34 protein-coding genes are annotated in these 46,524 nt (G+C 76.3%); 25 read left to right on the forward strand and 9 right to left on the reverse strand.

Going from position 1 to position 46,524, the window contains the following annotated elements; translation table 11 throughout:
- The 4 genes from HH311_RS29025 to HH311_RS29040 all read right to left on the reverse strand — a co-directional run.
- Positions 1 to 1,581: serine/threonine-protein kinase (locus tag HH311_RS29025; protein ID WP_312030484.1), on the reverse strand; the 1,581-nt coding region annotated here is incomplete at its 3' end.
- A gap of 122 nt (positions 1,582 to 1,703) precedes the next feature.
- Positions 1,704 to 4,046, reverse strand: coding sequence for a hypothetical protein (locus HH311_RS29030; RefSeq protein WP_169187213.1), 2,343 nt, complete (start codon positions 4,044 to 4,046; stop codon positions 1,704 to 1,706).
- 338 nt (positions 4,047 to 4,384) lie between these two features.
- Positions 4,385 to 4,705 (reverse strand): hypothetical protein, encoded by a 321-nt coding sequence (locus tag HH311_RS29035; protein WP_169187214.1) that lies wholly within the window; start codon positions 4,703 to 4,705, stop codon positions 4,385 to 4,387.
- 58 nt (positions 4,706 to 4,763) lie between these two features.
- Positions 4,764 to 5,093, reverse strand: a complete 330-nt coding sequence (locus HH311_RS29040; protein WP_169187215.1) for a chorismate mutase — start codon at positions 5,091 to 5,093, stop codon at positions 4,764 to 4,766.
- 597 nt (positions 5,094 to 5,690) lie between these two features.
- Between HH311_RS29040 and pcrA the strand changes: the two genes are divergently transcribed.
- Both pcrA and HH311_RS29050 read left to right on the forward strand, forming a co-directional pair.
- Entirely contained in the window at positions 5,691 to 8,006 is a 2,316-nt protein-coding gene (pcrA, locus tag HH311_RS29045) for a DNA helicase PcrA (RefSeq protein ID WP_248304359.1), read from the forward strand.
- Between the two features lie 85 nt (positions 8,007 to 8,091).
- Positions 8,092 to 8,928, forward strand: coding sequence for an oxygenase MpaB family protein (locus HH311_RS29050; protein ID WP_312030485.1), 837 nt, complete (start codon positions 8,092 to 8,094; stop codon positions 8,926 to 8,928).
- Positions 8,929 to 8,932: 4 nt separating this feature from the next.
- Here HH311_RS29050 and HH311_RS29055 read toward each other — a convergent pair whose 3' ends face one another.
- The 3 genes from HH311_RS29055 to HH311_RS29065 all read right to left on the reverse strand — a co-directional run bounded on the left by HH311_RS29055 (position 8,933) and on the right by HH311_RS29065 (position 12,886).
- A complete protein-coding gene (locus tag HH311_RS29055; protein WP_169187238.1) occupies positions 8,933 to 10,318 on the reverse strand; it encodes a carotenoid oxygenase family protein in 1,386 nt (461 codons plus the stop codon).
- Between the two features lie 90 nt (positions 10,319 to 10,408).
- Positions 10,409 to 11,473 carry a M23 family metallopeptidase gene (locus tag HH311_RS31155; protein ID WP_312030486.1) on the reverse strand — a complete coding sequence of 355 codons (1,065 nt, stop codon included), beginning with the start codon at positions 11,471 to 11,473 and terminating at the stop codon, positions 10,409 to 10,411.
- A 432-nt stretch (positions 11,474 to 11,905) separates the two neighbouring features.
- Positions 11,906 to 12,886: a triacylglycerol lipase gene (locus tag HH311_RS29065; protein ID WP_248304358.1), complete on the reverse strand. Its 981-nt coding sequence runs from the start codon at positions 12,884 to 12,886 to the stop codon at positions 11,906 to 11,908.
- Between the two features lie 225 nt (positions 12,887 to 13,111).
- Between HH311_RS29065 and HH311_RS29070 the strand changes: the two genes are divergently transcribed.
- From HH311_RS29070 to HH311_RS29115, 10 genes are all read left to right on the forward strand, one after another.
- The gene (locus HH311_RS29070; RefSeq protein ID WP_169187216.1) at positions 13,112 to 14,965 is read left to right on the forward strand and encodes a hypothetical protein; all 1,854 of its coding nucleotides are present in this window, start codon (positions 13,112 to 13,114) and stop codon (positions 14,963 to 14,965) included.
- A 219-nt stretch (positions 14,966 to 15,184) separates the two neighbouring features.
- Positions 15,185 to 16,357, forward strand: a complete 1,173-nt coding sequence (gene sucC / locus HH311_RS29075) for an ADP-forming succinate--CoA ligase subunit beta (RefSeq protein ID WP_169187217.1) — start codon at positions 15,185 to 15,187, stop codon at positions 16,355 to 16,357.
- 1 nt (position 16,358) lies between these two features.
- Positions 16,359 to 17,240 (forward strand): succinate--CoA ligase subunit alpha, encoded by an 882-nt coding sequence (gene sucD / locus HH311_RS29080; RefSeq protein ID WP_169187218.1) that lies wholly within the window; start codon positions 16,359 to 16,361, stop codon positions 17,238 to 17,240.
- Between the two features lie 94 nt (positions 17,241 to 17,334).
- A complete protein-coding gene (locus HH311_RS29085) occupies positions 17,335 to 19,185 on the forward strand; it encodes a DUF5336 domain-containing protein (RefSeq protein WP_169187219.1) in 1,851 nt (616 codons plus the stop codon).
- Positions 19,186 to 19,275: 90 nt separating this feature from the next.
- Positions 19,276 to 20,814 (forward strand): DUF6350 family protein, encoded by a 1,539-nt coding sequence (locus HH311_RS29090; protein WP_169187220.1) that lies wholly within the window; start codon positions 19,276 to 19,278, stop codon positions 20,812 to 20,814.
- 336 nt (positions 20,815 to 21,150) lie between these two features.
- Positions 21,151 to 21,834 carry a phosphoribosylglycinamide formyltransferase gene (gene purN / locus HH311_RS29095; protein WP_211190970.1) on the forward strand — a complete coding sequence of 228 codons (684 nt, stop codon included), beginning with the start codon at positions 21,151 to 21,153 and terminating at the stop codon, positions 21,832 to 21,834.
- Entirely contained in the window at positions 21,831 to 23,459 is a 1,629-nt protein-coding gene (gene purH, locus HH311_RS29100; RefSeq protein WP_169187221.1) for a bifunctional phosphoribosylaminoimidazolecarboxamide formyltransferase/IMP cyclohydrolase, read from the forward strand. The genes purN and purH overlap by 4 nt, the downstream gene beginning before the upstream one ends.
- A 238-nt stretch (positions 23,460 to 23,697) precedes the next feature.
- Positions 23,698 to 24,546, forward strand: a complete 849-nt coding sequence (locus HH311_RS31160) for a hypothetical protein (protein WP_211190968.1) — start codon at positions 23,698 to 23,700, stop codon at positions 24,544 to 24,546.
- Positions 24,543 to 26,285, forward strand: coding sequence for a DNA polymerase Y family protein (locus HH311_RS29110; protein ID WP_312030487.1), 1,743 nt, complete (start codon positions 24,543 to 24,545; stop codon positions 26,283 to 26,285). Before HH311_RS31160 ends, HH311_RS29110 begins: the two co-directional genes overlap by 4 nt.
- 120 nt (positions 26,286 to 26,405) lie before the next feature.
- Positions 26,406 to 29,876 carry an error-prone DNA polymerase gene (locus HH311_RS29115; protein WP_169187222.1) on the forward strand — a complete coding sequence of 1,157 codons (3,471 nt, stop codon included), beginning with the start codon at positions 26,406 to 26,408 and terminating at the stop codon, positions 29,874 to 29,876.
- 140 nt (positions 29,877 to 30,016) lie between these two features.
- Here HH311_RS29115 and HH311_RS29120 read toward each other — a convergent pair whose 3' ends face one another.
- Entirely contained in the window at positions 30,017 to 30,688 is a 672-nt protein-coding gene (locus HH311_RS29120) for a GPR1/FUN34/YaaH family transporter (RefSeq protein WP_169187223.1), read from the reverse strand.
- Between the two features lie 243 nt (positions 30,689 to 30,931).
- Between HH311_RS29120 and HH311_RS29125 the strand changes: the two genes are divergently transcribed.
- Genes HH311_RS29125 through HH311_RS32945 form a run of 4 tightly spaced genes read left to right on the forward strand, consistent with a single transcriptional unit; the run spans position 30,932 to position 34,691 of the window.
- A complete protein-coding gene (locus tag HH311_RS29125; protein WP_169187224.1) occupies positions 30,932 to 31,426 on the forward strand; it encodes a hypothetical protein in 495 nt (164 codons plus the stop codon).
- Positions 31,416 to 33,350: an NAD-binding protein gene (locus tag HH311_RS33615; protein WP_169187225.1), complete on the forward strand. Its 1,935-nt coding sequence runs from the start codon at positions 31,416 to 31,418 to the stop codon at positions 33,348 to 33,350. Before HH311_RS29125 ends, HH311_RS33615 begins: the two co-directional genes overlap by 11 nt.
- A gap of 8 nt (positions 33,351 to 33,358) precedes the next feature.
- Positions 33,359 to 34,219: a bifunctional methylenetetrahydrofolate dehydrogenase/methenyltetrahydrofolate cyclohydrolase gene (locus HH311_RS29135; RefSeq protein ID WP_312030488.1), complete on the forward strand. Its 861-nt coding sequence runs from the start codon at positions 33,359 to 33,361 to the stop codon at positions 34,217 to 34,219.
- A gap of 4 nt (positions 34,220 to 34,223) precedes the next feature.
- Entirely contained in the window at positions 34,224 to 34,691 is a 468-nt protein-coding gene (locus HH311_RS32945) for a DUF3017 domain-containing protein (RefSeq protein ID WP_312030489.1), read from the forward strand.
- On the opposite strand, the gene HH311_RS29145 is transcribed toward HH311_RS32945, so the two are convergent.
- Positions 34,663 to 36,030: an AarF/UbiB family protein gene (locus HH311_RS29145; protein WP_312030490.1), complete on the reverse strand. Its 1,368-nt coding sequence runs from the start codon at positions 36,028 to 36,030 to the stop codon at positions 34,663 to 34,665. The two genes, HH311_RS32945 and HH311_RS29145, sit on opposite strands and share 29 nt — an antisense overlap.
- A gap of 468 nt (positions 36,031 to 36,498) precedes the next feature.
- Between HH311_RS29145 and HH311_RS29150 the strand changes: the two genes are divergently transcribed.
- The 9 genes from HH311_RS29150 to HH311_RS29190 all read left to right on the forward strand — a co-directional run bounded on the left by HH311_RS29150 (position 36,499) and on the right by HH311_RS29190 (position 46,497).
- Positions 36,499 to 37,716: an NADP-dependent isocitrate dehydrogenase gene (locus tag HH311_RS29150; RefSeq protein WP_169187227.1), complete on the forward strand. Its 1,218-nt coding sequence runs from the start codon at positions 36,499 to 36,501 to the stop codon at positions 37,714 to 37,716.
- A gap of 127 nt (positions 37,717 to 37,843) precedes the next feature.
- A complete protein-coding gene (locus tag HH311_RS29155) occupies positions 37,844 to 39,160 on the forward strand; it encodes an AI-2E family transporter (protein WP_169187228.1) in 1,317 nt (438 codons plus the stop codon).
- 96 nt (positions 39,161 to 39,256) lie between these two features.
- Complete coding sequence (gene uraH / locus HH311_RS29160) at positions 39,257 to 39,604, forward strand: hydroxyisourate hydrolase (protein ID WP_169187229.1); 348 nt, start codon at positions 39,257 to 39,259, stop codon at positions 39,602 to 39,604.
- A gap of 7 nt (positions 39,605 to 39,611) precedes the next feature.
- Positions 39,612 to 40,508, forward strand: a complete 897-nt coding sequence (gene pucL / locus HH311_RS29165; RefSeq protein ID WP_169187230.1) for a factor-independent urate hydroxylase — start codon at positions 39,612 to 39,614, stop codon at positions 40,506 to 40,508.
- Positions 40,509 to 40,531: 23 nt separating this feature from the next.
- The gene (gene allB, locus HH311_RS29170; RefSeq protein ID WP_169187231.1) at positions 40,532 to 41,896 is read left to right on the forward strand and encodes an allantoinase AllB; all 1,365 of its coding nucleotides are present in this window, start codon (positions 40,532 to 40,534) and stop codon (positions 41,894 to 41,896) included.
- Positions 41,893 to 43,383: an allantoicase gene (gene alc / locus HH311_RS33620; RefSeq protein WP_169187232.1), complete on the forward strand. Its 1,491-nt coding sequence runs from the start codon at positions 41,893 to 41,895 to the stop codon at positions 43,381 to 43,383. Before allB ends, alc begins: the two co-directional genes overlap by 4 nt.
- Complete coding sequence (locus HH311_RS29180) at positions 43,371 to 44,798, forward strand: 8-oxoguanine deaminase (RefSeq protein WP_312030491.1); 1,428 nt, start codon at positions 43,371 to 43,373, stop codon at positions 44,796 to 44,798. Before alc ends, HH311_RS29180 begins: the two co-directional genes overlap by 13 nt.
- On the forward strand, positions 44,795 to 46,051 hold the full coding sequence (locus HH311_RS33625) for a DUF6986 family protein (protein WP_169187233.1): 1,257 nt from the start codon (positions 44,795 to 44,797) through the stop codon (positions 46,049 to 46,051). The genes HH311_RS29180 and HH311_RS33625 overlap by 4 nt, the downstream gene beginning before the upstream one ends.
- Before the next feature lie 20 nt (positions 46,052 to 46,071).
- Positions 46,072 to 46,497, forward strand: coding sequence for a VOC family protein (locus HH311_RS29190; RefSeq protein ID WP_169187234.1), 426 nt, complete (start codon positions 46,072 to 46,074; stop codon positions 46,495 to 46,497).
- Positions 46,498 to 46,524: the final 27 nt, after the last annotated feature.

Consider the following 46,524-nt stretch of genomic DNA (forward strand, 5'->3'; position numbering starts at 1 on the left):
CGGGAGCACCCGGTCGGAGTCGATCAGCCACGCGCCGTTCGTGCCCTGGATCATCCCCAGGTCGTGCGTCTCGCGCACCGGGGAGCGGCCCTGCGGGAAGAAGAGCAGCGACGCCCGCACGGTGTCGTCGTCGACCGCGGTGGCGCTGGAGACCTGGACCGACGAGATCGTCGACCAGAAGCCCTGGTAGGCCGCGTAGCCGCCGGAGGAGCGCTGCTGCTCGGGGCCGAGCCGGGCCCAGCCGGCGGCGGGGTTGCCGGGGACGATGCCGTAGTAGTCGCGCACCGCGGACACCATCGCCGCGTGCTCGTCGACCGGGGCGCTGGTCGGCGGGGCGCCGACGGACGCGCCCGTGGCCCCGGTGTCCGAGCCCGTGGGGCGCGCGACCAGGAACGCCACGACGATCCCGGCGAGCAGGGCGAGCGCGAGGACCACGACGACGACGAGGGTGGTCGGCCGGCCGCGCCGGCCGGTGGCGGGGGCCGGGGCGGCGGCCGGCGCCGGCGCGAACGCCCGCGCCTCGGCCGGGGTCGGGTGCGGTCCGGAGCCGTTGCCACGGGGTGAGGGCGCGGGGCTGCGCAGCGCCTCGCCGGACTCGGCCTCGAGGTCGAACGGGCTCCCGCGCCAGGTGGGGGTGGGGGCGGGGCGCCCGCGGCCGCCGGGCGTGACGGGGTCGGACTCGGCGGGGCGCCGGGTGTCCGGGATGCGGGCGTCGGCCGCGTCGAGCTCGGACCGCGACCAGCCGGACGTGGACGTCGACGTCGACGAGTGCGCGATCCGGCCCAGCTCGCGGCGGGCCTCGGCCGCACTGGGGCGCTCCTGCGGGTCGGTCCGCAGCAGGCGCATGAGCAGCGCGGTCAGCGGGCCCGCCTGCACCGGCGGGTTCAGCGCCCCCGCGGCGACGTTGTGCAGGAGCGCGAGCGCGTTGTCGTCCGAGCCGAAGGGCGGCACGCCCTCGACGGCGGCGTAGAGCGTCGCGCCGAGGGAGAACACGTCGGAGGCGGAGGTGGAGTCCTCGCCGCGGGCGACCTCGGGGGCCAGGTAGGCGGGCGTGCCCGCGAGCATGCCGGTGCGGGTGAGCGTGAGGTCGCCCGTCGCGCGGGAGATGCCGAAGTCGGTGATCTTGACGGTGCCGTCGGCACCGATGAGGACGTTCCCCGGCTTGACGTCGCGGTGCACGATGCCGGCCTGGTGGGCGGCGTCGAGGGCGTCCGCCACCTGCCGGCCGATCCGCGCGACCAGCCGCGGCTCGAGCGGGCCGTGCTCGCCGAGCATCGCGGCCAGGCTGCGCGAGGGCAGGTACTCCATGACCAGCCACGGCTCGTCGCCCTCGATGGACGCGTCGAACACCGAGATCGCGTGCGGGTGCTGCAGCCGGGCCGCGATCCGGCCCTCCCGCAGCGTCCGCTGGCGCACCTCGTCGGCCTCGCGCTCGTCGAGACCCTGGTTGAGGAAGACCTGCTTGACCGCGACGACGCGGCCCAGGCGCTCGTCGGTGCCCCGCCAGACGACACCCATCGCACCCGAGCCGATCCGCTCCTCGAGGCGATACCGCCCGGCGACGACGCGACGAGGTGTCACCGGCCTCCCTCCGCCCGAGCCTGCGGCCCCCGTGGGCCCCCTCGCGGCATCAGGGTAGAGGTCACGGCTCGCGGGGTCCCACGGTCGGGTGACGTGTGTCCCGACGGACGGGGCGGGCGGCTTCAGTGGCCGCCGCCGAGCAGACCCGACGCGGCGCCGGCAACGGAGCCGACGAGGTCCTTCGAGCCGCCGTCGGAGTCACTCGAGCCCTTCGAGTCGGAGGAGCCCGAGTCGGAGGAGCCCGAGTCGGAGGAGCCCGAGTCGGAGGAGCCCGAGTCGGAGGAGCCCGAGCCCGAGGAGCCCGAGCCCGAGGAGCCCGAGTCCTTCGAGTCCGAGGAGCTCGAGTCCTTCGACTCCGAGGAGCTCGACGAGTCCTTGGAGTCCGACGACGCGGAGTGCTCGGAGTCCGAGGAGCTTGAGCTCGTCGAGTCGGAGCTCCCGGAGTCGGAGGACGTCGCCTCGGAGGAGTCCGAGCCCTTCGAGTCGGAGCTCCCGGAGTCGGAGGACGTGGACCGCGACGACCCGGCGTCGGAGGACGTCGAGTCCGAGGAGTCGGAGCTCGCCGTCCCGGAGCCGCCGGTCAGCCCGCCGACGAGGCCGGTGACCGTGCCCGTCGTCTTCTCCACCGTCGACCCGACGCTGCTCTCCGGGGTGGACGCCGCCGGGGAGCTCGCCGGGGCCGACGTGGTGGGCGTGGTGGGCGCCGCCGTCGGCGCGGTGACCGTCAGGTCGACCAGCTTGCCGGCGGTCCCGGTCGCCGCCTGCGAGGTCTTGGCGACGTAGTCGGCGGCTGTGCTGGCGGTCGTCGGGACCAGGGACGCGGCCGTCGCGGCGGGGGCGGCGACGGCGGCCGGGGTCTGCTCGGGCGGCGTGCTCGCGGCGGCCGGGGTGCCACCGCCGGTGGCGCCGGACAGGAGCCCGGACACGGCGTCCGTCAGGTCCGACGTCCCGCCGGCGGAGGTGACGCCGCCGGTCACGGCGCCGAGCGCGTCGACGGTGCTGCCGAGCGGGGCCACGAGCGTGTCGACGGTGCTGCCCACGCCGCCGGTCAGGCCGGTGACGGCGCCGCCCGCGGTGCCGGTCACGCCGGTGACGGTGCTCCCGACGGTGCCGGTCAGGCCGGTCACCGTGCTGCCGACCGTGCCGCTCACGCCGGTGACGGTGCCGCCGACGGAGCCGACCGTCTGACCGACGGTGCCGGTGAGCCCGCCGACCGTGCCGCCCAGGGCGCCCGTCGTTCCACTGACGAGCCCGCCGAGGGGCGCGGGGAGCGCTCCGCCGAGACCGCTGCCCACGGAGCCCACGGCACCGCCGAGGTCGCCGCCCACCGAGCCGACCGTGCTCCCGACCGAGCCCACGGCCCCGCCGACCCCGCCGCCGATCGCGCCCACGCCGTCGCCGACGCCGCCGCCGATCGAGCCGACGGCGCCACCGACGCCGCCGCCGATCGAGCCGACGGCGCCACCGACGCCGCCGCCGATCGAGCCGACGGCGCCACCGACGCCGCCGCCGATCGAGCCGACGGCCCCGCCGAGATCGCCGTTGCCGAGGTCGTCGACGGCACCGCTCAGGCCGCCGCCGACCGCGCCCACGCCGTCGCCGACGCCGCCCCCGATCGAGCCCACGGCGCCACCGACGCCGCCGCCGATGGAGCCGACCGCGCCGCCGACACCGTCGCCGATGGAGCCGACCGCCCCGCCGACACCGCCGCCGCCGGAGCCGGTACCCGGTGTGCCCCCCGCACCGCCGCCACCGCTCCCACCGCCGGGCAGCGTCGGCACCCCGGGGAGACCCCCGGCGCCGGTGCCCGCGCCGGGCGTCGTGGTGGTGACCCCACCCGTCCCGCCGGGGACGGGCGCGGTGACGGCGGCCGCGCCGGGGAGCGACGTCGTTCCCGGGGTGGCGGCGACGCCCGCAAGGACCCCGCCCAGGGCTCCGGCCGGCAGCCCGAGGGCCTCGGCCACGCTGGTGCTGAAGGCGATGGTCTGCGGGGTGATCGTGACCGGCGTGCCGAGCGATCCCGGAGCGCCGGGTACCGGCTGGGCGGTGATGGGGGTGCCGTCCGGGCCGACGCCGGGGGAATCGTCGAGCGGCGGGATCGCCGGCCCGAGAGCGGCGCCGACGACGCCGAGCGCCGTCCCGCCGACGAGCACGGCCGCCGTCGTCACGCGGGTCGTCGCCGCGCTGTGGCGCAGGGCCAGCGGGGCGGCGTGGCGCTGGATCCGCCCGCCGGCGGTGACGACCGCGCCCGGCGTCGAGAAGGAGCCGGTGTCGTCGCGCAGGACCAGCTCCGACACGGCGATGCCGGTCTTGTGCCGGGGGCCGCGGCCGCGCTCGTGGGGCGCCTCCGGCAGCGGGGGCAGGACCGGGTCCGCCGGTCCCGCGGTGCCGGACAGGCCCGCCCACCCGCTCATCCTGCGCATCCGCCGATCATCGCCGCCGTGCATCGACGCCGAGATGCTCACGTCGCCACTCCTGAAAGGTCAGCCCCCGCCGAACGGTTCACTCCGTGGGAAGACTGTTTACCCGTGGGTTGGGTGAGCGGCGAAGCGCTGAGTGGTCGCATGGGCCCATCGACCGTCCCGCGTCGCCGTGTGGACGTATCGCGGACAGAACCCGCCAGAAACGACCGTCACTCGTCCGAACGACCCACACGTCGCGGAGTAACGGTCGTTCACCGATGGGAACGTGCCGCTCGGCGACGGTGCGGAGCAACGTGGTGACCGTGGGTGGCCACGATCCGTGCGCGGTACCGCCACTCGTCCGGCCCAGGATGGGCCGGACGGGGGAGAGACGGCGGCGGTCAGACCGACGGCGGGTTGGCGAGACGCTTGCGCGCCGCCTGCAGCTGGTTGACCGAGACGAGGCCGATGCCGCCGCCGAGGAGCAGGCCGATGACGTCGGGCGCGAGGCCGCCGCTGGTGAACAGCAGGGCCACGAGCGCGCCGAGCGTGAGCCCGCCGGCCGCGGGGAGGCGCTTGCGCGCGTCCGCCGCGAGGTGGTCGGCGCCGGGGCGCTTCTTGGCCACCGACTGCAGCATCAGGAGGTAGCCGCCGTAGCCCAGCGCGCCGAGCAGACCCAGGACCGCGACGATCGTCGCGATCAGGTCGATGACCGTACCCATGCAACCAGAATGCCAGCTCCGGTGCGTGGTGGGCGTCTGCTGCGGGCGTGTCCGGCCTTCAGCGACCGCCCAGCCTGCCGCGGCCGAGGCGCAGCAGGATCATCCCGAGCTCGCGTCCCTCGGCTCCGAGGTCGCGGAACCGGGCGAGCACCTGCATCTCGCGGTTGTAGACGATGCGGGGCCCGCCGGCGTTCATCCGCGCGAGACCGATCCGCTGGGAGATCTCGGAGCGCCGTTTGATGAGGCGCAGGATCTCGGCGTCGATGGCGTCGATCTCGACCCGCAGGTCCGGGATCTCCTCGGCGGTGGCGGGCGCGAGGCCGGCGGGCCCGGCGTCGTCCGCCGGGGTGTCGCTCGGCGTGTCGGTCGAGGTCGGGGTGTCGGTCACGGCGTTGGTCCTCCGAGGGGTCGGAGCCGTCCGGACCCCGGCACGCGAACGCCCCGGGGTCCTCGGACTCCGGGGCGGGTGGTGGGCGGCGGGTCAGTGCCGGGCGACCACGGGCACCGGGGTCCGGTACCCGTAGGCAAATCGCCCTCTCGCCAGCACGCGTGCAGCGTAGTCCGGGACGTGGATCGACGCCACGGTGACGGCCCGCGCGGGCCCGGGCGTCGAGGGGCACCTCGGGCAGGTCCGCGGGCCGGTCGGGGTGCGTGGTGTGCCCGTCGACCGGAAGCCACGAGGAGGCCCCGGGCTGTCGGGGGCGGCGGGTAGCGTGACCAGGCGATGAGTAGCACTGACACCGGGTCGGCCCGGGCGTCCCGGCCCAGCGCGGCGGCCGGTCTGGCGGCGCGCCTCGCCGGCGCGGCGGGGACGACGGCGCTGCGTCGCCAGGAAGAGGGTCGCCAGGACGAGGGGCGCCAGGACGAGGGGCGCCAGGAGGAGGGTCGCGAGGACGACGGGCGGCACGACGACGGTCGCCGCGACGAGCGGGCGCCGCGGCGCGACGAGCGCCGTCCGGACCCGGGGCAGGCGCTGCTCGAGGGCATGAACCCGCAGCAGCGCGAGGCCGTGGTGCACTCGGGGTCGCCGCTGCTCATCGTCGCCGGGGCGGGGTCCGGGAAGACGCGCGTGCTCACCCACCGCATCGCCTGGCAGCTGGCCCGCGGCGCCCACCCCGGGCAGATCCTCGCGATCACGTTCACCAACAAGGCCGCCGCGGAGATGCGCGAGCGGGTGGCGGCCCTCGTCGGGCGGCGCGCGAACGCGATGTGGGTGTCGACGTTCCACTCCATGTGCGTGCGCATCCTGCGCCGGGAGTACAAGCACCTCGACCTGTCGAGCACGTTCTCGATCTACGACGCGGACGATTCCCGGCGCCTCGTCACCACGATCACCAAGCAGCTCGACCTCGACGCCAAGCGCTACCCGCCGCGGGGGCTGCTCGGCCAGATCTCGGCGTGGAAGAACGAGCTGACCGACCCGCTGACGGCCGCCGAGGCCGCGGGCACCGACTACGAGCGCCGCTGCGCCGAGGTGTACGCGGCGTACCAGCAGCGGCTGCAGTCGTCGAACTCGCTCGACTTCGACGACCTCATCTCCCGCACGGTCGACCTGCTGACCCGGTTCCCCGACGTCGCCGAGCACTACCGGCGCCGCTTCCGCCACGTGCTCGTGGACGAGTACCAGGACACCAACCACGCGCAGTACGAGCTGGTCCGGGCCCTGGCCTCCGGCTCGGAGGACGGCTCCACCCCGCCCGCCGAGCTGTGCGTGGTCGGCGACGCCGACCAGTCGATCTACGCCTTCCGCGGCGCCACGATCCGCAACATCATCGAGTTCGAGCGCGACTACCCGGAGGCGCGCACGATCCTGCTGGAGCAGAACTACCGCTCCACGCAGATGATCCTCACCGCCGCGAACGGGGTCATCGCCCGTAACCCCGACCGCCGGGACAAGCGGCTGTGGACCGACCAGGGCGACGGCGAGAAGGTCGTGGGCTACGTCGCCGACAACGAGCACGACGAGGCGGCGTTCGTCGCCGCCGAGATCGACCGGCTCGTCGACGGCGGCGAGGTCCGCTTCGGCGAGGTGGCGGTCTTCTACCGGACCAACGCCCAGTCCCGCGTCTTCGAGGACGTGTTCGTCCGGCTCGGCATGCCGTACAAGATCGTCGGCGGCGTGCGCTTCTACGAGCGCCGCGAGGTCCGGGACGCGCTCGCCTACCTCAAGGTGCTCTCCAACCCCGAGGACACCGTCTCGCTGCGGCGCATCCTCAACGTGCCGAAGCGGGGGATCGGCGACCGCGCCGAGGCCGTCGTCGCCGACCACGCCGAGCGCGAGCACGTCACGTTCGCCGCGGCGCTGCGCCGGGCCGCGGCGGGCGAGGTCCACGGGCTCGCCACGCGCTCGCAGCGCAACATCGCCGACTTCGTCGAGATGCTCGACTCCCTGCACGAGGGGGTGGCGAGCGGCGAGGAGGTCGCCGACACCCTCGACGCGGTCCTCGACAAGACCGGCTACCGCGCCGAGCTCGAGCACTCCGAGGACCCCCAGGAGCAGTCGCGGCTCGAGAACCTCACCGAGCTCGTCAGCGTCGCCCGGGAGTTCGTCGGCGACGCGCGGGCCACCGCCGCGGTCGCCGAGGACGCCACCACCGACGGTGCGGCGGACGTGCCGGCGGGGGTGGTCGCCGACGGCGACGGTCCCGAGCCGGGATCGCTGGAGGCGTTCCTGGAGCGGGTGTCGCTGGTGGCCGACGCCGACTCGATCCCCGACGGCGGCGACGGCGTCGTCACGCTGATGACGCTGCACACCGCGAAGGGCCTCGAGTTCCCCGTCGTGTTCCTCACCGGGTGGGAGGACGGCGTGTTCCCGCACCAGCGGGCGCTGGCCGACCCCACCGAGCTCTCCGAGGAGCGGCGGCTGGCCTACGTCGGGATCACCCGCGCCCAGCAGCGGCTCTACGTCTCCCGGGCGCTCATGCGGTCGGCGTTCGGGCAGCCGCAGGCCAACCCACCGTCCCGGTTCCTCGACGAGCTGCCCGACACGGTGGTCGACTGGCGCCGCAGCGGCCCCGAGCGCGCCGCCCCCTCCGCGTCGACGAGCTTCGGCTCCGGGCGAACCTGGGGCCGCGACCTCACCGGCGCGCGGTCCCGGCCGTCGCCCATGCGGTCGTCGGGGTCGGGCGCGCCGACCCTGCAGCTCGAGGTGGGCGACCGCGTCAGCCACGACAAGTACGGCCTCGGCCTGGTCACGGTGGTCGACGGCGTCGGGTCCAAGCAGACCGCGACCATCGACTTCGGGTCGTCGGGGACGGTGCGCCTCATGCTCATCGGCGGCGTGCCGATGCAGAAGCTGTAGTCGACGCGGTGTTTGCCCCGGGGTAGCCATCCCGGCGCGGTCGACCAGCCAGCCGCCCGCCGCGGATCGACGACCGGGGAGCGGTGTGGACACCATCGGCAGCATCGGGGGAGCGCAGGACGACGACGGCCTCTTCGGCCCCGACTCGGTGACCTGGCGGGTGCACCTCGAACCGGTGCTCTGGGTGGCGGGGATGCGCGCGCTGCTCCTGCAGTCGCTGCACCCGCGGGTGATGCGCGGGACCTACCAGAACTCGGCGCTGTTCGACCCGAAGAAGGCCTGGCCGCGCTTCCAGCGGACCGTCGAGTTCGTCGGCACCCGCACCTTCGGCAGCTCCGCCGAGATCGAGGCCGCCGCGACGCGCGTCCGGCGGCTCCACGCGGCGTTGCGGGGGCACGACCCCGACACCGGCACCGACTTCCGGCTCGACCTGCCCGAGAACCTGCTCTGGGTGCACGCCTGCGAGATCGACTCGTACGTCGACGTCGCCCGGCGCGCCGGGGTCCTGGGCGACGCCGCCGAGGCCGACGCCTATGTCGCCGAGAGCGTCCGGGCCGCGGCGGTCGTGGGGCTCGACCCGGCGGCGGTGCCGTCCTCCCGGGCCGAGCTGGCCGCCTACTTCGACCGCGTGCGGCCGGCGCTGCGCCTCACCGACGAGGCCCGGCTCGGCGTCGGCGGGCTGCTGCGCCCCCAGCCCGAGGCGCCCGCCACGGCCGCCGTCGCGCTCTCGACCATCGCGGGCCTCGCGTTCGGCACGCTGCCCCGGTGGGCCCGCCGGCTCTACGGCCTGCCCGGGCTGCCCACCACCGACGCGGTCACGTCGGTCGCGCTGCGGCTCACCCGGGGCGCGACGACGTTGCTGCCCGACCCGCCGATGCCTCCGCGGATCGCCCGCGCCCGCGACCTGGTCCGCAGCGCCTGACGCTTCACCCGACGGCGGGCTCCGGCAGCCAGGAGCCGTGGAACCCCGTCGGCACCCCGCGCGGCAGGGTGACCGCGGCGACCTGGCGGGTCACGTCGCCGGCGTCGAGCACCAGCAGCCGCGATGCCGTCCCGTCGGCCCGCGTGGTGATCGTCAGCAGCCAGCCCTCGTCCTCGTCGCGTCCCGGCCGGGCGGAGGGGACGAACACCGCCTCGCCCGCCTTGACGTCGGGTCCGAGCTCGTGGGCCGTGGCGTCGCCGGTGGCGAGGTCGAGGCGCACGACGGCGTTGGCCCGGGCGGTCGAGGTCACCGCGTAGCGGTAGCGGGCCGCGCGCCCCACGCGGTCCGGGTCCAGGGTCGGGAACTCCACCGGCCGGTCGTGCAGCGGGGCCTCGGTGACGGCGCCGGTGGCCGGGTCGAGCGTCCAGCGGTGCATCCGGGCGACGCCCAGCGCGGCCGACTCGCCGGCCGGGTCGGCGCCGGCCACCCCCGACCGCGTCCGGCGCGCCCTCCCCGACCAGGCGGCCGCCATGTCGGCGGCGCCGTACCGGGCGGCGTCGAGGACGATCCGCCCGGTCTCGTCCTCGTGGGCGGTGCCGACGTGGAAGACGTAGCAGGGGTCGATCTCGAACCAGCGCACCGTCGCCGTCGGGTCGTCGTGGCGCATGACGCCGAGCCGGGCGGCGTAGGACTCGTCCCAGCCGAAGGGGAAGCCGGTCGCCATCCGGCGCAGCGAGAACGTCAGCGGCAGGTCGAGCCACACCACGTGCCGGGCCGTGATGGCCGCGTCGTGCATCAGCGTCGGCCTGCGGACCTTCACCCGGCGGCTGACGACGAGCTCGCCGGCGGCGGAGAGCCGGTGGTAGGTGAGGTACGGCGGGACCGGCGAGTAGCCGTAGAAGTGCAGCTCGCCGGTCTCCGGGTCGGTCTTCGGGTGGGCGGTCATCGCGGTGCGCAGCCGGCCGCCGAAGTCGCAGGGGCCGATGGTGCCCAGGTCCCGGTCGACCTCGTGCGGCAGGCCCTGCTCGACGAGCGCGAGGAGCCGCCCGCCGTGCTCGATGACGTGGGTGTTCGCCGGGACGGCGGTGAGGTCCACCCCGCGCCACGTCAGGAACCGCCGGCCGGCGAGTGCCCCGGTCCGCACCCAGCGGTTGCGGTACCAGGTGGCGCGCCCGGCCGACAGGCGCACGCCGTGGAGCATCCCGTGCCCGCGGAACCAGTGCCCGGGATCGGCGCCGGGCAGCGGGTTCGGGCCGTTGCGCACGTACCGGCCGTCGAGCTCCGGTGGGAGCGCGCCCTCGACGGGGAGGTCGACGACGTCGATCTCGTCGGGGACGGGGGCGTAGTGGCCCGCGAGGTGGGTCGGGCGGGTGTCCTCGACGGCGCTCAGGGCGGGTCCCTCCGACGACGGCGGCCTGGGCCACCCAGCCTGCGCCCGCGCCGCGGACCGCGCAGGGCGGCCCGGTGGAGGACGGACGGCTCAGTCGGTCGACGGCCCGAGGGAGATGCCGCGCTCCGCGAGCCACGGCAAGGGGTTGATCTTCGTGCCGCCCGGGGTCCACACCTCGAAGTGCAGGTGGGGGCCGGTGGACTGGCCGCGGTTGCCGATCTCGGCGATCTCCTGCCCCGCCCTGACCTTCTGGCCCTCGCGCACGTACGAGCGGTTGATGTGCCCGTAGACGTTCACCGTGCCGTCGGCGAGCTGCACGCGGACCCACATCCCGAAGCCGCTCGCGGGGCCGGACTCGATGACGGTGCCGTCGGCCGCCGAGACGATCGGGGTGCCGATCGCGTTCGCGATGTCGATGCCCTTGTGCTCGGCGCCCCACCGGGCACCGAACCCGGAGGTGAACCGGCCCTGGGCCGGCTTCACGAACTCCGGCGCCCGGGCGGCGGCCTCCCGCGCGGCGGCCGCGTCGGTCACCTTGCGGGCCTTCGCGAGCGACGCGGCGTGCGGGGCGGCCGTGGAGGCCTCGGGGGAGACGGCCATGACGCCGGTGGTGGCCGCGTCGAGGGCGTCGGCGGGGGCGGCGGTGCCCGTGGTGCCCGCGGTGCTCGCCGAGGACAGTGCGAGGTCGGCGCGGGTCTCGCCGGTCGGGGCGTCGAGGTCGGTGGCCAGGGCGTGCCCGGCGGTCGCGATCGCGCCGGCGGCGACCGCCGTGACGGCGAGGCGCCCGCTCAGCGGCCCGCGACGGCGTCCCGCCTCGCCGGCGGGCGACGGGCCGGTGGCGTCCGGCCGCACGGTCGACGGCGCCCGGGTGGGCAGCGCGGGCGCGCGGCCGGAGCCGCCGACGAAGGACGCGGTGCGACCGGTGGCGGCGGCCCGGCCCGGCTCGGGGAGATGCGATTCCGGCCGGCGGGGCTCGGGACGGCGCGGCTCGGGGCGCGGCTCCGGACGACGCGGGCCGCCGGTGAACGGGCCGGGCAGGCCGGCGGGCACGCCGGCGAGGGCGGGCGTGGCGAAGCCGGTGAGCAGGCCGAGCGCGCGTGGTGGATCGGGAGTGGCGAAGGGCGGAGTCGGGCGGGGGGAGCTGTGACGCGCCACGACCATCCTCTCGCGGTCGGGGCGCGGGCAGGAACGTGTGGCGGTGGCGTGGGGAGCGCCGAGCCGGATCGTCGGGGTCGATCCGTGAGCCGTTCGTGACCGCACCGTGATGGGGAGCGCACCGACCGTGGCACGGAAACCCAAGGGTAGGCAAACCCCCGACCAGCACTCGGTCGAATTCCACGCCGTGCGTGCGTCCGGGCGCGCCGAGTGGTCTCCGACGGGCGGCTCGACCGGCGGCCGCCGCACGTGAGGGGTACGTCGGGCAGCCCCGCACGCCACGGGGAGCGCGTGGTGCGCCCGTCGTGGTCCGGGGAGCGCGGGGCGCGGGCGGCTCGGACGATCAGGGGCACGTGGGGCCGACGCGGTGGCCGGCGGAGCTGCGTGGTGTGCCCGTCCCGGGACGGGCGACGGGGCGGGCCCCGCCCTGCCTCAGCCCGCGGCCTGGGTGAGCGCCGCCTCGGCGGCGCGCTCCCGGGTGGACCGGGTCCGTGACAGGGCGCACGTCACGAGGTGCACGGCCTCCGGGTCGATCGTCATCGCCATGTGCCCGACGTGGTCGAGCCGGACGTTCGACACCTCGAGGTCGGGGTGGGTGAGCCGGGCGTTGCGCTGCGGGATGATCAGCTGGTCCATGCGGCTCCACACCGCGAGGAACCGGGTCCGGCAGCCCACGGCGGGCTCGTCGAGCTCGCGCAGCAGGTCCGAGCCGGGCTGGAGCTGGCGGGGGACCAGCGTGGGCGGCAGCAGGTGCGCGATCGCCGAGCCACGGTGCGGGGTGCCGAGGGTGACCAGGGTGTCGACGCGGGCGTCGCCGCCGAGGCGCTGCACGTAGTAGCGGGCGATGAGCCCGCCCAGCGAGTGGCCGATGACGTGCACCCGGTCGCTGCCCGAGACCGCACACAGCCGTTCGACGTGCTCGCCGAGGTCCCGCGCGGCGGCCCGGATGTCGCCGGTGAACGCCGTCATCGGGCTGTAGTTGACCGCCTGCACCGTGCCGTGGCCGCGCCGGCGCAGCACCCGCGCGAGGTGGACGAAGATCGACCGGTTGTCGACGATGCCGTGGACCAGCAGGACGGGGATGGCCGCGCCGTCGAGGTCGGAGACCAGCAGCGACCGCTCGCCGGGCGGCAGGTGGTCGGTGCGGTGGTGGGCGTGGACGCCGCCGGGACGCAGGGCCTCGTCGAGCAGGCCCCACGGGTAGACCGAGAGGTGCACCGCGGTCCAGGCGACCTCGACGGCGAGGCCGCGCAGGCCCCGGGGGACCCCCATCGTGCGGGCCAGGTACGACAGCCCGTTCCACGCGGTCGCGGCCGCGGAGGTCACGGAGGTGAGCGCGGACGCCTCGGGGCGCCCGGCCTCCGGCTCTGTGGTCATCGCCCCCGTCGGCGACATGACCCCGGTCACGTGCATGAGGTCGACGTTAGGCGACGTTCACCGGCGTGTCGCGTCGGGGGTGTCGGCTGATCGATCCAGAATGCGAACCCGACACGGGCGGGTACGTGCACGCCCCTCACGGCGACCTCTTTAGTCTGCGCGGGCATGACGGCTTCTGCGGCCGACGCCGGGTCACGGCCTCCCGGGCCCGCGCCCGCGCGGCCGGGATCCGGTGATCCGGCCCCGGCCGGACGTGGTCAGGTGGCCCGCATCTGGTGGGTCGCCGTCGCGCTCGTCGCCCTCGCCGCCCTGCTGCGCCTCACGGTCGCGCTGCTCGCCCCCGGTCCGATCGGGGCCCCGGTGCGCGCGGCCGGGGTGCTGGCGCCGCTGGTCGGCCTGGTCGCGGCGGTCGCGCCGGGGCTCGCCACCCGGCGGGGCGGGCGTCCCCTCGGCGCCGCGTCGCTCTCCGCGCCGGCCGCGCTCGGCGCGCTCGGGGCCGGTGGCCTGCTCGTCGACCTCGCGCTGCTGGTCGGCCCGGAGTCCGCCGCCCGGCCCGAGGTCCTCGCCAGCGGCACCTCCGGGCTCCCCCTGGCGCTCGCCGCCGCGCTCGTGGCCGCCGACGCCGCCCTGCTCGGGGCGGCCACCGTCGCGACGACGGGGCTCGTCGCGCTCGTGCGCCGCGCCGGCGGGTCGGTCTTCGGCACCCAGCGCGGCGCCTCCCTCGTGCGGCCGGTGGCCGGTGCCCTGCTCGCCGCCGCGGGCCTGGTGGCGGCGCCGTTCTCGGTCGCCTCGCCGGGCACCGGGTTCGGGCCGCACGCCGTGCTCGACACCCCCGCCCCCGCCGGGGCCGGGGTGGCCCTCCTCGCCGTGACCGTCGTCGTCGTCGCCCTGCTGCCCGGGGCGCGGGCCGTCACGGCCCCGGCCGGGGCCGGCGGACCGGGCGGGGCCGACGGACCGGGCGGGGCCGACGGACCGGGCGGGGCCGACGAGACCGGGATGCGGGTCCGCCGCGCGGTCCACACCGCGCTCGGGGCGGGCGTCGTCGCGGGGATCGCCCCCGTGCTCGCCGCCTCGATCGCCCGCGAGGGCCTCGCCGTCTCGCCCGGCGCCGTCCTCACGGTCGCCGGCGGGCTCCTCGTCATCGGCGTGCCGGCGCGCACGGCGGTGCTGCGCTCCCGCGCGGCCGGCGTCGCGGCGCTGCTGACCGCGGCGGCCTCGCTGTTCGGCGCCCTCCTCCCGACGCTCTCGGGCACCTCCGACGCCGCGGGCAGCCCCCTCGAGACCGGCACCGGCGTGCTGCTCCTCCCGGCCGCGGTCGTGCTCGCGGTGCCGGCGCTGCTCGTCGTCGTCGGGACCCCGCGCGTGGTGGTCCGCGCCCGGCCCACGCTCTCCGTCGCGTGGCTCACCGTGCCGTTCGCGGCGGGACCCGCCCTCGACGTCGTGCTCGCCGGGGTCGACGGCGCCGGCACCCCCGCCTCGGTGCTCGACCCCGGGCTCGGCCCGTCGGGCGCGGACGCCGCGCAGGTCGGGGTCGGCACCGGCGGCTGGGCCGTGGTCGCCGCGCTCGTGCTGGCGGTGCTCACGGCCGTGCTCGCGGTGGGCGCCGGCTTCGCGGAGCGGCGCGACGTCGCGGGCGGCTGGGCCCCGGCCGGCACCCCGCTGGGGGCCCGGCCGGCCGACGGCACCGACACCGTGGAGCCCGACCCCGCGATGCTGCCGCTGGCCGCGGTGGCCGCCGTGCTCGCCGTCCCCGGCTTCGGGGGCCCGCTCGCCCGCGACGCGCTCGCCGCCGGCGCCGCCGGGGGCGCCTGGCAGAACCCCGGGGCCGCCGCGTGGGGCTCGCTCGCCGGTGTCGTCGGGGTCGCCGTGGCCGCGCTCCTCGCCCCCCGGGCCCGCCCCGCGCGGGCGCTCGCCCTGCTGGGCGCGGCGGGCGCGCTGCTCGTCGTGCGGCTGTCCGCGCTGGTCCTGACCCCGCCGCGGCCGGGCGAGAGCGTCGGCGTCGGGACGTGGGCCGCCGTCGCCTGCCTCGTCGTGACCCTCGCCGCCGCCGGCGTGGCGATCATGCGCATCCGGGAAGCCTCCCGGGCCGCACGGGGAGCGTCCCCGGACGGTTGAGGAGCCCGAGGCCCCGGTCGCGCGATCGGGGCGGGTGTGGCGGGGGTCGCCCCCGGTGCCGCGCCCGGGTGCACGACACGCCGCTAGGGTCCCCCTCGGTCCCGTCGATCGGGCCCGGGCCGTCCGCCGCGCGGCGGTCCACGGGCCACGGCTGGAGGGCGGGGTCGCCGCCGGAGTCCACCGACGGATGCTGCCGGTCAGTGATGGAGGAGTTCACGAGTGGACCTGTACGAGTACCAGGCGAAGGACCTCTTCGCCGCCCACGGAGTGCCGGTCCTGCCCGGCAAGACGGTGGACACGGCCTCCGAGGCCGAGCGCGCCGCCCAGGGCATTGGCACCGCGGTCGTGGTCAAGGCGCAGGTGAAGACGGGCGGCCGCGGGAAGGCCGGTGGCGTCAAGCTCGCGAAGGACCCGTCCGAGGCCCGGGAGAAGGCCGAGGCCATCCTCGGCCTGGACATCAAGGGCCACACCGTGCACCGGGTCCTGGTCACCGAGGCGAGTGACATCTCCGAGGAGTACTACTTCTCGTTCCTCCTCGACCGCTCGAACCGGACCTTCCTCGCGATGGCCTCGGCCGAGGGCGGCATGGAGATCGAGGAGCTCGCCGTCGAGCGCCCCGAGGCGCTGGCCCGGGTGCCGATCGACGCGATCGCCGGGGTCGACAGGGCGAAGGCCCAGGAGATCGTGCAGCAGGCCAAGCTGCCCGCCGCGGTCGCCGACGAGGCGGCCGACGTCATCGTCAAGCTCTGGGACACCTTCGTCGGCGAGGACGCCACGCTGGTCGAGGTCAACCCGCTGGTCCGCGACCCGCAGGACAAGGTGATCGCCCTCGACGGCAAGGTCACCCTCGACGAGAACGCCGACTTCCGGCACCCCGGGCACGCGGAGCTCGTCGACCAGCGCACCGAGAACCCGCTCGAGGCCAAGGCGAAGTCCAAGGGCCTCAACTACGTCAAGCTCGAGGGCGGCCAGGTCGGCATCATCGGCAACGGCGCGGGCCTGGTCATGTCCACGCTCGACGTCGTCGCCTACGCCGGCGAGTCGCACGGCGGCATGAAGCCCGCCAACTTCCTCGACATCGGCGGCGGCGCCTCGGCCGAGGTCATGGCCGCGGGGCTCGACGTCATCCTCGGTGACGACGAGGTCCGCAGCGTCTTCGTCAACGTCTTCGGTGGCATCACCGCGTGCGACGCGGTCGCGAACGGCATCGTCGAGGCCCTGAAGATCCTGGGCGACGACGCCACCAAGCCGATCGTGGTCCGGCTCGACGGGAACAACGTCGACGAGGGTCGCAAGATCCTCGACGACGCGAACCACCCGCTGGTCACCCAGGTGGACACCATGGACAACGCGGCCGCGAAGGCCGCCGAGCTCGCCGCGGCAGGTGCGTGAGATGTCGATCTTCCTCAACGAGAACAGCAAGGTCATCGTCCAGGGCCTCACCGGGTCCGAGGGCACCAAGCACGCCACCAAGATGCTGGCGGCCGGCACGCAGCTCGTCGGCGGTGTCAACGCCCGCAAGGCCGGCACGACCGTCGAGATCGAGGGCACCCAGCTGCCGGTCTACGGCGGCGTCGAGGAGGCCATGAAGGAGACCGGGGCCGACGTCTCGGTGCTCTTCGTGCCGCCGAAGTTCGCCAAGGACGCCGTCGTCGAGGCCATCGACGCGGGCATCGGGCTCGCGGTCGTGATCACCGAGGGCATCCCGGTGCACGACTCGGCGTGGTTCTGGGCGCACGCGTGCGCCAACGGGAACCGCACCCGGATCATCGGCCCGAACTGTCCCGGGATCATCTCGCCGTCGAAGTCCCTCGCGGGCATCATCCCGGCGAACATCTCGGGCCCCGGGAAGATGGGCCTGGTGTCCAAGTCGGGCACGCTGACCTACCAGATGATGTACGAGCTGCGCGACGTCGGCTTCTCGACCGCGATCGGCATCGGCGGGGACCCGGTGATCGGGACGACGCACATCGACGCCCTCGAGGCGTTCGAGAACGACCCCGAGACCGAGGCCATCGTCATGATCGGCGAGATCGGCGGCGACGCCGAGGAGCGCGCGGCGGACTACGTGAAGGCGAACGTCACGAAGCCGGTCGTCGGCTACGTGGCCGGGTTCACCGCGCCCGAGGGCAAGACGATGGGCCACGCCGGCGCGATCGTGTCCGGCTCCGCCGGCACCGCGCAGGCGAAGAAGGAGGCCCTCGAGGCGGCGGGCGTGAAGGTCGGCAAGACCCCGACCGAGACCGCCGACCTCGCGCGTTCCCTCGTCTCCTAGGGGCGCGATGTAGCAGGCTGGGCCGCCGGACCGGCCGCGCCGCGTGGCGCGGCCGGTCCGAGGGCCGATGACGCCGTCCCCGGGAGGACAACCCATGACTGCAGGATCCTCGAGCTCCGGTCCGGCGGGTTCCCCCGAGCGGTGGGGCGGCGCGGCCGTCCAGCCGTCGTCCTCCGGGGCCGAGGCGGCCACGGCGTCCGAGTCGTCGGGCCAGCCCGCCCAGAACCCCCCGGCGCAGAGCGCGCCCACCCAGAGTGCGCCGGTGTCGCCCCCGTACGGGAACCGCCCGACCGCCGGCGGCGCCGTCGGGCCACCGTCGCAGCCCGGTCCCGTAGTGGGGCCACCCAGCCGGCCGTTCGGCGGTGTGTCCCCGTACGGCGGGGCCTCCTGGGCCGGCGCCGGTGGCCCCGGTTCCGGGCCCGCGCCGTCCGGGCACGGTCCGGGCGGTCAGGGGCAGGCCGGTCAGGGTGGCCAGGGTGGCCAGGGTGGTCAGGGCCAGGGCGGCGGGAACCCACCGCCCGGGTGGCGCCCGACGCCGCCGCCCACCCCCTCGCGCGGGATGCCGGCCGAGCGCCAGGGCGGCAACCCCGCCGCCGCGGCGACGGTGCCCTCGGCCCCGGCCGCCGGCGCGGCGGGCGCGCTGCCACCGTCCTCCTCGTCGGGGTCCTCGGCCACGCCGTCCCCCGCCTCCGGCACGGCCGGGCAGGCGCGCACCGCCACCGGGGTCCCGGTCGGGATCGGCCGCACGGCGGCGCTCGCCGCCGCGGGCCTGGCGGTCCTCGCGTTCCTCGCGACCTTCTTCACCAGCTTCGACCCGAGCGGTCTGCTGCCGGCGCTCGTGCTCGCCGGGGGCCTCACCGTCGGGATCGCCGTGCTGCCCACCGCGCCGCGCACGGTGCTGCCGGGCGGGGTCCTCGCCGTCACCGCGGCCCTGGTCAGCCTGCAGACCCTGACGGTGAGCGACGGGTTCGACATCGTCGTGGTCGTGCTCGCGGTCCTCGCCGCGGCCGGAGCGGTGGTCGCGGCGCTGTCGGCGCTCGGCCTGCTCGCCTCGGGGTCGGCGCCGCGCGCCGCCGCGGGCACCGGCACGGTCGCGGCGAACACCGCGCCCGCGTGGGGGGAGCAGGGCCGGTCCGTGCCGGGGACACCCGCCCCGGCAGGCCGTCCCGCTGGTCCCGGCGGCTCCGAGGCCGGCGTCGCCTCGTCACCGTTCGGAGCCCCGGGCGAGCAGCAGACCCAGCGGGTCGGGCGCCCGGCCGGTCCGGCCTCGGCGCCCCAGCACGCGGTGGGCGCGCCGGGAGCCGGCGCTCCCGCGGGGGCGGGCCACGGCCAGCGGCCCTGGCCGTCGTCGTTCCCGGCCGGGGGCCGTGCGGGCGAGCCGCCGGCCGAGGACGCGGCGGCCCGGACGCAGGTCGTCCCGCGCTCGCCGGGAGCCGGTCCGGCGTCGTCGGGAGCCGCGTCGTCGGGTGCTCCGGCGCCGGACGGTCGGTCCCGCGCCGAGGCCCGGACGGCCTCGGACGCGTCGGCGTCCGGGGCGATCCCCGCCGCCGCGCCTCTGACCGACGGCCGCACGACGGGCACGACCGGTGCCCACGAGGCGCCCGAGGGCTCCTCGGAGACCACCGTGGAGCGGCCCGCGTCGAGCGCGTCCTCGCCGTCGACCCCCGCCGCCCCCTCCGCTTCCTCCGGCGACGAGGGCCGTCGTCCGGCGACGACGATGCTCGGCGGGGACTCGTTCACCGCCGACCGGGCCGGCGCGGCGTCCACCCCTCCCTCGGGGGACCGGGCGCCCGCGTCGGAGGCCGACGACGCCGAGTCCGGGGCGGACACCCCGCCCTCCGGGTTCGCGCGCCCGAGCGGCTGGGGCGTGCCCGCGGACCGGGCCGAGGCCGCCGGGAACGGTGACACCGACGGCGCGGAGCGTCCCGGCAACCACGCCGGCTGAGCCGACCCGCCCGGCCGCGTCGCACGGGCTGCCGCCCCCGGCGGCGTGTTGGCCGGGCACCCGCCCGGCCGGGTGGAATCGTGGGTCCGCGTGAGCGCAGCGGCCCCGACCTCCGGCGTCCCCGCGCCCGGGACGCCCGCCCCGTCGCGGCCCGGCCGCGGCGACCGTCGTCGTGGCGGGCTACCGCCCCGGCTCGGCGTGCTGGCCGAGGTGGCCCTCGTCCCGGTGCTGGTGTCCTACGCCGTCGTCGTGGTGCTCGCCGCGCTGGTGACCGCCTCGGCGTCGGGGACCACACCGGGCGGGCAGCCTGGCCTCGGCCAGGCGCTGGGCATCGGTGTGCCGCTGTGGCTCGCCGTGCACCTCGTGCCGCTGACCGTCTCCGGCGCGCCCCTCGGGATGCTGCCGCTGGCGCCGGCGGCGGGGGTCGCGGTGCTCGTCGCCGTCCTCGCCCGGCGCGGCGTCGTCCGGCTCGGGGCGCTGCCGGGCGGGGCGCTGTCGGGCGGGGCGCTGCCGGGCGGGGAGCACGCCGCCGACGACCCCGACGCGGGCCGCCACGACCGGTGGACCTCGCACGGCGTCCCGGTGGTCGCGGCGGTCGCGGCGGTCCACGCCGCGGCCGGGGTGCTGGCCGCCGCCCTGCTCACCCCGGACACCGGCTCCCTCCCGGCCGACGCGTCGCCGGCGACGGCGGGCACGGTCGCCGGGCTGCTCGCCGCGCTGTCCGCCGCTGCCGGGGTCGCCGGACCGTGCGGTCTCGGCACCCGGGTGCGCGCGTGGCCGGAGTGGGTGGGCCGCGGGCTGCGGGCCGGCCTCGGGGCCGCCGTGGCCCTCGTCGCCGGGGGTGCGGCGCTGCTGCTCGTCGTGCTCCTCGCGCACGCCGACGCCGTGGCCGGCTCCTTCGCCGCCGTCGCGCCGGACGCCGGCAGCGGCGCCGGCCTGTGGCTGGTCGACGCCGCGTACCTGCCCAACGCCGTCGTCGCCGCGGCGTCCTGGCTGCTCGGGCCGGGCTACGCCGTCGGCGCGGTGGCCGCGTCCCCCACCGGCGCCACCCCGGGCCTCGTCCCCCCGCTGCCGCTCGCCGCGCTGCTGCCCGCCGGGCCGCCGCCGTCGTGGGCGGGCCTGGCGTTCGCGCTGCCGCTGGCGGTCGGGTCGACGGTCGGGTGGCTCCTCGCGCCCGTGGGCGCCGCCGGCGGGGACCTCCTGCGGCGGGTGCGCCCGGTGCTGGTGGCCGCCCTGACCGCGGCGGTCGTGCTGGCGGTCGCGGCCGGGCTCGCCGGCGGGCGGCTCGGGTCGGGGCCCTTCGACCCCGTCGTCGTCCCCGCAGGTCTCGTGCTCCTCGTGACGTGCGCGTGGATCGCGGTGCCCGGCGTGGTCGTCGCCCTCCTCGCGACCCCGGCGGGGGCGCCGGCCCGCGGCCGCCGCCGACCGACGGCGTCGGACCGGAGGGCCGGTGCGACGGAGCAGGCGCCCGAGGCCGCAGCTGAGCCGGCCGCCGAGACCGAGGCCGGTGAGACCGAGGTCGGTGAGACCGAGGTCGGTGAGGACGCGGCCGGTGGTACCGACGAGGACGAGCCCGACGACGAGGTGTCGGGGCGCGACACGAGCACGGACGAGCGGACGGACCGCTGACAGGGTCGGCTGACGGAGTACGCCGGCGGGTCGGCTGATGGGCCGGCGCCTCGAGGGGCACACCAGGCCCGCCAGGGTCGCCCGCGGCCTGCCCCGTGTGCTCGTGATCTCGGACGTCCGGGCGGGCTCTCGGCGGTAGCGTCACGACGGGCACACCACGCAGGTCCGGCGAGCTCCGGGCCTGCCCCCTGTGCCCGTGATCACGGGGTGACCTCCGATCCGCCCCGGCTGTGAACACCGCCACGGCCGCCTCGCGGCAGGCCCGCTAGTCTCGCGGGCGAGGATCGTCGAGACGCCGGGAGCCCAGGTCTGTGCACCGGCGGCAAGGAGATCGCGCTGACCACGCACGCGGGCCCGGCTGAGCACGGTGGCTCTCCGGACGGGACACGCCTCGAGGTCCGGGCGCCGGCACGCGTCGTCGTCCTCGCCTCCGGGTCCGGCACCCTCCTGCAGGCCCTGCTCGACGAGGCCGCGGCGATCGATGTCGAGGTCGTCGCCGTCGTCTCCGACCGGCCCGACGTCGCCGCCCTGGACCGGGCGCTGGAGGCGAAGGCCGAGCCCGTCGTCGTGCGCCTCGGCGACCACCGCGGCGCGGACGGCCGCGTCGACCGCGCCGCCTGGGACGCCGCCCTCACCGACGCCGTCGCCGCGCACGACCCGGACCTGGTGGTCTCGGCCGGGTTCATGAAGGTCCTCGGCCCGGCCTACCTGGGCCGCTTCGGCGGGCGCACGATCAACAGCCACCCCGCGCTGCTGCCCGCCTTCCCCGGCGCGCACGGGGTCGCGGACGCGCTCGCCTACGGCGTGAAGGTCACCGGGGCGACCGTCCACCTCGTGGACGCGGGCGTCGACACCGGGCCGGTCCTGGCCCAGCAGGCCGTGCTCGTCGACCCCGAGGACACCGTCGAGACGCTGCACGAACGGATCAAGGTCGTGGAGCGCCGCATGCTCGTCGAGACCGTGGCGGCGCTGGTGCGCCACGGCGCCACCATCACCGGACGAACAGTGAGGATGCCGTGACCGCTGCCCCGCAGACCGCCCCCGCCGGCCAGGGGACCGACGGTCGCCGACCCATCCGCCGGGCCCTCGTCAGCGTGTTCGACAAGGCGGGCCTGCTCGACCTCGCCACCGGCCTGCACGCGGCGGGCGTCGAGGTCGTCTCCACCGGCTCGACGGCGTCCCGGATCGCCGACGCCGGCGTGCCCGTCACCCGCGTCGAGGAGCTCACCGGGTTCCCCGAGTGCCTCGACGGCCGCGTCAAGACCCTGCACCCGCGGGTGCACGCGGGGCTGCTGGCCGACTCGCGCCTGCCCACCCACGTCGAGCAGCTCTCCTCGCTCGGGATCGAGCCGTTCGACCTGCTCGTGGTGAACCTCTACCCGTTCTCCCGGACCGTGGCGTCCGGGGCGTCGCCCGACGACTGCGTCGAGCAGATCGACATCGGCGGCCCGGCCATGATCCGCGCGGCCGCGAAGAACCACGAGACCGTCGCCGTCGTCACCGACCCGGACCGCTACGGCTGGGTGCTCGCCGAGGCCCAGGCCGGCGGGGTCACCCGGGCCGACCGCCAGGCGCTCGCGGCCGAGGCGTTCCGGCACACCGCGTCGTACGACGTGGCCGTGGCGTCCTGGATGGGCACGGTGCTGGCGCCGCCGGCCGAGGGGGCGTTCCCCGACTGGGTCGGGACGACGGGCCGGCTGCGCCAGACCCTGCGCTACGGCGAGAACCCGCACCAGGCGGCGGCGCTCTACGGCGAGCCCGGCGACACCTCGGGCCTCGCGGGCGCGGTGCAGCTGCACGGCAAGGAGATGTCCTACAACAACTACGTCGACGCCGACGCCGCCTGGCGCGCCGCGCACGACCACGGGGACGACCGCGTCTGCGTCGCGATCATCAAGCACGCGAACCCCTGCGGGATCGCCGTGGGGGACGTCCGGGGCGAGCGGAGCGACGGGGGAGACGACGTGGCCGACACCCACGCGCGGGCCCACGCGTGCGACCCGACGTCGGCCTTCGGCGGGGTCATCGCGGTCAACCGCGAGGTCACGGTCGCGGCGGCCGCGCAGATCGCGGAGATCTTCACGGAGGTGCTCGTCGCGCCGTCCTACGCCGATGGGGCGCTGGAGGTGCTGGCGCGCAAGAAGAACATCCGCGTGCTCACCGCCGAGTTCTCGCCGCCGGCGCTGGAGCAGCGCCCCATCTCCGGCGGGACGCTCGTGCAGGAGCGCGACGCCGTCGACGCCCCGGGGGACGACCCGTCGTCGTGGACGCTCGCGACCGGGTCGCCGGTGTCGGAGGAGGTCCTCGCCGACCTCGCGTTCGCCTGGCGGGCGTGCCGGGCCGTGAAGTCGAACGCGATCCTGCTGGCGTCGGGGGGCGCGACGGTCGGCGTCGGGATGGGCCAGGTCAACCGGGTGGACTCGGCGCGGCTCGCGGTGGCGCGGGCCGGTGACCGGGTGCGCGGGTCGGTCGCGGCGTCGGACGCGTTCTTCCCCTTCCCCGACGGGTTCGAGGTGCTCGCCGAGGCCGGGGTGGCGGCGGTGGTCCAGCCCGGCGGGTCGGTGCGCGACAACCTGACGGTCGAGGCGGCCGAGAAGGCGGGCGTCGCGATGTACCTGACGGGGACGCGGCACTTCGCGCACTGAGCCGTCGGGTCGGGCGGTCCGGGATGCCGGCGGAGCCCTGTCGGCGTGCTCCCCTCATCGCTGGCATCCAGTGGCAGGAAAGCCCGTCGATGAGGGAACCCCGGGACCAAGATCACCGTCCGGTAGCGGATGCGGGGGCCTGGGGCGTCCGGATCCGCCACGGGAAAGTGATTGAGCGTCACCCCGTCGATGCGGCGCCGTCGTGGCGCGCTGTCGGTGGGGTCGGCTAGCGTTCCTGGTGTTCGAACAGGTGTTCGACCACGAGGAGGTCGTCATGGTCCCGTCCGCCGAGGCGTCCGCGCGCGAGGCCCTCTCCCGGAGGGTCTCCGAGCTGGGGCTCGTCCGGGCCTCCGAGCTCGCCGGCCGCGCGGGACGCGCGGTGGTCGCAGCATCGCACGCCGAACCGGCCCCGCGCGGTCCGGAACCGGCCCCGGAGCCCGAGCCCGAACCGGCGCGGGACCCCGAGCGGGCGCTGCTGCCGGTGGCCGGGCCGCTCACCGGTCTGCTGCCGTGGGGCGGCCTGCGGCGCGGGTCGACCGTCTCGGTGCACGGGTCGACGGCGCTGCTGCTCGCCCTGGTCGCGGAGGCCTCGCGGGCGGGCTCGTGGTGCGCGCTGGTCGGGCTGCCGGGCGTGGGGCTGGCCGCCGCCGACGAGGCCGGGCTGGACCTGGCACGCACCGCCCTGGTCCCGCGGCCCGGGCCGCGGCCGGCGAGCGTGGTCGCGGCGCTGGTCGACGGACTCGACGTGGTGGTGCTCGGGGGCGCCGCGGTCTGGCGGGCCGGGGACCGGCAGCGGCTGGCCGCGCGGGTGCGCCAGAAGGGCGCGGTGCTGGTCCCGGTGGGCGCCTGGCCGGGGGCCGACGTCGAGCTGCACGCCACCGGCGGCACCTGGTCCGGGCTGCTGGGCGACGGGGCGGGCCGGTTGCGCTCGCGGCGGGTGCACCTGCGCTGCGCCGCCCGCGGCCGCGCGCGGGACCTCCGGGAGGACGTCCTGCTCCCGGGCCCCGACGGTCGGGTGGCGGAGGTCGCCGGGGACGAGGGGGCGATCACGGAGGCCCCGGCCGACCTGCCGGCGAGGACGGGGTGAGCGAGGCCGCGGCCCCGGTCCGGGTGGTGGCGCTGTGGTGCCCGGACTGGCCGGTCGTCGCCGCCTGCGCCGAGTCCGGCATCCCCGCGGACCGTCCCGCCGCGGTCCTCGTGGCCCACCGGGTGGTGGCCTGCTCGGCCACCGCGCGGGCCCAGGGCATCCGGCGGGGCCTGCGTCGCCGCGAGGCGCAGGCGCGGTGCCCGGACCTGGCGGTGCTCGGGCGCGACGCCGACCGCGACGCGCGGGCGTTCGAGGTCGTCGCCTCCGCGGTGGAGGAGATCACCCCGGGCGTCGAGGTGATCCGCCCCGGGCTGGTGGTGCTCGCCGCGCGCGGGCCCGCCCGCTACTTCGGGGGCGAGGAGGTCGTCGCCGAGCGCCTCGTGGACCACGTCGCCGCCCGCGCCCGCGTCGAGTGCCAGGTCGGGGTGGCCGACGGCGTGTTCGCGGCCGCCCTCGCGGCCCGGCGCAGCGCGGTCGTCCCGCCGGGGGCCTCGCCGGCCTTCCTCGCCCCGCGGCCGGTCACCGAGCTCGAGATGGAGCCCGGGGTCGAGCCCGACACCGCCGGGGCCGACGTCCCGGGGGCCACCGCCCGCGCCGAGCTCGTGGGGCTGCTCCGCCGCCTGGGGCTGACCACCCTCGGGGACTTCGCCGCCCTGCCCGCGGCCGACGTCGCCTCCCGGTTCGACGCCGCCGCGGTGCGGGCCCACCGGCTGGCGCGCGGCCTCGACGAGCGCCCGCCCTCCCGGCGCCACGCGCCCGACGAGCTCACCGTCGAGGTGCCCCTCGACCCCCCGGTCGACCGCGTGGACGCCGCCGCGTTCGCCTCCCGGGCCCTCGCCGAGCGGCTCCACGCCGTCCTGGGCGACGCCGGGCTCGCGTGCACCCGACTCGGTGTCCAGGCACGGACGACCACCGGTGACGAGCTCGCCCGCACCTGGCGCTGCGCCGAGCCGCTCACCCCCGCGGCGACGGCCGACCGTGTCCGCTGGCAGCTCGAGGGCTGGCTGTCGCGGCGCCGGGAGACGGAGCGGCGCGCGGGCGAGGGGCTCACGGTGCTGCGGCTGGTGCCCGAGGAGGTGGTCGACGCCGGCCGGCTGCAGCTGGGGCTGTGGGGGGAGACCGGGGTCGCCGACGAGCGCGCCGGCCGTGCGCTGGTACGGGTGCAGGGGCTGCTCGGGCCCGAGGAGGTGCTCACCGGCGTCCCCGGTGGCGGGCGCGGGCCGGCGGAGCGGGTCCGCCCGGTGCCCTGGGGCGACGAGCGGACCCCGTCGCTCGACCCGGCGGCTCCCTGGCCCGGGGCGCTGCCCGCGCCCTCGCCGTCCACCGTCCCGCCCTCGCCGCTGCCGGCCACCGTCCTCGACGCCGAGGGCCGCCCGGTCCGCGCGGCCCCCCGCGGCAGGCTCTCGGCGGCCCCGGCGCAGGTGGCGCTCGGCGACGGGGGCCCGGCCGCGCCCGTGCGGGCCTGGGGCGGTCCGTGGCCCGAGGAGGGCCGGTGGTGGGACCCGCGGGCCCCCGTCGGCTGCCTGCGGGTGCAGGTGGTGTGCGTCCCCCCGGTGTCCTGGCCGGCGGCGACGGTCGGCGAGGACGACGACGCTCCCCGCGCCGACGGGGGCGACGACCCCGACCCGGCGGCCGACCTGGCGCCGGACCCGGCGTCCTCCTCGGCCGACGCGGTGGGCCTGGCGCTGCTGCTCGTGCTGCGCGACGACCGGTGGACGGTGGAGGGGATCTACGACTGATCGGGGTCGTGGACGACCTCGGGACTCCCGGATCCGGGGACCGGCGTCCGCACCACGCTGTCGGACCCCGGCGTTACCCTCCGAACACATCGAACAGGTGTTCGATCAAGGGGGGTCGGGATGGGCTGGGGCAATCCGGCGGTGAGCTGGTCGGAGCTGGAGCGGATCCTCGCGGGGAAGCCGGTCCGGCCGCGGTCGGGGGCGTCCGGCGCGGCGCCGGAGGTCGACGGACCCGGCACGCTCCACCCGGCGGACGTGGGCACCGTCGGGGTCCGGGAGGGCGCGCGCCGCGGGAGGTCCCGCGACGAGCAGCACCCGGGCGACGGGGGCGACTCGCCGGCCTGGAGCCGCACCCGCGCCCCCTACCGGCCGCCGGCGGATGCCGGGGCAGCCCCCGCGACGGTCCCCTTCGCCGAGCTGCACACCCACTCCACCTACAGCTTCCTCGACGGCGCGAGCCAGCCCGAGGAGCTCGTCGAGGAGGCCCACCGCCTCGGGCTGGAGGCGATCGCGCTCACCGACCACGACGGCATGTACGGGGTGGTCCGCTTCGCCGAGGCCGCGCACGAGCTGGGGATGCGCACGGTGTTCGGTGCCGAGCTCTCGCTGGGGCTGTCCGCGCCGCAGAACGGGGTGGCCGATCCGGAGGGGGAGCACCTGCTGGTCCTGGCGCGCGATCCCGCCGGCTACCGGGCGATCTCACGGGCGATCACCGAGGCGGCGATGGACCCGCGGGCCGAGAAGGGCCGCCCGGTGCACGACCTGGAGCGCACCGCGGCGATCCTGAAGGACCGGGTCGTCGTGCTCACCGGCTGCCGCAAGGGCCACGTGCGGCGGGCCCTCGACGGCAATTCGACTCAGCACGCCGATAGGGGGCCGGAGGCGGCGGCCCGGGCGCTGGACCGGCTGGTGGGCATGTTCGGGGCGGACTCGGTGGCCGTGGAGCTGACCGACCACGGGCTGCCCGTCGACGTCGAGCGCAACGACCTGCTCGCCGAGCTCGCCGCCCGGGCGGGGCTGCCCACGGTGGCGAGCACCGCCGCGCACTACGCCACGCCGGACCGGGCGCGGATCGCGGCCGCGCTGGGGGCGGTCCGGGCGCGGCGCAGCCTCGACGAGGCCGAGGGCTGGCTGCCGCCGGGCACCGCCCACCTGCGCTCCGGGGCGGAGATGGCCGCGCGGTTCGCCCGGCACCCCGAGGCGGTCACGCACGCGGCGGTGCTCGGGCGCGAGTGCGCGTTCGAGCTCTCCCTGCTGGCCCCCGAGCTGCCGCCGTTCGCCGTCCCGGCGGGGGAGACCGAGGCGAGCTGGCTGCGCCACCTCGTCGACCACGGGGCCCGGGAGCGCTACGGCAGCCGGGCGGACCACCCGCGGGCGTGGGAGGTGATCGACCACGAGATGGCGATCATCGAGGGGCAGAACTTCCCCGGCTACTTCCTCATCGTCGCCGACATCGTGCGGTTCTGCCGCGAGGCGGACATCTACTGCCAGGGCCGCGGGTCGGCCGCGAACTCGGCGGTCTGCTTCGCGCTCGGCATCACCCACGTCGACGCCGTGGCGATGGACCTGCTCTTCGAGCGGTTCCTGTCCCCGGAGCGCGACGGCTACCCCGACATCGACCTCGACATCGAGTCCGACCGCCGCGAGGAGGCCATCCAGTACGTCTACGACCGCTACGGCCGGGACCGGGCCGCCCAGGTCGCCAACGTCATCACCTACCGGCCGCGCTCCGCGGTCCGCGACGCCGCCCGGGCGCTCGGCTTCGCCCAGGGACAGCAGGACGCGTGGAGCAAGCTCATCGACCGGTGGGGGCCCGGCGCGGACCTGGGCGACCAGGTCCCGGGGATGCCCCGCCCGGTGGCCTCACTGGCCGAGGAGATCGCCGGCTTCCCACGCCACCTCGGCATCCACTCCGGGGGGATGGTCATCTGCGACCGGCCGGTCGACCAGGTGGTGCCGGTGGAGTGGGCGCGGATGGCGAAGCGCAGCGTCATCCAGTGGGACAAGGACGACGCGGCCGCGGTCGGCCTGGTGAAGTTCGACCTGCTCGGGCTGGGCATGCTCTCGGTGCTGCACTACGCGAGCGACTACGTGGCCGCCCACCACGGCCGCCGCATCGAGCTCCACGAGCTGCAGCCCATCGACCCCGCGGTCTTCGCGATGCTCGCGCGGGGCGACTCCGTGGGCGTGTTCCAGGTGGAGTCCCGCGCGCAGATGGCCACGCTGCCGCGGCTGAAGCCGCGGGAGTTCTACGACCTGGTGGTCGAGGTCGCGCTGATCCGCCCCGGGCCGATCCAGGGCGGGTCGGTGCACCCCTACATCCGGCGGCGGAACAAGCAGGAGCAGGTCGTGTACGACCACCCGCTCTGCGAGCCGGCGCTGCGCAAGACCCTCGGGGTGCCGCTGTTCCAGGAGCAGCTCATGCAGCTGGCCACCGACGTCGCCGGGTTCAGCGCCGCCGAGGCCGACGAGCTGCGCCGGGCGCTGTCGGCGAAGCGTTCCGAGGAGCGGCTCGAGCGGCTGCGGGCGCGGTTCTACGCGGGGATGGCGGCCAACCAGATCACCGGCGACGTGGCCGACCGGATCTTCGCCAAGACCAGGGCGTTCGCGAACTTCGGCTTCCCGGAGAGCCACTCGATCAGCTTCGCGTCGCTGGTCTACGTCTCGGCCTGGTACAAGCACTACTTCCCGGCGGCGTTCTGCGCGGCCCTGCTGCGGGCCCAGCCGATGGGCTTCTACTCCCCGCAGAGCCTGGTCGCCGACGCCCGCCGCCACGGCGTGGTCGTCCTCGGCCCGGACGTCACGTGCAGCCGGGCCGAGCCCGAGCTGGAGCCGCACCCGGAGAGCGAGGGCGGGGTCGCGGTCCGGCTGGGCCTCGGCGCGGTGCGGGGGCTCGGGGACGAGGTGGCGGAGCGGATCGTCGAGGCCCGGGAGACGGCGGGACCCTTCGCCGGCGCGGCCGACCTGGCGCGCCGGGCGGACCTCACCACCGCGCACCTGGAGGCCCTGGCGACCGGCGGTGCGCTCGGCTGCTTCGGGCTCGGGCGCCGGGAGGCCCTGTGGGCGGCGGGCGCGGCCGCGGCGGGGACGGCGGCGGTGCGGGCGGGGGAGCGCCACGACCGGCTCCCGGACACCGCGGTGGGGCTCGACGCGCCCGCCCTGCCGGGGATGTCGGCGGTGGAGCTGACGATCGCCGACGTGTGGGCGACGGGGGTGACCCCCGACGGCCACCCGGTCACGCACCTGCGGGCGGCGCTCGAGGAACGGGGCGCGCTGAGCGTGGCCGGGGTCGCCGCGGTCGGGGAGGGGGAGCGGATCGAGGTCGGCGGGGTGGTCACCCACCGGCAGCGTCCCGCGACCGCGGGCGGGACGACGTTCCTCAATCTCGAGGACGAGACCGGGATGCTCAACGTGGTCTGCTCGGAGGGGCTCTGGGCCCGCCACCGGGTGGTGGCCCGCACGAGCGCGGCGCTGGTCATCCGGGGGCGGGTGGAGCGGGCCCCCGACGCCCCCACCGTGGTCAACCTCGTGGCCGACCGGATGGAGCGCCTCGACCTGGTGGTGCCGTCGCGCTCCCGGGACTTCCGGTGATCGCGCCACCGACCCTCGCCGACGGGCGTCACCGGACACCACAGACACTGGTGGGGGTGTCTCCGGCCGGTTCCGACGGCCGGAGGCACCCCCACCAGGTCAACGAGCCGACGGGCCGCGGGGGTCCGTCGGGGGTTCGGTCAGCTCTTGATCAGCGGCCGACCCATCGGCAGCGAGGAGCCGCCGTTCGCGACGCTCATGGCGTCGAAGAACAGGTAGACCCCCACCAGGGAGAACGCGAACACCGCGATCCCGCCGATGGCCAGCAGCCCCGTCGACCCGGCGGCCGTACCCAGCAGCACGAGCAGCAGGGCCAGGTCCACCAGCACGAACAGCAGCGTGAAGACCGACGGCAACCGCAGGGTCGCCAGGGTGAGCATCACGATGCCGATCAGCCAGGTGAGCAGGAACGTCTCCTGTGCGCCGGTGGCGGCCCCGGTCGCCGTGGCGTCCCCGAACCAGTTGTGGCTCAGGCTGGTGACCAGCACCGAGAAGCTCAGCCAGAACCCGGCGAAGATCCCGAAGATCGCCGCCACGGGGCCGGCGTGCGTCCGGATCGCCCAGCCACACGCGATGAGCTGTCCGATCCCGTTGCACATGAACAGGATCGGGATCAGGCCGAGCACGGCGTTCGACGAGCCCGTGAACCCGACGAGGTACAGCCCGAGCGCGACCGAGCCGATCACGAACGTCGGCACGCCCACCAGTGCTGGGTTCGCTGCTGCCGCTGCGGCCTCAGCGTCCGCGGCGCCGGCGTCCGGGGCCCGGCTCTCGGCAGCGTGCGCCCCGGTACCCTCGTCGACAGTGGTCATCGACACTCCTTCGTGCGATTCCGACGGGCGCCGCTGACGCACGCCCTCGTGCCGTCACCGCCCGCTGACCGTCCGAGTGTGATCTCACCCACTGCATACGCGGTACCGACCGTCCGTAGGGGTACTGATCCCGTCGGTATGGATCGTGAACCGGTTCAGGCATGCTCACCAGCCATGGAACGCCCCGGCCGGTCTCCCCTCCCGGTCCCACCAACCCTCCGATCGGGCAGGGCCGTCCGAGTGATGTCCCGGCTGTTCGTCGGGGTGATCGCCGGGGCGGCCGGCACCGCCGCGATGACGGCCACGGGCCGGGTCCACCGGCGGCTGTACGCGCACCGCCGCGGGACGACTCCCGGGCAGATCACCGAGATCCTCGACTACGACGACTCCGACCACGTCGTGGTGGCCGCGTCCACGGTGCTGCGCCGCGTCGTGGGGTGGGCGCCCCGGAGCGACGCCGGCCGGCGGGCCCTGTTCTGGCTGGTCCACTGGGGCTACGGCTCCGCGGTCGGGGCGGCGCACGCGGAGCTGCGCCACCGTCTCGGCGAGCCGGCCGCCGGCCTCGCCTTCTTCGTCGGCTGCGAGGCGATGGCCCTGGGCCTGTTCCCGGTGCTCGGGGACACCCCGGTGCCGTGGCGCTGGGGACCGCGCCTGCTCACCGTCAGCGTCGTCCAGCACGCGGTCTACGCCGGCGCGGTCGCCGGCGCCGACGCCGTGCTCCACCGCCGTGCGCCCTGACCTCGCCGCCCGTCCCGCCCGTGGCGACGGCGCGGACGGCGGCGCGGCGGACGCCCCCCGGGCGCTCGAGGCCCACGTCGTGGTGTGCGGGCTGGGCGGGCTCGGGCTCCGCATCGTCGAGACGCTCCACCACCGGGGCGAGCCGGTGGTGGTCGTCGACGACGACCGCGGGCACGGTCGCGGGGCCCACGTCCTCGAGACCTGGGGCGTCCCCCTCATCGAGGCCGACCCGACGGTGCCGGGCAGCCTCGACGCCGCGGGTCTCGACACCGCCCGGGCCGTCGTGTGCGTGATGGCCGGCGCCCAGGGCGAGCTGCGGAACCTGCACGTCGCCCTGCACGTCCGCGAGCGGCGGCCCGACGTCCGGGTGGTGACCTCGCTCGGCAACGCGGCCATCGGGCGGGCCGTCGCCGCCGACCCGGGCCCGGGCGCGGTCCTCGACGTCGCCGCCCTCGTGACCCCCGCCCTCGTCGAGGCGTGCCTGCGCAGCCCGGTCCACGCCCTCGACGTCGCCGGCACCCGGTTCATCGCGGCGGGCACCACCGCGCGCTCCCCGGCGACGCTCCGCGCCCTCTACGGCGACCTCGCCCCGCTCGCCGCCACCGCGGCCGCGAGCGGGACGACCCTGCTCTGCCCCAGCCGCGACCACCGCGTCGCCGCCGGCGACCGCGTCACCGTGCTCGGGACCGACGCCGAGCTGGCCGAGGCCGGCGTCGGCACGACCACCACCCCCACCCCGCGGCGCCGGCCGACCACCCGTCGCGGCGCGGGCCACGACCCCGACGCCGCCCACGGCCGGGCCGGGCCGCCGGCCCGGGCCGTCGCCGCGGTGCTGGCGCTCGCCCGGGAGTCCGACCGCGGGCTGCGGTGGGCCATCGCCGCCCTCGTGGGCCTGCTCGTGGTCTCGACGACGGTCATCACCGTCGGCTACCACTATCCCGACGGCCGCGGGCTGGGCGTGGTCGACGCGCTGTACTTCACCGTGGAGTCCGTCGCGACGGTCGGCTTCGGCGACTTCAGCTTCGCCGACCAGGCGGTGTGGCTGCGGCTGTGGGCGGTCTTCCTCATGCTCGCCGGGGTCGTCACCACCGCGATCCCGATCGCCTTCTTCACCGACATGCTCATCAGCCGCCGGCTCTCGGCCACCGCCGGGCGCCGCGCCGCGTCGGCGTTCGTGGGCCACGTGGTGATCATCGGGCTGGGCGCGGTCGGGGTCTCGGTCGCCGAGGCGCTGCACGGCCGGGGATGCGACGTCGTCGTCGTGGAGTCCGACCCGGCGAACCGGCACCTGCCGCGGGCCCGGGCGCTCGGCATCCCCGTGGTGTTCGGCGACGCCACCACGGCGACCCCGCTGCGCGACGCCCGGGTCGACCGGGCGGCCGCGGTCGCGGTGACCACCAGCGACGACATGGCCAACATCGAGACCGGCCTGGCCGTCCGGGACCTGCTGGGGCAGCGCGACGCCGACGTCCCGGTGGTGCTCCGGCTGTTCGACCGCGAGCTGGCCCGCACCGTCGCCCAGCGGTTCGGGTTCGGGTCGGTGCGCTCGATCGTCGAGCTCGCGGCCCCGTGGTTCGTCGGCGCGGCCCTCGGGCTCGACGTGCTCGGCACGTTCCCGGTGCACGGCCAGGCGTTCCTGCTCGGGCGGCTGCGGGTCGGGGCGGGCAGCGACCTCGACGGGCTCGCGATGCGCGACCTGTCGCTGCGGACCCGGGTGGTGGCGCTGCGCCGGATCACCGACGGCCACGGCCGCACCGCCCTGGAGCACCCGCCGCGGCGCGACACGCGGTTCGCCGCCGGCGACGAGGCGTTCCTCGTGGGTCCCGACGACGAGCTGCTGGAGGTGCTGGCCCGCTCGCGCGCGGCCACCGCCCGGGCGCCCACCGCGAGCGCCCGGGACACGACCGGGCCCGGCACGCCATGATGGGCGCCGTGACCGCGACGATCCTGGACGGCAAGGCCACCCTCGCGACGATCATCGGCGAGCTCACCGAGCGGGTCGCGAAGCTCACGGCGGCCGGGCGGACCCCCGGCCTGGGCACCGTGCTCGTCGGGGAGGACCCGGGCTCGCAGTCCTACGTCCGCGCCAAGCACCGCGACTGCGCCAAGGTCGGGATCACCTCGATCCGCCGGGACCTGCCGGCCGACGCCACCCAGGCCGACGTCGAGGCCGCCGTCGACGAGCTGAACGCCGACCCGGCCTGCACCGGCTACATCGTGCAGCTGCCGCTCCCGAAGGGCCTCGACGCCAACGCCGTCCTCGAGCGGGTCGACCCCGACAAGGACGCGGACGGGCTGCACCCCACCAACCTCGGGCGCCTGGTCCTGGGCGAGCCGGCGCCGCTGCCCTGCACCCCGCGCGGCATCGTCGAGCTGCTGCGCCGCTACGACGTGCCGCTCGACGGCGCGAAGGTGACGGTGCTCGGGCGCGGCATCACCGTGGGTCGCCCGCTGGGCCTGCTGCTCACCCGCCGCAGCGAGAACGCCACCGTGACCCTGTGCCACACCGGGACGCGGGACCTGGCTGCCGAGACCCGGGCCGCCGACGTCGTCGTGGCCGCGGCCGGTGTCCCCGGCATCATCACCGCCGACATGGTGCGCCCCGGCGCCGCGGTGCTCGACGTCGGCGTCTCCCGCGGCCCCGACGGCATCCTGGGCGACGTCGCCGAGGAGGTCCGCGAGGTCGCGGGCCACGTCGCACCCAACCCCGGCGGCGTCGGGCCGATGACGCGGGCGATGCTGCTCACCAACGTGGTCGAGCGCGCGGAGGCCCTGCTCGGCAGCGGGACGTGATCGTGTGGCAGCACCGGACGAGCCCGACGACCCCGCCGGCGAGCGGCCCGCGCCCGCGGTGACCGGGGAGCGTGCGGTGGGCCCGGCGACGCGCAGCGGCTCGTGGCCCGTCGTCGTCCTGCCCGAGAACGAGGCCGGCCGGGCCCGCCACGCCCGCCCGCCGCGCTCGGCCGGCTACTACCGGCGCGCCCTCGCCCGCCGGGTCCGGGCCCAGGCGGCGCTCACCGCGGTGCTCGTGGTCGTGGCGATCGCGTTCGTCCGCATCGGGCTGCAGCACTGGCGCGAGGGCACGACGGAGCTGGGTGTCGCGCTCCTGCTCGCCGCGGCGCTGCGGGCCAGCCTCCCCGACCGCACCGCCGGCCTGCTCGCCGTCCGCCCGCGCCGGGTCGACGTCGCCACCTACACCGTCTTCGGCCTCGTGGTCATCCTCGTGTCCCTGACGATCACCGGGGGACCGCTGGCGAGTCGGTGACCGGGTCGGCGAACCCGGCCACCCACGCCTGTGCGCACCCCCGCACCGGGACGGTGACGTCGAGGCGGGCCAGGACGCTCATCCAGCCGCCCGTCACCCGCAGCAGCGACATCCACTGCGCCGGCAGATCCAGCGAGCGGCCGGTGCCCCGGTAGGCGGCACCGCCGGGCCGGAGGATCCGCAGGCCCTGGCGGCGCATCCACGGTTCGGTGAAGTGGAACACCTCGTCGCGCAGCGGGTCGGCCATCCCGCCGACCCACGCGGCGATGTCCTCGGCGCCGGTGTCCCCGGTGAGGAAGCCGGCCTCGCGGGCCGCCGTCGTGACCCCCGGGTCGTCGTCGGCGAGCATCCGCAGGAGCCGCCCCAGCACGGCCGGGACCCCGTCGGGCAGCTCGGCGACGGCGCCGAAGTCGACCAGACCCACGCGCCCGTCGGACAGCACGAGGACGTTGCCGGGGTGGGGGTCGGCGTGGAGCAGACCCACCCGAGCGGGGCTGGAGAAGAGCAGCTCGACGAGGGCGCCGGCCACCCGGTCGCGCTCGGCCCGCTCGGCCTCGTCGGCGGCCGGCCGCCCGGACCCGTGGGACAGCGGCACGCCGTCGAGCCACTCGGAGACGAGGACCCGCGGCGCGGAGGCCACGACGGCGGGCACGCGCACCTCCGGATCGCCCGCGAGGGCCGCGGCGTGGGCGCGCTGGTGGTCGGCCTCGCGGCGGTAGTCGAGCTCGGCGTCGGTGCGCTCGGCGATCTCGGCGAGCAGCGCGCGGGCGTCGAGGCCGGGGAGGAACCGCTCGAGCAGCCAGCCGGTGCGGCGCAGGACGGCGAGGTCGGAGCGCAGCGCCGCGACCGCCCCCGGGTACTGCACCTTGACCGCGACCTCGAGCCCGTTGCCCCACACCGCCCGGTGCACCTGCCCGAGGCTCGCCGCGCCCGCGGCCTCGTCGTCGAACGCGGTGAACCGGGACCGCCAGCCCGACCCGAGCTGCTCGGCGAGCACGCGGTGCACGGTCGCGGCGGGCATCGGCTCGGCGGTGGTCTGCAGCCGGGTCAGCGCCTCCCGGTAGGGCCCGGCGACCTCGGCGGGCATCATCGTCTCGAACACCGCGAGGGTCTGCCCGAGCTTCATCGCCCCGCCCTTGAGCTCGCCGAGCACGGCGAAGAGCTGGTCGGCGTTGCGCGCCAGGGCGTCGAGGGCGAGCGCGTCGGCGTCGGCCCCGAGGGCCCGCCGCCCCCACCCGGCGACCGACCGGCCCGCCGCGCCGAGCGGGAGCATCGCCAACCGCCCGGCCCGCCGCGCGGCGCCGCCCCTCGCGCCGTCCCGGCCCCCGTCCCGCCCCACGGCGCCTCCTCGACCGTCGCCCTGCGGCACCCGGACGCAGAGGCTGGTCACCCTGCCAGAACGGGCCACCCCCGATCGGCCGTACCGAGCTTCCGGGGCGAGTGGACGCTCACGGCTCCGGCAGCAGCCCTGTGGGCCCACTCGGTCCACCCCGCGGCCGGCCACGCGCGCCGAGTGGGCCCACACGGCTCCTGCGGCAGCCCTATGGGCCCACTCGACGCCGCGGGCCGTGATCATCGGACCTGGGTGGCTGCGCCGACCACCACCCGGGGCCCGGTCACCAGGGTGAGCCCTCGTCACACCACCGGTCCCGGTGACCGGGGCGACGGGCTGCGGAGACGTCGGGGCCGGGGCCGCGTTGATAGCGTGCGATCAGTGGGAGCGCGCGGGTACCTGCACCCGGACCCCGGCGACGCCCCCGAGACCGTGCGGCGCCGTCACCCCGGCGCGAGAGGAGAGCCCGCAGACGTGGCGAAGATCAAGGTGGAGGGCACCGTCGTCGAGCTCGACGGCGACGAGATGACCCGGATCATCTGGCAGTTCATCAAGGACAAGCTGATCCACCCGTACCTCGAGATCGACCTCGAGTACTACGACCTCGGGATCGAGCACCGCGACGAGACAGACGACCAGGTCACCGTCGACGCGGCGAACGCGATCAAGAAGCACGGGGTCGGCGTCAAGTGCGCCACGATCACCCCCGACGAGGCCCGCGTCGAGGAGTTCGGCCTCAAGCGGATGTACCGGTCGCCCAACGGGACGATCCGCAACATCCTCGGCGGCACGATCTTCCGTGAGCCGATCGTCTGTTCCAACATCCCGCGCTACGTCCCGCACTGGACCCAGCCGATCGTCGTCGGCCGTCACGCCCACGGCGACCAGTACCTCGCGCAGGACTTCAAGGTGCCCGGCCCGGGCACCGTCACCATCAGCTACACCCCCGACGGCGAGGGCGAGCCGATGGAGTTCCAGGTCGCGAAGTTCCCCGAGGAGGGGGGCGTCGCCCTGGGCATGTACAACTTCAAGGACTCGATCCGCGACTTCGCCCGCGCGTCGCTGCGCTACGGGCTGGACCGCAACTTCCCGGTCTACCTGTCGACGAAGAACACCATCCTCAAGGCGTACGACGGCATGTTCCGCGACACCTTCGAGGAGGTGTTCGAGTCCGAGTTCAAGGCCGACTTCGAGAAGGCCGGCCTGACCTACGAGCACCGCCTGATCGACGACATGGTCGCCGCGGCCCTCAAGTGGGAGGGCGGCTACGTCTGGGCCTGCAAGAACTACGACGGCGACGTCGAGTCCGACATCGTCGCGCAGGGCTTCGGTTCGCTCGGTCTGATGACCTCGGTGCTGATGACGCCCGACGGCACCGTCGAGGCCGAGGCCGCCCACGGCACGGTGACCCGGCACTTCCGGCAGCACCAGCAGGGCAAGGACACCTCGACCAACCCGATCGCGTCGATCTTCGCGTGGACCCGCGGGCTCGCCCAGCGCGGCCGGCTCGACGGCAACGACGCGCTGGTCGACTTCGCGCAGAAGCTCGAGGACGTCTGCGTCAACACCGTCGAGAACGGCCAGATGACCAAGGACCTCGCGCTGCTGATCTCCAAGGACGCGCCGTACCTGACCACGCAGGAGTTCCTGGACGCGCTCGACCAGGGCCTGCAGAAGGCGATGGCGGACTGACCAGCGCCGGACAGGACCACCGAGGGGCACCTCCGGAGACAATCCGGGGGTGCCCTTCGTGTCTCGTGGGTACGACACGGCATCCCTCGAGCGACCGCTCCCGGGGCCCGCTGGGAGGGATGACGACGTGACGCAGCCGAACGCCGCGGGTGGCCGCGGGGCGCCGGGCCGGCGGGAGAGCCGGGGCCGGTTGATCGGTGACGGGCTCTCCTGGACGGCGCGCTGGAGCCTGCGGCTCATCCTCACCGCGCTCGGGCTCTCGCTCATCGGTGTGGTGATCGGCCAGCTGTGGTCGATCGTGCTGCCGGTGCTGCTCGGGCTGATCATCGCGACGGTCCTCGAGCCGCCGGCCACCTGGATGCGCCACCACGGCGTGCCGTCGCTGCTCGCGGCGCTGATCGTCGTGGTGGGGGCCCTCGCCGTCGTCGGCGGCGTGATCGCGGCGATCATGCCGTCGGTCATCGGGCAGGTGCCGCAGCTCGCCGCGGGCGCCACGGCGGGCCTCGGGGACGTCGAGCGTTGGGTCTCGACGACCTTCGGCCTCGGCCAGAGCCAGATCGGGCAGGTCGTCCAGGGGACGGTCAACCAGCTGCAGAGCTCGGCGACCTCGATCGCCGGCACGGTGCTGACCGGGCTGACGACGATCGCGAACGGCGTGATCGACGCCGTGCTCGCGCTCGTCCTCGCCTTCCTGTTCGTCAAGGACGGCTACCGGTTCCTGCCGTGGATGCGCCGCCAGGTCGGCACCGGGGCCGGGGAGCACCTCGCCGAGGTCGGCGCGCGGGCCTGGGACCGGCTCGGCGGGTTCATCCGCTCGCAGGCGATCGTCGGGTTCATCGACGCCGCCTGCATCGGGATCGGGCTGGTCGTCATCGGGGTGCCGCTGGCGCTCCCGCTGGCGGTGCTGACCTTCTTCGGCGCGTTCATCCCGATCGTCGGGGCCCTGACCGCCGGCGCGCTGTCGGTGCTCATCGCCCTGGTGTCCAAGGGCTTCACCACGGCCCTGATCGTGCTGGTCCTCATCCTCGCCGTGCAGCAGATCGAGGGGAACCTGCTCCAGCCGCTGGTCCAGGGCCGCGGCCTGGGCCTGCACGCCGCGGTGATCATCCTCGCGGTGACCGGCGGCGGCAGCGTCGCCGGGATCGTCGGGGCGTTCCTGGCCGTCCCCGTCGTCGCGGTCACCGCCGAGATCGCCCGGTACGTCAACGAACAGATCGACATGCGGGCCCGCTCCGACGAGGAGCATCCGTCCGAGGTCGCGCCGGCGCCCCCGGCGAAACAGCCCCGGACGCGGTGGTCGATCCTGCGCCGGGTGCGCAACCGCCGGAACGGGTCGTCCCGGGAGATCGGGGACGACGGGGCGTCTCCCGACGGGGCCGGTCCGCCGGCCGACGGCACCCCGGCCGCCGGCGGACCGCGCGAGGGCGCTGCGACGAACGAGTGAACCTCTGCGCGTGACGGAGGTGTTCACCGCAGGGCAACATCACTGGCCTTCACTCCCAGGGGCGTCCAGCGGCCCGCGTCGGGAAAGGGGTGGGAGGTGCCCGAGAGCGAGCCCGTCGAGCGGCTCTCGACCCACGTGCTCGACGTGGCCGCCGGGAAGCCCGCGGCCGGCGTCCCGGTGGTGCTGGTGCGCGACGCGGACCAGGCCGTGCTCGGGCGGGGGACCACCGACGCCGACGGCCGGGTCGCGCGGCTCAACGACGAGCCCCTCCCGCCCGGGGACGTGACGCTGACCTTCGACGTCGAGGCGTACGTCTCCCGGACGCACGGCACCGTGTTCCACCCGCGGATCACGGTGCACGTCCGGCTCGACGGCCATCGCGACCACTACCACCTGCCCGTCCTGGCCGGACCGTTCTCGCACACGACCTACCTGGGGAGCTGATCGCGCAGTGGGCATCGTCCTGGGAACCAACCAGTACGGGAAGGCCGAGGTACGGCTGGTCCACGTGGACCGCTCCACGCCGCGGCACGTGATCACCGACGTGAACGTCACGAGCCAGCTGTTCGGGGACTTCTCCGAGACGCACCTGACGGGCTCGAACGCCGCCGTCATCGCCACCGACACGCAGAAGAACACCGTGTACGCGCTGGCCCGCACCGGGGGCATCACGACGATCGAGGAGTTCGCGCTGCGGATGGCGCGGAACTTCGTCGACAAGTACGACCAGGTGACCGGGGCGCGGCAGGAGATCGAGCAGTACGGCTGGGGGCGCATCGAGACGTCCGACTCCGGCGCCCACGACCACGCGTTCGTCCGCGCCGGCACCGAGACGCGCACCGTCGTCGTCACCAAGCGCGGCCCGGAGGAGACGGTGATCTCGGGCCTGACCGACCTCGTCGTCCTCAAGAGCACCGGCAGCGAGTTCTGGGGCTTCCCGGAGGTCGAGTACACGTCGCTGGTCGAGACGACCGACCGCATCCTGGCCACCGCGGTCTCGTCGCGCTGGCGCTACACCAGCAGCAACGTCGACTGGGACAAGTCCTTCACGTCGGTCCGGCAGATCCTGCTCGACCGCTTCGCCGGCACCCACAGCTACTCGCTGCAGCAGACGCTCTACGCGATGGGGCAGGGGGTGCTCGAGGCCCACCCGGAGATCGCCGAGATCCGGTTCTCGATGCCGAACAAGCACCACTTCCTCGTGGACCTGTCCCCGTGGGGCCTCGAGAACCCGAACGAGGTCTGGTACGCCGCCGACCGTCCCTACGGGCTCATCGAGGCGGCCGTGACCCGGGACGACCTGCCCGCCGACGAGGCCGCCTGGGCCGGGATCGCCGGGTTCTGCTGACCAGGGCCTACGCTCGCCAGGCGATGGAGCCCTCCCCGACCCTCGTCGTCCGCGCCCGCCGCGCGGTGCTGCCCACCGGGACCGCCCCGGCCGCCGTCGTCGTCGCCGACGGACGGATCACCGACGTCACCGACCACGACGCGCCCGCGCCGCCGGGCGCGGCCGTCGTCGACGTCGCCGCCGACGAGGTGCTGCTGCCCGGACTCGTCGACAGCCACGTCCACGTCGACGAGCCCGGCCGCACCGAGTGGGAGGGGTTCGCGACGGCGACCGCGGCCGCGGCGGCGGGCGGGGTCACCACGCTCGTGGACATGCCGCTGAACTCGATCCCACCGACGGTCGACGTCGACGCGCTGCTGGTCAAGCGCGACGTGGCGCGGGACCAGGTCGCGGTGGACGTCGCCTTCTGGGGCGGGGCGGTGCCGCTGCGCGACGGCGTCCCCGACCCGGACGGCGCGGTGGACCCGGACCGGATGGCCGCGCTCGTCGACGCCGGGGTGTGCGGGTTCAAGTGCTTCCTCACCGACTCGGGGGTGCCGGAGTTCCCGCCGGTGGGGCACGCCGACCTCGAGCTCGCGGCGCGCACCTGCGCGGAGCTCGACGTGCCGCTGGTCGTCCACGCCGAGGACGACGGCGTGCTCGGCGAGGCCCCGGCCGCGGGCGAGGACTACCGGTCCTTCCTCGCGTCGCGCCCGCCCGGCGCGGAGACCACCGCGGTGCTGCGCCTCGCCGCGGTCGCCGCCCGCACCGGCGCCCGCGTGCACGTCCTGCACGTCTCCGCGTTCGAGGCGGCCGAGGAGATCGGCGCGGCGCGGGCGCAGGGCGTCCCGATCACCGGCGAGACCTGCCCGCACTACCTCGCGCTCGCCTCGGAGACCCTGACGAGCACGGCGGGCAAGTGCTGCCCGCCGGTCCGCTCGGAGTCCAACCGGGAGCTCCTGTGGGGGGCGCTGGGCGCGGGCCGGCTGCAGGCCGTCGTGTCCGACCACTCGCCCTGCCCGCCCGAGCTCAAGGACGGCGGGTTCGGGCAGGCCTGGGGCGGGGTGTCGTCGCTGGAGCTGGCGCTGCGGGTCGTGTGGTCCGGCGCGGCGGCCCGGGGCCACACCCTCGACGACGTCGCCGCGTGGATGTCGGCGGCGCCCGCGGCCCTGGCCGGGCTCGAGGGCGCCAAGGGCGCGATCGCCGCCGGGCGCGACGCCGACCTCGTCGTGCTCGCCCCCGACGAGGTCGACGAGGTGGACCCGACCGTGCTGCACCACCGCCACCCGGTGACGCCCTACGCCGGGCTCGCCCTGCGGGGCGCGGTGCGGCGGGTGTGGCTGCGCGGACAGGACCCGGTCGCGGGGGGCGGGCGGCTGCTCACCCCGGAGCGGAAGCGGGCCACGTGAGCGCCTCCGGAGCCGGTGCCTGGGTCGACCTGGCGGTCCGCGCCGTCGGCGGCGGCGTGGTGGCCGCCAGCGACGAGACGTTCGCCGAGAAGGAGAACCTCGTCGCGACGGCGGCCCCGACCCACGCGGCGCACACGTTCGGGCACAAGGGCCAGATCTACGACGGGTGGGAGACCCGGCGTCGTCGGCAGCTCCCGGGCGGCCCCGGGCCGGGCGACCCGGCCGGCGACGACTGGGCGGTGATCCGGCTGGGCCTGCCGGGCATCGTGCACCGCGTCGTCGTCGACACCGCGTTCTTCGACGGCAACCATCCGGTCTCCGCCCAGGTCGACACCCGCTGGATCGAGGGGCACCCCTCGCCCGCCGAGGCCGCCGACGGGCCCTGGGAACCGCTGTGCGGCACGCCGCTGGAGGGGAACACCGCGCACACCGTCGAGGTGGAGCACCCGCGCGCGGCCACCCACGTCCGGCTGCGGATCCACCCCGACGGCGGGGTCGCGCGGCTGCGGGTGCTCGGCGAGGTCCTGCCCGACGTGCGGCGCTGGCGCGGCATCGGGGTCGACCTCGCGTCGCTCGCCGCCGGCGGGCGTGTGCTCGACGCGTCGAACCGGCACTACTCGCCGCCGGAGAACCTGCTGCTCCCCGGGACCGCGGCCCACATGGGCGAGGGCTGGGAGACGCGGCGGCGCCGCGAGGGCGGGTTCGACTGGGTCGACGTTGCCCTCGGCGTCGCGGGGCGGGTGCACCAGGTCGTCGTCGACACCACGCACTTCGTCGGCAACGCGCCCGGGACGGTACGGCTGGTGTCGCTCGGCGGGGGCGGGGCCGGGGCCGGGGCCGGGGAGCGGGAGCTGCTGCCCGAGACCCCGGTGCAGCCCGACGCCGAGCACTGGTTCGGCGTCCCCGACGGCCTCGTCGTCGACCGGGTCCGGGTGGAGGTGCGTCCCGACGGCGGGTTCGCGCGGCTGCGCCTGTTCGGTCGCCCGACGCGGGAGGCCGCGGCGGCCGCCGGGCTGCGCCGCTTCGACGCGCTGCCCGCCGCGGTGGCCGAGCAGGTGCTGCTGGCGTGCTGCAGCGCGCCGGACTGGGCGGCCGCCGTCGTCGCGGGGAGGCCCTACGCCGACCTCGACGCGCTGGTCTCGGCCGCGACCGCCGGCGTCCTCGCGCTCGACGAGAAGGGGCTGACGGCGGCGCTGGCCGGCCACGCCCGCATCGGGGCGCCCGAGGGCGGTCCGGGCGCGCGGGAGCAGGCGGGCGTCGGGGGGCTGGACGACGCCGGGCGGGCGGCGCTGGCCGAGGGGAACCGCGCGTACGAGGAGCGGTTCGGGCACGTGTACCTGGTGCGGGCGGCCGGGCGGTCGGGCGACGAGCTGCTCGCCCTGCTGGCCGACCGGCTGCGCCACGACCCGGAGACCGAGGCCGAGGTCGTGCGGGCCCAGCTCGCGGAGATCACGGCGTTGCGGATCGAGGACCTGTGGACGCCGTAGACCGAGATGCCAGCGAAGCGTCGTTGCTTGCATCCAGTGACAGGAAAGCCCCGTCGTCGGCCGACCTGCTGGTCCGCGGCGCCACCCTCGTGGTCACCTGCGACGACGCCGGCACCGAGCTCGCGGGCGGCTGGGTGGCGGTCCGGAACGGGGTGATCGCCGCGGTCGGCACCGGACCCGAGCCCGAGGCCGCCGAGGTGCTCGACGCGACCGGCTGCCTCGTCACCCCCGGGCTGGTCAACACCCACCACCACCTCTACCAGAACCTCACCCGCGGGCTGTTCCCCGACGGCACGCTCTTCGAGTGGCTGACCGGCCTCTACCCGGTCTGGGAAGGGCTCGACGAGGAGGGCGCGTACCTCTCGGCGTGGGCCGGTCTCGCGGAGCTCGCGCTGTCGGGGTGCACCACCTCGACCGACCACCTCTACGTCGCCCCCACCGGCGCCGGGGACCTGTGGGCGGCCGAGATCCGGGCGGCCGGGGAGGTCGGGATGCGCTTCCACCCGACCCGCGGCTCGATGACGCGCTCGGTGAAGGACGGCGGGCTCCCGCCGGACTCCGTGGTCCAGGACGACGACGAGGTGCTGGCCGACTCGCAGCGGCTGGTGGAGGCCTTCCACGATCCGTCGCCGCACGCGATGGTCCGCGTCGCACTCGCGCCGTGCTCGCCGTTCAGCGTCTCCCCGGAGCTCATGCGGGCCACCGCCGAGCTGGCCGAGCGCCTCGACGTGCGGCTGCACACCCACCTCGCCGAGGACGCCGACGAGGACACCTACTGCCTGGAGACGTTCGGTCGCCGGCCGGTCGACCAGTTCGCCGAGGTCGGGTGGCTCACCGACCGGGCCTGGGTGGCGCACTGCATCTTCCCCGACGACGCCGAGATCGCCCGGCTCGGCGCGGCCGGCGTCGGGGTGGCGCACTGCCCGTCGTCGAACTCGGTCCTGGGCAACACCCGCATCTGCCCGGTCACCGACCTGCGGGCCGCGGGGGTCCCGGTGGGGCTCGGCTGCGACGGGTCGTCGTCCAACGACATGGCCTCGCTGTGGGTGGAGTCGCGCCACGCGATGCTGCTCGGGCGGGTGCGCGGCGGGCCGACGGCGGTCGCGGCCCGCGACGTCCTCACGATGGCCACCCGCGACGGCGCCCGCTGCCTCGGCCGCGACGGCGAGATCGGGCAGCTGACCCCGGGCGCGGCGGCCGACCTCGCGGTGTGGCCGCAGACCGGGCCGGCCTTCGCCGGGGCGCTCGCCGACCCCGTCGCGGCCTGGTTGCGCTGCGGGCCGACGCTCGCGCGGCACACCGTGGTGGCGGGCCGGCCGGTGGTGCGCGACGGCGTGGTCACCGCGCCGGGTCTCGACGACGTCCTGGTCCGGCACCGGGGGGTCGCGACGCGGGTGCAGGGGCTCGCTCGGTGACGGACCCCGACGTCAGCGGTGTCGCATCGCAGACACTGGAGGTCAGGAAAGCCACACCGTCGCCCGGCCTCTCCGACGGGCTCCTCGACGCCCTCGACGCCCGCCTCGCCGTCACCGACGCCGCCCTGGACGCCGACGAGGCCGCCCGCGCCCGCCTGGCCGCCCGCGACCCCGAGCCGGTCCACGTCTGCTACGTCCCCGCCGACCGCGTCACCCCGACGACCGCCACCGACTGGGGCGACGAGGCCCTCGCCGTCCTCGACCGGTTCGCCGCCGACCCCGACCTCCCGGAGACGCTCGGCCTGCGCCCCGACCAGCTCCGCGACGCCCTCCCCCGGGTCCGGCGCACCCTCGCCGAGCAGCCCGTCGCCGACCTGCGCGCCGACCTCGAGGACGGCTACGGCCACCGCGACGACGCCGAGGAGGACACCCACGCCCGGGCCGCGGGCGCGGCGACGGCGGCCCTCCTGGCCGGCCCGCGGAGCCCGAGGCGCGCCGGACCGCGCGTGAAGTCCATGGAGCGCGCCACCCGCCGTCGGGGGCTGCGCTCGCTCGCGCTGTTCACCGCCGCGTTCCTCGACGCCGACGGCGACCCCGCCCGCCTCCGCGTCACTCTCCCCAAGATCTCCGACCCGGAGCAGGTGGCGGCGTTCGTCGAGGCCTGCGCCGCACTCGAGGCCCACCACGGGATCGCCCCGCTCCCGGTCGAGCTGCAGATCGAGACCGCCCGCGGCGCCCAGCGGGTCGACGAGCTCGTCGTCGCCGCCGGGAGCCGCGCCGCCGGCCTGCACTACGGCACCTACGACTACTCCGCCGCCCTCGGGATCGCCCCCGACCAGCAGCGCGCCGACCACCCGGCGGCCGAGCACGCGAAGCACCTCTTGGCGCTCGCGGGCGCCGCGGCCGGCGTCCCGGTGTGCGACGGGTCCTCCGCGGTGCTGCCCGTGGGCGACCGCGACGCGGTGCTGGCCGCGTGGCGCATCCAGGCCCGGATCGTGCGGCGCGCGCTCGAGCTCGGCATCGCCCAGGGCTGGGACATGCACCCGGCGATGGTCCCGGCCCGCCTCGCCGTCGTGGTCGCCGTGCACCGGGAGGGGCTCGACGCGGTCGTCGCGCGGTTGCGGGCCTACCGGGCCGGGGCGTCGGAGGGCGTGCTCGACGAGCCCGCGACCGAACGCGCCCTCGTCGGGTTCCTGCGTCGCGGGCTCGCGTGCGGGGCGATCGACGACGACGGGTCGTTGCCCTTGTCCTGATCGACGGCAGGATGTCCGGTATGGCACGCCAGGTGCAGGTCACGTTCGACGCCGCGGCCCCCGGCCGGCTGGCCGCGTTCTGGGCGGAGGTCCTCGGCTACCGGGTGCAGCCCCCGCCGCCGGGCTTCGACGCCCTCGCGGCGTGGGGCGTCCCGCCCGAGCGTCACGACGACGCGTCGGCGGCGATCGATCCCGACGGAGAGGGTCCCCGGCTCTTCTTCCAGCGCGTGCCGGAGGGCAAGACGGCGAAGAACCGGGTGCACCTCGACGTGCGGGCCGCTCCCGGGCTGGCCGGCGACGAGCGGATGGCGGCGCTCGAGGCGGAGTGCGCGCGGCTGGTCGCCCTCGGGGCCGTCCGGCTGCTGCGCGTCGAGCCGGAGCCGCCGCTGATCGGCGGCAACATCGTCCTGGCCGACCCCGAGGGGAACGAGTTCTGCCTGGACTAGGTGGCCTGCGGCCCCGTGAGCAGAAAG

This window comes from Actinomycetospora sp. TBRC 11914, assembly GCF_012933465.1.
Classification (GTDB): domain Bacteria; phylum Actinomycetota; class Actinomycetes; order Mycobacteriales; family Pseudonocardiaceae; genus Actinomycetospora.

Excerpts from the sequence above, each read along its gene's own strand:
- HH311_RS29035 (WP_169187214.1), bottom strand. The coding sequence starts at position 4,705 with ATGGGTACGGTCATCGACCTGATCGCGACGATCGTCGCGGTCCTGGGT.
- pcrA (WP_248304359.1), top strand. The coding sequence starts at position 5,691 with ATGAACCCGCAGCAGCGCGAGGCCGTGGTGCACTCGGGGTCGCCGCTG.
- HH311_RS29065 (WP_248304358.1), bottom strand. The coding sequence starts at position 12,886 with ATGCACGTGACCGGGGTCATGTCGCCGACGGGGGCGATGACCACAGAG.
- sucD (WP_169187218.1), top strand. The coding sequence starts at position 16,359 with ATGTCGATCTTCCTCAACGAGAACAGCAAGGTCATCGTCCAGGGCCTC.
- HH311_RS29085 (WP_169187219.1), top strand. The coding sequence starts at position 17,335 with ATGACTGCAGGATCCTCGAGCTCCGGTCCGGCGGGTTCCCCCGAGCGG.
- HH311_RS29115 (WP_169187222.1), top strand. The coding sequence starts at position 26,406 with ATGGGCTGGGGCAATCCGGCGGTGAGCTGGTCGGAGCTGGAGCGGATC.
- HH311_RS29120 (WP_169187223.1), bottom strand. The coding sequence starts at position 30,688 with ATGACCACTGTCGACGAGGGTACCGGGGCGCACGCTGCCGAGAGCCGG.
- HH311_RS29125 (WP_169187224.1), top strand. The coding sequence starts at position 30,932 with ATGTCCCGGCTGTTCGTCGGGGTGATCGCCGGGGCGGCCGGCACCGCC.
- allB (WP_169187231.1), top strand. The coding sequence starts at position 40,532 with ATGGAGCCCTCCCCGACCCTCGTCGTCCGCGCCCGCCGCGCGGTGCTG.
- HH311_RS29190 (WP_169187234.1), top strand. The coding sequence starts at position 46,072 with ATGGCACGCCAGGTGCAGGTCACGTTCGACGCCGCGGCCCCCGGCCGG.